Genomic DNA, 57,671 nt, shown 5'->3' with positions numbered 1-57,671 from the left:
TGGTGAGATGGTCAAAAAATTGGATGTTCGGCGCAAGGAAGCAGAGCAACATGTACTCCGTGCTCAGCAATCAAAGGAACATTTACTAGGACAAATAGCAGGCGCTTTACCACAGCGTTCATCAGCATTATTTATGTATATTGAAAATAAGCAGGATAATATTCATCAATTGCTGCAAGCTTTGCAACAGGAAAAGGCCTATTATATTGAAACAGCTGAACAAGAGCAACAGCATTATAATGAGGCTTATGCACACCATCAAAAAGAGCAAGAATACTACAGTATAGCAAAGACATTAAATGAGCAATTCGAAGAACAAGCAAAGCGACAGCAACAATTAACAACATTACAAGAGCAGCAAAACCTCTATGAAGAAAAACAACAGACTATTGTATTAGCTGAACAAGCGGAGCGACTTATTTTATTGGAGCAGCACTATGAAGAAGCTAGACATGAGTTTGTGTTGAAGGAGGCAGCCCATCAACAAGCGGTAGCTGAACAGCAGGGAGCACAAGAGGCACTGCAATTGGCACAGCAAGCATATCATGAGGAAGAAGCAAAGGAAGCGAAGCGACAGCAATTATTACAGCAAGAATTACAGCTCCAAGCATTACTACCGACAGTGGAAGCTTATGAAAAAAATAAACAACAAGTGCAACAAGTTGAGCAAGAGATAGAAAATGCGAAACGTGCTGTAACAGATAATTTATTGATAGTGGAGCAAGAACAGTCTCAATTACAACAATTAGTCGTCTCAATTGAACAATATGAGCGACAATTAGTGCCATATGAGCATTATTTAGAACAACTTCCAAAGCTACGAGAGCAAGCTCAATACGTCACACAGGTAGCAAAACATCGAGAAATGATAACTGAAGTAGAACAGGAGCTAGAGATAGCCGAACAGCATTATCAAGAACAAAAAGAAGCGTTACATATACTAGAGCAACAATGGCTAACAAATCAAGCAAGTATATTGGCACAACAGCTAGCTGACGGTGAACCTTGCCCAGTATGTGGTAGCACGACACATCCACTTACTCACAATGCACCTACCAAAACAGTGGATGATGTGCAAATGGAGGCATTGCAAGCACAGGTAAAGGCAAGTGAGCGTCGCTATTTAGAGCAGGAGGCGTTATTGACTTCAAAGCAACGTATATTGCAAGAAGGGCTCGAACAGCTAAATATACATGGTATACAAGAGAGTGAGCAGGCACAAATTATAGCAGCGTTACAAGAGACGGAACAGCAAATACAGATTTTAAAATTAGTGAATGCTCAGTTAGCAGAGGCGAGGAAACAGCAAAAGACACAACAGTTACGAACAGAGCAATTTACAGTAAAACAGCATGAATTGGAACAATATGTTACACAACAAACACAGCGTTTACTAACACAGCAAGCCATCGTAGCTGAACAGCAAAAGGCGATTCCACAAACCATTCATACATTGCAAGATTTGCAGCAAACGTTAGCCGTCATTGGGAAGCAAAGAAACGTACTGCAAATAGCATGGCAAGCAAGCCAGCAGCAATGGCAAAAGGCACAAGAGGCTGTCACGAAAAGTGAGCTAACCATTATGATGACACAGCAAGCATATGAAGAATGGCGATTGAAAATGGAGGAGAAAAAAGAGCTATTTACTGTACAAATGATGGATGTTGGCTTTGCAAGCTATGAGGATTTTATGTCTGCAAAAGGTTATATACCTCAAAAAGATACCTTGCGTACATGGTGTCATGAATATGCTTTACAGTTACACACATTGCAAGTGCAAGTGGCAGAAGGTGCCAAGTATTTAAAGGATAAAGAACAGCAGGATTTAGCATCAATGGAAGGTATCGTGACAATGTTACGAGAAGCATATGAAGAGGCATTTAAACGATTACAGCAAATGACAGGATATAGTGAGGCTTGCACTACATTTATTGAAAAAGTAGAGGCATTAGCTCAGGAAATGCGTCAGCTTGAAGAAGAAGCAGGTCAGGTGAAGGAGTTATATAGCTTACTAAATGGACAAAATGCAAAAAAATTATCATTTGAGCGTTATATTCAAATTAGTTATTTAGATCGTATTACAGAAGCAGCGAATAGTCGTCTTGCTCATTTATCGAATGGCCAATTTGAGCTTCGTCGCTCTGACCGTTTAGAGAAGCACGCTAAACAGAGTGGACTTGGGTTAGATGTGTACGATGCTTATACAGATCAGCTACGAGATGTGAAATCATTGTCGGGTGGTGAAAAGTTTAATGCTTCTTTAAGTCTTGCTTTAGGGATGGCTGATGTGATGCAAAGCTTCCAAGGCAATGTGCGCATTGATACGATGTTTATTGACGAAGGCTTTGGTTCATTAGATGAGGAAGCATTAAACAAGGCAATTGATGCGCTAATTGATTTACAAAGCACAGGACGTATGATTGGTGTGATTTCACATGTGCAGGAATTAAAGGATGCCATGCCAGCTGTATTATACGTGGAAAAAACACCACAAGGTTATAGCCAAACACATTTTGAGGTGAAATAGCAAGGTGTTCGTAGATAATTGACGTATGTTTATTGTGCAAAAGTGAAACGTCAGCGACAAAAATGTGTAGATAAAGTGAGCACAGTGTTTCACTTACAAAATAAACGTGCCTCCTTTTACAAGGAGAGCACGTTTATTTTTTCGGTGGAGTGACGTTTGGCGTCGTTCCCTTTTTTGAATCGAGTACTTTTTTGACAATTGGAATAACGATAGGTGCTAATTTAATGGCTGTTTTGACAACATTAGATACTTTCATATAAATCACTCCTAGTTATAAAATAGATTAGCGGACAACACGAACGGCTTGGATAATGTTCCAAATTAACACGCCGAGTGCGACAAGTCCATAAAGCGCCATTGAGCCAAACAAAATCAAGATAGATGAATTGCTAAATGACTCTGTATTCATACTAATGGAAAAGAACATAAAGACAGCAAAGAAAATAAGACCGAAAACAATAGGAATTAAATGTGAAAGAAGTGCACGCATCGAATGTTTCTTCACTTCATGGTCTTTGGATACAAAATAAACGACTAACGGTACAAGAAATGGCGCAAAAAACACACTTAGATAGCTTAATGCAGCTAATAATTTTTGATTCTCCATTACTTTTCCCCCTTTTGTTAATATTTACGCATGAAAAAAGGGAAAGTTTCAAAAAATTATAGTTGTGCTTCTGTTTGCATTTGCGTACAATGAAAATATTCAATTAAATCAAGCTGTAATGACCACAAGGGGAGCTGATGATGTCAGCTGAGACTTGGCACGTAATGCCTCGACTCTTTGAACCTGTAAGTTAACACTTGCGTAGGGATGTGGATAGAAACTGACACTTTAACGATGTGAGGCTCTGTCCTTGCATCGTTTTTTTCTATGCTTATTCTTGTCGTCTACATCAGCATAAAGGAGAAGAACGATGGATAAAAAAAGATTATTAATGTTCGTGGAAATAGCGATATTTGCAGCAATCGGGCTTGTACTCGATCAAATTTCCTTTAAAGTATGGGCACAGGGGGGCTCTGTTAGCCTAGTCATGGTGCCAATCGTGTTAATTGCATTTCGTTGGGGCATATTAGCAGGCATGACAACAGGTTTATTAGTTGGTGTGATGCAAACGATGTTTAATCCATATATTGTTCATTGGTTACAAGGAATATTGGATTATGGTGTGGCATTCACAGTTGTTGGCTTGGCAGCTATTGTTCGTGGTCCTGTATTAGGAGCAGCGCAACAGCAACAAAAGAAAACGATGGCACTTTATATTATTATAGGCACAGTTATCGCAGGTCTTTTACGTTATGTAACACATACAGTTGGAGGAGCGATCTTCTTTAAGGAGTTTGCAGGTGACCAAAATGCTTGGGTTTACTCCATTATTTACAACGGTACATATATGCTACCAGCCACAATTTTAACAGCAATCATTTGTGTATTAGTATTTACAGCAAGACCACAATTAATACAACGCTAATCAACAGCGCCTTTTACGTCTATCCGCAAAAAGGTTTTGTTAATGAGCAGTGTTCATAATAAGAAAAGTAAGGAGCATGTACATCTACTATAGATTGTGCATGCTTTTTTGAATAAAAAATTTTACATAATGACTAATAAAAAATACATTTTGTAAAATATACTTGTCAAAAATAGAAATATGTATTATCTTATAGCTAAGAGGTGAAAGGATGAAAACACGATTAAAGGAACTTCGAGCACGTGATGGACTTAATCAAACAGAGCTGGCAAAGTTGGCTAAAGTTTCACGACAAACTATTAGCTTAATTGAGCGAGAAGAGCTGATTCCATCATTATTAATCGCTGTGCGCATTGCAAAAATATTTAATGAATCAATTGGGGATATTTTCTTTTTTGAGGAGGATGAATGATGAAAAAGCATGTTGGAAAAATGTTGTTAGGAGCTATAGCAGGTTTTATTGTGGCATATGGAGTAATGCATTTGAAATTTGATGTAAATATGCCGGCAATGGGGTTTGAATTCACTATCATTTTTATGATTATTACGATGATATTGATATCTTTTAGTTTGATTGGCTATATGAAGGTGAAAGGAGATGCGAAAAAGCAATTAGTAGGCGATGCACAGGATGAATTAGAAACACTGCAATATAAACGTTCTAGTGATACCATGATTGCTTCCAATACAGCGATTTATTTTTCAACTTTAATGCTAGCAATTGTTAGTTTAACAGATGTACCAAATATTTTTATTTTTATTAGCTTAGGATTAGTGTTAGTAAGTATCGTATTGAATACAATATATGCAAATTTAGGGAAATCCCTTCAACCTGAACGTAACTGGCCATCTGTAAACGATAAAGATTATGCTAAAAAAATATTAGCAATAAGTGATGAGGGTGAACGACATGTGATATTGCAAGGCTTGTATGGAGCTTTTGCTAGTTTGAATGGCTTATTGCTTCTAGCGATATTTATATTGATTGGTTATTCTGCGGTGTCAGGTGTGTCACAATTACTAGCTATTTTTATCATTGTCTTTATTCTAATCATTACCAATACACAATATATGTTAACGATTCGCAATAAATAGTGATTTTAAATGTCAAAATGTTGAGGCATCAACGTTTTGGCATTTTTGCTTATGCAGCAAATAGCCGTAGTCGTCCATTTTGAGCAGCATATAATATTCCAAGCGTTTTGAGTTCTATGCTTGAAAAGTTATGTTATAGTTAAGGGTAGACATTTAAGAAGAAAGGGACGTTAGAAATGATTGTAAAAACACAAGAAGAAATCGAAGCGTTTAAAAAAATTGGACGTATTTGTGCAGAAATTCGTGAGGCAATGAAAGCAGCGACAAAGCCTGGTGTAACAACACTTGAATTAGATGAAATAGCAGGTCGTATGTTTGCGGAGGCAGGTGCTATTTCTGGACCTAAAGGAGAATATGATTTCCCTGGCTATACGTGTATTAGTGTCAATGAAGAAGTCGCACATGGTATTCCAGGACAGCGCGTCATTAAAGAGGGGGATATTGTTAATATCGATGTATCGGGCTCTTTAAATGGCTATTTTGCGGACACTGGTATTTCTTTTGTAGTAGGTGAAGGCTATGAGTTACAAGAAAAGCTATGTAATGTAGCAAAAAGCGCCTTTGACCGTGCGATGACGAAGGTACGTGCAGGCTCAAAGCTCAATCAAATTGGCAAAGCTGTAGAGCGTGAAGCCAATGCCAATGGTTTAACTGTTATTATGAATTTAACAGGTCATGGCTTAGGACGTTCCTTACATGATGAGCCAAACCATATTTTAAATTATTATGATGCTTGGGATGGAACAATTATGAAAGAAGGCATGGTGCTTGCGGTAGAACCATTTATTTCAGCACAGGCCGAACATATTGTAGAAGCTGGGGATGGTTGGACATTCATCACACCAGACAAATCGCTTGTTGCACAAATCGAGCATTCTGTGATTGTGACAAAGGATAAGCCGATTATTTTAACAGCATTGGATGAAGAATAAGATAGTAACGCAGAGGCATGATAAGCAAATCATGCCTTTTATTTATTTTAGCTAATAGGCATTTCCATATTTGTTTAGTAAAATTAAAATATAGAAATGGGAGGAGAGATTGTGATGGGGCAAAATGTAAATGATTTAGATTTATCGATTGAACTAGACAAAAAAATGTATAAAAAAAAGCTAAAGGTACTTCAATATGAAATGCTAAATGCACAGCAGTTTTTATTGAAAAATAAAATCGGCTTAATTTTAGTATTTGAAGGAATGGATGCGGCTGGTAAAGGCGGTGCTATTAAACGTCTAATCGAGCGTGTAGATCCACGAGGCTATATTGTACATCCTATCTCTGCACCACAGCCACATGAGTTACGTTATAATTATTTACAACGTTTTTGGCGAAAGATTCCGCAACATGGGCAAATAGCTATTTTCGACCGTTCTTGGTATGGACGTGTGTTAGTAGAGCGAATCGAAGGCTTTGCGACAAAAGAAGAATGGTCACGAGCTTATGAAGAAATAAACAACTTTGAACAACTTTTAACAGATGGCCATTATATTGTGATTAAGTTTTGGCTGCATGTGTCAGATGAAGAACAGCTAAAGCGCTTTAAAGAGCGTGAAGAAAATCCATACAAGGCATGGAAGCTTACAGATGAGGATTGGCGCAATCGTGAGAAAACGCCACAATATATCGATGCAGCAAATGATATGTTTAGTAAAACCGATAAAAAACATGCACCATGGATATTAGTGCCTGGTGATGATAAAAAATATGCACGTGTCCATGTGTTGCAAGAGACGATTGCTCACATTGAACGTGAAGCACAGAGACGTGGTTTACATTTAACAAATGTGTTGGAAGAAGCACATTTAGAATCTTCTTCAAATGATGAAGTACAAGCAAAGACACAAAAAGTGAAATAATCCATTATGTTTTTGTAAGGAAACCATTGCAGTCTGTTGAACCAAAATGAATGAGATGCTGTGTAACCAAAACCTCGATTGTTTTAGTTGTAACAGCATTTTTTTTCACATATGATGATTAAGGAAACTATGAGGAAGGCTAGTGTGGGAAAATGGTGCTTAAAATTTGGAATTTATTAATGAAAAAAGGTGGCAATGTGGTGTCAATTCAGGGGGAAAAATGCTACATTCGTACATTCCAAGAGCATGATGCACAGCGTTTAGCAGACCTTGTCAGTCGCAATAAACATTTTTGGTCTACTTATGAGCCATTACAACGTCCAGAATATTATACGGTGACAGCACAATATAAAAAAATTCAAGAAAGCTTATATTTAATGGACTCCAAGCGAGAATTTACTTTTGGCATTTTTGAAAAAACAACGAATAATTTAATCGGACATATTGCATTATATGCCATTAAGCGGTTGCCATATTCTAGTGGCTTTGTGGGATATGCGATGGATGAAATGTATGTCGGGCAAGGCATTGTCACGGAAGCGGTCAACATGGTTGCACGTTTTGCCTATGAGCAAATTGGTTTACATCGTGTAGAGGCCTATGTATCCACACAAAATAAAGCATCTATGCGTGTTTTAGAGAAATCAGGCTTTCAACGTGAAGGTTTATTAAAAGAATTATTATACATTAATGGTCAATGGGTAGATCATTATATGTACGCACGATTAGAGCATACTTAAAGAAAAGTGTCTATTCTACAATGAATGTAGAGCAGACACTTTTCATTTATCTAAAAAGATTTTTAACTTTGTAGGCTACCATCTTTAATGAGGTCAAGACGACCAGTGCCTGGATCAATAACAAGACCATGGATAAGCGTGTCTTTTGGCATGAGTGGGTGATTACGAATTGTATCAACACTCATCTCTACACTTGTTGTAACATTGTCAAACCCTCGTAAATAATCATATAAATCAATCCCTGAATATTCAATGGTTTTAATTGTCTCTTGGCTAATCCCTCTGTCAATCATTTTACGAATCATCGCTTCTGAATCGACTGCACTCATACCACAATCATAATGTCCAACAACGAATACTTCATCGGCCTGAAGCTCATAGACTGCGACGAGGATGCTACGCATAATCGCACCAAATGGGTGGCTAACCAGCGCACCTGCACTTTTGATAATTTTTACATCTCCGTTGCGTAGATTCATTGCTTTTGGCAATAACTCAACGAGACGAGTATCCATACAAGATAGTATAACCGTGCGTTTGTCAGGATACTTTGTTGTAATGAAAGGTTCATATTGCTTCTCTTCAACAAAATTGTGATTGAACTGTAAAATATCTTGTAACATTGTCATGGTATATTACCCCTTTCCTTTAAGAAAGTATTTTAAAGTAAAATTTGAAGTTTGCAAAGAATAAATATGCAATTTACATAATTTTAATGAAAAAACAGCCACTTAACAGTAGCTGTTTTCATTAAAATTAATATTTTTCTTTTGGTTGTGGATCTACTGTTACAGCAGATTTAGAATCTAATCCAACACGTAAGTAATGGATAAAGAATGCAATAGAAATTAATAGTACACTTGAAAAACCAAGAACTGTAGCAACGAACATGTGCAAACGCCTCCCTACTAAAATACTCTACTACAAATTATACAATAGATTGTTGGTGAAATGTAAGGATAATTTATGACATACATAACATATCTAGCTTAACATGGTTTAAAATGCCCAATTGCCATCGCGGAAAATCGGTTCAACTTGACCATCTGCCGTGATACCATCGATATTCATTTGACCAGAGCCAATCATAAAGTCCACATGTGTAAGGCTTTGATTTAAACCATTTTCTAACAGCTCCTCTGAGGACATCGTTTTTCCACCCTCGATACAAAAGGCATAGGCACGTCCAATCGCAAAATGATTAGAGGCATTTTCATCAAATAATGTATTGTAAAATAACAAATTCGATTGGGAAATAGGAGAATTATGTGGTACTAATGCCACCTCACCAAGGTAGTGAGATCCTTCATCTGTCCCAATAAGAGCAGCTAAAATATCCTGCCCTTGCTCTGCTTCAAAGTCAATAATACGACCATTTTCGAATGTTAGCTTGAAACGATCGATAATATTGCCACCGTAGCTTAAAGGTTTTGTGCTAGATACATAGCCGTTTACGCCTGTCTTTAACGGTGCAGTAAAAATTTCCTCTGTCGGCATATTGGGCATAAAAGCATGTCCCTGTGTATTAGCACTGCCACCACCAGCCCAAAGATGTCCTTCAGGTAATGTCACCGTTAAATCAGTTCCTGGTGCTGTATAATGTAATGTTTGGTAACGTTTAGCTGTTAAATACTGTGCTTTACTACCTAGCTGTTGATTGTGCTCTGCCCAAGCAGCTACAGGATTTTCTAACTTGGCACGTGTTGCGTCAAATATAGCTTCCCACAAGGCTATGACCTGTTCTTCTTTTGGAAGGTGAGGGAATACGATGGCAGCCCATTTTGGAGAAGGTGCTGCAATGACTGTCCAACTAAATTTATCTGCCTGTAGCAAGTTATAGTAGTTTCGTAAAGCTTCACCACTGGCTTTTTGTGATGCGGCAATACGCGTATGCTCGATTCCTTTTAGTAAATCAGGACTCTGAGACATAATGCTTAAAAATGCAGCCCCTTGTTCAGCTAACCATTCTCGCTCTTGAATTTTCCAAGGTGGGAAAAAGTCGAAAGAATTCTGTGGTGCTTTTTCATAACGTGTACGAGTAAGTACATCATCAGCGAAATCGACAAAAACTTGTTTTGCCCCCTGTTCGTAAGCAATAGTTGTAATAATGCGTGCGAGTTCTAAATTATCGGTCGAACAGCTTATATAAAGGTATTGGTCTTTTTGGATATTTACTCCTACTTTTACGGCTAGTTCAGCATAATTTAGCAATTTTGTATTAAATGATGATAACAAATCCTTAACCCCTTTCACAATAAAGGCAATTTTGTGTGTAACTCTTAATTCAATATAATCAAATATATGAGAAAAGTGAATAAAAAGCATTTATTTCGTCGAAAAAAAAGTGAAATACATTTATACTATATATTATGATAGATGATAATATGGAAAATAGATGAAGGAAGAGTTGGAGGTTTAAAAATGGATATATCTACAATTGTTGGTTTAATAATTGCATTCGTTGCATTGTTAACCGGGATGGTGTTAAAAGGGGTAGGCTTAGGAGCACTAGCCAATCCAGCCGCTATTTTAATCATTATCTTTGGTACCATTGCAGCCGTTGTAATTGCCTTCCCGATGAAGGAATTGAAGCGTGTACCAAAGCTATTTAAAGTATTAATGACAGAAACAAAGCTAGCAAGTGATATTGACATTATTAAAATGTTTTCTCAATGGGCAGATTTAGCACGACGGGAAGGTTTATTAGCCCTTGAAAGTAAAGCATCAGAAATTGAAGATCCATTCTTAAAAAATGGTTTGACACTAGCAATTGATGGTCAAAATGCTGACTATATTCGTGATGTACTATCAGAAGAAGTAGAAGCGATGGAAGATCGTCATACAAGTGGAGCTTTAATTTTTACGCAAGCAGGTACATATGCGCCAACACTTGGGGTACTTGGAGCAGTTATCGGTTTAATCGCAGCCTTAACCGATTTAAGTGATATTGAAAAGCTAGGACATGCCATCTCAGCGGCATTCGTAGCCACATTACTAGGGATTTTTACTGGTTATGTATTATGGCATCCATTTGCTAATAAATTAAAACGTAAATCCGCAGTAGAGGTAAAGCAAAAACGTATGATGATTGAAGGAATTTTATCCGTTTTAGAAGGGGAAGCACCACGTGTAATTGAGCAAAAATTAGCTTCTTATCTATCTTTAGAAGAACGTAAAGAAATTACAGGAGGAGCGGATGGCCTTGGCAAAGAGGCATAAAAAGCATAAAAAACATGAAGAGCATGTAGATGAATCTTGGTTAGTACCGTATGCAGATATTTTAACATTATTGTTAGCCTTATTTATTGTACTATTTGCTACAAGTTCATCTGACGAAGCAAAATTAGCACAAATGTCCGCTGTTTTTTCAGAAATATTTGAAGGTGGGTATGGCTTTTTAGATCAGCCAGCACCAGTGGAAACACCGAATTCAGATAGTCAGGAAGTACCGAAAAAGCCTACACAAAATTCAGCTTATATGCAGGATCAACAAAAGCTAGAGGAAATTCAGCAAAGTGTGGAAAATGTTATTGCTGTCAATGAGTTAGAGGAGCAGCTTGCAACAGAAATGACAGATGAAGGTTTGTTGGTGACTATTAAGGATGGTATTTTATTTGATTCAGGACAAGCCACTATCAAATCAGAATATATGCCTATAGTGAAAGAGCTTGCAGATGTACTAGTATCCAATCCACCACGTAGTATTGTTGTGACGGGGCATACGGATAATGTACCTGCTGGACCTAGATTTTCTTCAAATATGGAGCTATCATTAATGCGTGCTTCTAATTTTTACATGGCATTATTAGAGAGCAATGGTCAATTGAAAGAGAATTTGAGTGCAAAGGGTTATGGTGAGGACCGAGCGATTGCGCCAAATGATACAGCTGAGGGACGTGCAAAAAACCGTCGTGTGGAAGTACTAATTCAGCCACTTGTAACGGAAGACGGTTCAACAGTTAAATAAAGATAAAAGCTATTAGTAGAGGGAAAGTTCACCTAAACTAATAGCTTTTTTTGCATGTTATTTACGCAAAGAGCCTAATTCTGCGACAATGGCTTGCATTTCGCTAGGGCTAAATGTATCGCGTTTCATTACCATTTCGTATAAATAAACAAGGTCCTCGTAATTGGCCTCATCAAAGCTTTCGGATTTCATGGCATCTACATTCACCATGCGGAGCTTGTCCTTCATTTGTTCCACCATGTATACAACATTCTCTTTGGACGGGATGGCTAAATTCATTATAAAACCCTACCTTTCATTCATCTTCGCACATATCATTTCATTGATTGTGAAAATTGTCAACTAATTCTTAATGATTGTTTGGAAGCGATTGGACATTGCTTTAAAAATAGGCGGTTATTGGGTAAAATAAAGGAAGTACTATATGAAGGAGGAACAAGTATGGCACGAAGTAAATTGCTAGTATCGATTGTAGTAGGTGCAACAGTGGGTGCGGCACTTAGTATGCTGGATCGTACAACAAGAGAAAAAACAGTAGCAACGACGAAAAAAATGAAAGAAACGATTTCGTATTACGCAGAACATCGTGAAGAGTTACAAGAGGTAATCGAGCAAAAGGTATCAACGGTGAAAGAATTAGTAGATAACGTCACAGATAATGTCAATATGATTACTGAAAAAGTTGACGAATTCAAAGAACTACCTTCAACAATTCAAGGGATGATTCATGATACGAAATCAGCCTTTGCTGTACCAAATGAAGAATAATGATGGTATAGGAGGAGATGCGAATGGAGAAGGAAAAAGCAACAATCCTAGCAGCCTTTCACTCAGTAAAATCCTTTTTTACAGCAGATGAAAGTACTGTAGATATCATGACATTCAAGGGCTTTGTCCAAGATTTGATATTACGCTTACAACGAGTGGATGTATCAGCACTTGCTGCACAATTGGCTTATTTCTTTTTGTTATCGTTCTTCCCTTTACTTATTTTCTTAGTGACATTATTACCCTATTTGAATCTACAAACGACACAGGTCTATTCATTTTTAGTGAATATTATGCCCGATGAAGTATATCAGCTCATTGAAAGCACATTAAATGAAATTTTAACGAATCGAAATAGCAGCTTATTATCTATTGGGGTACTGGGAACAATATGGTCTGCTTCAAAGGGGATTAATGCCCTCATTCGAGCATTGAACAAAGCCTATGATACAGAGATGCGAGCAAGTTTACTGGATAGGGGACTGTCGCTTGTTTTCACGATTGTTTTTGTAGTGGTTATTGCGGTTGTCTTACTATTACCTGTGTTTGGACAGCAAATCGGCTATTTTTTATTTTCAATTATCGGCATAGAAGAGGAATTTAGTACGGTTTGGCAAAAAATAAGATGGTTTATGCCACCATTACTCATTTTGATTGTCTTAATGGGTATTTATTGGGTTGTGCCGAATACAACGCCACGCCTCAAGCTAATAGGTGTATGGCCAGGAGCATTATTTGCGACATGTGCTTGGCTGATGGTCACATATGCCTTTTCTTTTTATATCAATAGTTTTGCGAACTATTCAGCTACATATGGTAGTATTGGTGGCGTTATTATTTTGATGCTATGGCTGTACTTCACTGGCATTATTTTAATTTTTGGTGGGGTATTAAATGCCACCACTCAAAAAAAAGCATTGCAAAAAGAAGATAATAATAGATAAAACAGCCTCGCACTTATGATGCAAGGCTGTTTTTACGAACGGTTAACATACGCAAGCCGTTTAATATGACTAAAATGGTACTGCCTTCATGTCCAATCACACCTAAAGGTAAATCTACTACTTGTAAAAAGTTTGATGCGATCAATAGTACAATGACACTTAATGAGAAGAAGATATTTTGTTTGACAATTCGTTGCATTTTACGAGATAAACGCACAGCATAAGCAATTTTGGATAAATCATTTTTCATTAATATGACATCTGCTGTTTCTACTGCAACGTCTGTCCCTTCGCCCATTGCAATACCTGTTGTAGCAGTGGCAAGAGCTGGTGCGTCGTTAATGCCATCTCCAACCATGCCAACAAACTGATATTCATCTAGTAAACGTTTCATCTCTGTGACCTTTGTTTGTGGTAGGCACTGAGCAATATACTCCGTTACACCAGCTTCTTGTGCAATTACACGAGCTGTCTTGTCATTATCACCTGTTAACATGACTGTATGAATACCTAGCTCTTTTAGTAAGGCAATCGCTTGTTTTGCTTCAGGACGAACGGTATCTTTTAATGCGGCCAATGCAATGATTTCTTCGGCATTACGCATAAAAATAACGGTTTTCCCTTCTTCAGCAAGCTGTGAAGCAATTCCTCCTGCAAATTGCTGTGCGGCCTCTGTACCAACAAAATCAGCTTTTCCAACATGGTATTCGATAGTATCGACAGTGCCTTTAATTCCCCAACCTGGAACATCTTCAATCGCTACATGCGGTAAATTGGTGATGCCCTCTGCTTTTGCATAAGCTGTAATCGCTTGGGCAAGGGGATGATTGGATTGTGTTTCTATACTTGCTAGTGTAGCTAAAATCGTATCACGTGCTGAATCAGAATGTACAATAAAATCTGTTACAACAGGCTTTCCTTGTGTAAGCGTCCCTGTTTTATCAACCGCTAATGCACGCAAAACACTTAAATGTTCAAGATGTAAGCCACCTTTTACTAAAATCCCATTTTTAGCTCCATTAGAAATAGAGGCTAACGTTGCAGGCGTAATCGAAGCAACAAGGGCACATGGTGATGCAACAACTAATAACACCATGGCACGATAAAAGGTTGTTGTCCAATCCCAACCAAGTAAAAAGTGGGGGAGCACCATCATCAACGCAACAACTGCTAAGACAAATTTCACATAAGTTCCCTCAAATTTTTCAATAAACTGTTGGGCAGGAGATTTTTCACTTTGTGCCTCTTGTACAAGCTGAATAATTTTTTGGAACAATGTTTCACTGTTCGGCTTTGTCATTTCCATTGTAATGGTGCCATTTAAGTTCACCGTACCAGCAAAAATTTCGTCGCCCTTGCTTTTGGCAACAGGTAATGGTTCACCACTAATAGCGGATTCATCAATAGAAGATTGACCTTTATAAATCACACCGTCTGCTGGTACACGTTCACCTGGTTTAATGAGTAGATGATCACCAATTTTTAAAGTAGAGACGGCAACTTTCATTGGTTCAAAATTCCCCCGTACAAGCCATGCCTCTTCTGGCTGTAAATTCATCAGTGCAGAAATTTCTCGCTGACTTTTATTCATAGCATACGTTTCTAATGCGCCACTCATTGCGAAGATAAAGATTAAAATCGCGCCTTCTGTCCAATATCCAATAGCAGCAGAACCAATGGCAGCTATCACCATTAATAATTCGACATTCAATGTTTTTTCTTTAATCGTTTCTTCAATGCCCTCTTTCGCTTTTGCAAATCCACCGACAGCAAAGGCAATTAAGTAAAGCATAATGGCTGCTGTTGTTTGCTGATTCACATCCAATCGCCATGCTAAGACGATAAATAGTCCTGCCATCAGTGCAGCAATTAATTCAGCATGTTCTTTTGTTTTCTCAATTAAATTTATATTTTCTCGATTAGAGTATTCCATGGTAGCTCCTCCTGATAATGAATTTCAATATCATACCTAGTATTATATGTTCATAAAAAGCAACTTGTTAATGAAATTAATTTTCAATTAGTATTTATATTAATTTATAATTATTATAAATAAGGAGATGGAAGAAATCAAGAAAAAAACACAGATGCTCCATAATGGACTCATCTGTGCTCTTTATGATTAATTAAAATACTCGTTCAGCATGAAGTGCTAATTTTTCTAATGATGATTTATCTACATCTGCATGTAATGATTTACCATGTGAATCCATTGTTACAACAGCTGTGAATTTTTCAACATTTAAGTGCCACATTGCTTCTGGAATACCAAATTCCATTAAATCTACACCATCTACACCTTTAATGCAGTCAGCGTAATATTGTGCTGCACCACCGATTGCGTTTAGGTATACGCCACCGTGTTCTTGTAATGCTGCTAGTGTTTTTGGTCCCATACCGCCTTTACCAATTACAGCACGGATACCGAATTTTTTCATAATATCGCCTTGATATGGCTCCTCACGAATAGATGTTGTTGGACCAGCTGCTTTCACTGTCCAGTTACCTTCCTTATCTTTGGCCATAACAGGGCCACAGTGATAAATAATTTGTCCATTTAAGTCAACAGGTGCATCATGGCTCATTAAATGATGGTGGATTGCGTCACGACCTGTATACATACGACCTGTAATAGAAACTACATCGCCTACTTTTAATGCACGAATTTGTTCTTCTGTAATTGGTGCTGTTAATTCAATCACATCTGTCGTTGTGTCTTCTGTTGTTGCAGCAGCCTCGTCAGCGAAGGCGATTTTTTCACCTTCTTGGTAATGCCACTTGATGATTTCACCTGTTTGCGCATCAAGGTCGATGGCCATACGACGGTAAGCCCAGCAATTATAAGCAACAGATACATAGAAAGATGCAGGAATACGATGCATAACACCAATTTTACAGCCTAATAATGTTGCTTCACCACCGAAGCCCATTGTACCGATACCAAATGTGTTCGCTGTTTTGACTACATATTCTTCTAATTGCGCTAAATCTGGATTTGAGTTTGTATCCTCTACATGACGGAATAATTGTTCTTTTGCTAAATCATAGCCAGAAGAACGGTCACCACCGATACCTACACCGATAAACCCTGCTGAACAGCCTTGTCCTTGTGCTTGATAAACAGAGTGTAAAATACATTTACGAATACCATCTAAATCACGCCCAGCACGACCTAAGCCATCCAATTCACATGGTAAGCTGTATTGAATATTTTTATTTTCACAGCCACCACCTTTTAAAATAAGTTTGATGGTAATATAATCGTTTTCCCATTGCTCAAACTTCATAACAGGTACGCCATCACCTAAGTTATCCCCACTATTTTTCCCAGTTAAAGAGTCAACAGAGTTTGGACGGAGCTTAGCATCGGCTGTTGTTGCAGCAATCGCTTTTTTAATAGCTGCTTTAATTTCTAATTGGTTGACACCCACTGGCGTGTATACTTTAAATGTCGGTAGGCCTGTATCCTGACAAATTGGTGATACATTGTCCTCTGCCATTTTAATGTTATTAGCAATTGTATCTAAACTCATAGCAGCACGAGTACCAGCGTTTTCTGCCTCTTTAGCCTTTTTAATCGCACGACGTACATCCTTTGGTAGGTTTGTCGATGTTTCTGTAATTAAATCATAAAGACTTTTCTCCAAGTTTTGATTATTCATTTGTTAATGCCCCCCATAGAAAATATGATAATTTCCATGTTACATTATACTCTTTTCAATTAATGAAAAAAAGGGTGCAGCTTTTGTCGAAAGAATTTCATTGATTGTAAGGAACGTTTGTTCTATAATGGGGATATACTAAGTTTGGGAGGTTTTATGATGTCAATGCCATTACCAGAGGCTTTTGAGAAATATCGCTCTATAATAGAAGAAACGCTACAGCCAGTTGTGTATGTGACAACAGAAGTACGACCAACATCGTTAGTTGAAAGTAAATTTGCGGGGGATCCTTATTTTCCATTAACAATGGATTATCCGACAACATCAGAGGGGCAGCCTCTAAAACTACTAGCACAAATCAATTTTGCTGATGTGCCAAGGCATGTATCCAACTTTCCAACAGAGGGGATACTGCAATTTTATATTGATGCAGATGATATTTTAGGCATGGATTTTGATAATGGACAAAATCAGGACGGCTTCCGCATTATTTTCCATGAGCATATTATTGAGGATGAAACACAATTGCAAAAGGATTTTACATTTGTCACAGCGGGTAGAGAAGATATTTATTTCCCAGTAGAAAAGGAAATGGCACTGTCTTTTGAAACGACCTATGAACCTCTTACAATTGATGATTTCAGAAGTCGAGAGCTGTATGCTGATATATTAGAAGAACTTGAAGGAAATGATGCATTAGAAGATGCTTTTTATGATACATTCAGTGGTACAGGTCATAAAATCGGTGGCTACCCATTTTTTACACAGGAAGACCCACGAGCATATGGAAATTATACAGATTCTACTGTTTTATTATTGCAAATTGATAGTATTGGAAACGATATTATGTGGGGAGACGTCGGTGTTGGCAACTTCTTTATCACAGAGGATGAGTTAAAGCGCAAAGACTTTAGTAAAGTAGTTTATAATTGGGATTGCCATTAAAAAAGTAAGCGAGCATTCTAGCTCGCTTACTTTTTATGCGTCCTCACGTGCATTGAATTGATCCATTTTGTCCTCTAAATCATCCATCATTTGAATTAAACGGTCAATGTCCTCTAATTCTGTTGTTTCGGGATCAATGGCATCGAGCACCTCTAAAAACATTTCTAAGCGTTCACGTAAATAAACGACTTGCTGTTGCTTGTCTGTAATTGGATTGGACATATATACACCTCATTTCATCATCTTAATCGTAGCGGATTAGGCACTAAATTTCAATCGTACAATGAAAAGCTAGGACTAAGCGATTATTTTGTAAAATAAATAATCTGAATATTTACAATAATGAAGCTACGTGTTAATCTTATGTTAAGAATAAGTAAAGGAGCTGGTTAGCAAAAGACATAGAAACAATAATAGGTAGGGGAGGGATTGGATCAAATATTCGCTGATACACAGGCCAATATTTATTGTATATGGAACAAGACATAATTGATATGACGTAAAGCCTTAGCGTAAAATCACATGTGGTGAGCGCTGAGGCTTTTTGCTATGCTGTAAGATGGAAGAATAGTAGATTGGAGTATATTATGGATTACAGCAAAAAGCGCTTTATTATTTTGGTCATTATCGTGTCAATATCAGGCTTTTCACAGGGGATGCTATTACCATTGATTTCAATTATTTTTGAACGAGATGGTGTGTCCTCTGCATTAAATGGTTTAAATGCAACAGGCTTATACATAGGGACACTACTTGTATCCCCATTTATTGAACAGCCACTACGCAAATGGGGATATAAGCCGATCATTTTAGTAGGGGGAGGGCTTGTTTTCTTAGCATTAATGGCCTTTCCATTATGGAAAAGTGTGATGTTTTGGTATGTGCTACGTTTATTAATCGGAGTAGGCGACCATGCGTTACACTTTGCCACACAAACATGGCTAACAAGTACAACAGCACATAAAAGTTTAGGGAAAACAATGGCGATTTATGGCTTATCCTTTAGCATAGGATTTGCTGTTGGTCCATTAATGGTCAAGCTCATTAATATTACAGAAGCCTTACCATTTATCGTTTCGTCAGTGCTATGCTTACTAGCATGGGCATTTGTCTTTTTCTTAAAAAATGACAAGCCAGAACGTTTAACAGGTGATTTACAGGCAAAGGGCTGGCAGCGTTATAAAACAGCAATAGCAGTGGGCTGGGTAGCACTTTTAGGACCATTCGTCTATGGATTTTTAGAATCAGCATTAAATGCGCTATTTCCTGTTTATGCGCTGAGAAAAGGTTTTTCGATTAGCATGATTCCAATTATTTTATCTGCTTTTACATTTGGTGGTATTTTCACACAGGTACCTTTAGGGGCATTGGGAGATACTATTGGGAGACGGACAGTGCTAATGTTAGGTTCACTTGGTGGATCGCTTATTTTTGCTATTGCTAGCTTTTTAGAGCATTCCCAACTAGCGGTAGCGGTGGCATTCTTTTTGGCAGGTACATTGGTAGGTTCTATGTTCTCTTTAGGCATTACTTATATGGCTGATTTAACACCGAAGGAATTGTTGCCAACAGGAAATTTATTATGTGGTATTGGCATGAGCATTGGTAGTTTAACAGGCCCATTTTTAGGTGGTATGTATTTGGAGTATGTGAAAAATTATAGCTTCTTATTATTAGTAGCAGCATTATTACTAATGGTGACACTGGTTTTATTGTTGTTTGGCAATCAGCAAAAAGGAAATTCAGGAATACTTACAAAATAAAAAAGAGCGGGGCTCATCTCCCGCTCATAAAACAAAAAACGCCCAGCAAATCCGTGCTGTTATGGCGTTTTTTGCGTGACAAGGATGTTCCGTCCCTGTCACATAGGTTTGGCACCTAGACGCTATTATAGCACGTTGTTTATAAAATGGGTATAATTTTCAATGAAAGAGGTGTAGGAAATGAATAGAAACTGGACCGACTTATTTACTATCACAAGGCTCAACCTGTAATAATCTGTAATGAACCTTGGGGGATTATTGCAGGTTGAGCACGTTACCCAAGGAGTGATAGTACATGAAACCATATCATCAAAATCGAAGTCGTGCCTATTATCGACATCATCGCAGAAGAATGATTCAACGGAAATTAAAAATTGCGAAATGCTATGATTGGCATTTTCGCTATACTGGACAATTCGCAAAGGGTAAGGTTCATTGCTCCTGTTGGATGTGTGCAGTAAAAACAAAGAAGGATGGTTTTCCTCATTCACAAGTAAAGCAACTAAACTATTTGCAAAGTCAATTAGAAGAATATTTAGATAATTAAGAAATGCACAGCTCTTTAAATGACTAGAGAGCTGTTTTTTGTTGAACTTATATATAATAAGATGTTCATATTTCGCCGCCTTTTTAAAATTGTAAGAAAATTTAGATTAAATTAGTGAATTTTCTTGCTGGATTTTGATATAATAATAAGGAATACATTTGAAAAGGAGTGTTGCCCATGGTGACCGGTCAGTTAGAGCAGGCTTTCAAATTAGCTGAAAAGCACATGCTCGAAGTTCAAACAATTTTAGATTTAAAGAGAATCATTGCCAAAGAGGTTAATTCATCACAAAGATTGGAGGACAAGATTCTTCAATCGATGATTCAGCTTCTTGAGAACAATAAGACATTCTTACAGGAGGCACAGTAATTGGAAAAAATTGAACCATACGAAGATCAAGACACATTTGACTAAAGGCGCTGCTCAACCATCATTATTTGGAGCAGCGCCTTGTTGTTTTCATATATACATAAAGTGAACCTTCAATCAGGTTTTTACAGTTGTTAATACAGGATAAAAAGAGCCGATATAACAAAAAAGGAGGGGTTATAATGGAAATTAATGCAATGATGGCTAGTCAATTAACAGAACTACAGCAAACACTACAAATGTCCATATTGGATAAAACGTTAAATGCTGGCGCAGGTGTGGTTGAACTACTAGAAACAATGCCTGCCCCTGCTGCTGAGCATCCATATAAAGGTCAATTATTTGATGCACAGGTGTAAGAAAGAAGCCTACGATTTTTTCAGTCGTGGGCTTTTTTTATGCAGTATGACATAATTGTATGGATATTTTTTTGAAAATAACGATTGTAATAGAAAATTCCATATATATAATAAAAATATTATTTTGTTTTTTTATTATGTTGAGATTAACGAAAATGGTAGTCTTCATAGAGAAATGGAAGAGAGGCTATGTTTAATGAATTTGAAAAGGAATATTGGAATAGGTGAAATTAGGTAATATAGTTATGCCGATATTTTAAATTCTTAATGGAGTGTTCACCATCTTTAAATATTAGAAAAGGTTATACAACGAAACATTCTAATTAGTTGTGTTAAACAGAGCGATAAAAAATTTTTTTCAAAGGGTGTTTCCTTTTCAAAATTAAATAATTAGAAGAAAAGGCGAATGGTATGCGCATTTGTCTTTTTTCTATGTTGTAAAAATTTTTTAAAAAAGTTGTATACATTTACACCATTAGATTGTTATATGGATAAGTTAACTAAAATGGACGTCCACAAATGAAAGTTGGTGAAGTATGAGTGATGAATGGGAGCGCCTTTTGCTTGCACAGGCAGAGGTCGTTTTCAAATATTTATTGAAAATAGGGGCAAGGAAAGAGGATGCAGAGGATATTGTACAGGAAACGATTGTCACTACAATGGAATGTTTAACAACTATCCAACCTGAGTATTTACGGGCATGGTTATTTAAGGTGGCATTGAATCGCTATTATACGCTTTATAATAAACAGCAGCGTATGACGTATTGGGGAGAGGAAGAGCTTGAAAGAGTAAGCTCTGCACTAGCAGACGGGGAGCAATCATATTTACAAAAGGAGCATAATGAACGGCTTTATGAAACCTTGCAGGGGCTACAGCCGATGTTTCAGCAGTTACTTTTAATGAAGTATGATATGGAATTTTCATATAAAGAAATAGCTACCGTTTTGGCGGTGAGTGAAGCACATGTCAAAACGTATTTACAGAGGGCACGTGCAACTTTTAAAAAACGTTGGGAGGAGACAGAGCATGGATCATCTTTTTGATACAGAAAAAATGACGAAAACAATTCGTAAAGCAAAACGGAGAGCGACTTGGAAAATTATATTGATTACGTTAATTGTGCTAATTATAGCCTTTGCTGTTGGGAAAAAAGGTAATGATAAGTTATCCGATTTTTTCGCTAGCTGGGAAAGGAATGTTTTTGATAATCGCCAAAAAATTTCAGGGACAACGAATTTTATTGGTGTCAGAAGTAATTTTAATGGTTTTTTAGGTGGAGAAACACAGTATAAAACATATAAATGGATTGAAGGAAAAATTGTACCAACAGGTGAAGGGCGTTATGGCTATGGGGTGGGAGCAGAACATGTAATGCCAAGAGGAAGCGGTTATGCAGCTGCATTTTTTCAGAGCTATGATGAGAAAAGTGCTGAGCATGTAAGTTATACAGAATTAGGCTATCGTGAAATGGTATTTTTCTATCCATTTGGGCAGTATCAAAAAATGCGCAATGATTTAGCATTATTGCCTGAGATTCGTGATGATAAAGTGATGGAAATGGCTTTATCTTTCAATCGAGGCTTTTCTGTTCAAGAGGCATTGGATAAATTGCCAAAGGATGTGAGAACTACTTGGTTGTGGGTGAAGGATGTAGATGAAGCTTTGACAGAAGATTATACGGGCAAAACTTTTTCTACAAATGCAGGAGGTAAGCAAACAAAGGGGAACCCCTACCTTTTATTACGACCTGCACAGACAGCGTATGGCTTTTCTTTATTTGATTATAACAATCAACCTATAGACAATGCGGCAGAGCAATTCGTAGGAGCAATTAATCAAGGCACACAGCTGCATTTTGATATGAAGAGAAAGTTAGCATGGCAATTTGTACAGGCAGTTAGTGGGAATATGGATGCTAACAAAGCTAGACAGGAGGAATACCGACGTTTAGCGCAAAAAATTGGTGGCACGGATGGATTAGCTGTTAATGACCTTGTGATTTATGGTGCGATTGTGACAGGAGATAAACAGCAGTTAGCAAGTTTGAAGGGGCTTGATTTTATTAAGGCGTCATCATTGGGTGTGATTGTAGATAAATATTAGAGCAGTGTACCCTATTGCGTATATAGGGTACGTTTTTTTATTTTTGACCATCCATAATAAACATGGAAGCATCCTGTGCCATAAATATTTTTTCACCATGATAAAAGGTTTTCGATTGGATGTTTTGATAACCAATTTTCGCTAATAATGAGGATAATTCAGCTTGCTCAAAGCCGTTATGCACCATATCTGTTGCGACATTTTCATTTTTATCGAAATCGACAATTAACAAATGTCCACCTTCATTCAGCACATCGTATAATCGTGTTAAGACAAATTCGATATTCTCGATATGAAGTAATACCTGAGCCATAAAGATGTAGTCAGCGCGTACATTGGCTAAGCTTTCATTTTCGATATTGAGGCATAGTGTATGTGCATGTTGAATATTAAATTCAGTGATTTTGTGCTGAATTTGATCGACCATATTTTGTGCTGCATCTAGAAAAAGCACCGATTTAAAATCATTTAACATGTGCATACCAATCAGCCCTGTACCACAGCCGAAATCAATGGCATCTTTCGTGGAGGCATCTATTAATTGTGCACGAATAGCATTTGCTGCTATTTTAGCGATTTCCGCTCTTTCATTTGTATCATAGCTGCTCGCAATTCTTTCAAAAATATCAATATTACCCATTAGTTTAGCTCCCATCCTGTCATTGTCTATAAAAAGTAACATGAATGGCTAAGAAGGTGTTAATAATAAACAACAAAACCGCATGAAAGATGTCTTCATGCGGTTCAAGAGTAGCTATTTCTTTTTTAACTCTAACTTACAAACGCACTCTACCTGTGCCGTCTGAGCAAACATATCCACAGGCTGAATATATTTAACATCATACAGCGTCGATAATTGCTGTAAGTCCTTTGCTAATGTAGATGGATTGCAGGATGTGTAAACAAAGCGTTTTGGCTTTAATTTCAGCACAGTGCGGATAAATTCAGGCGCTAGCCCTGTGCGTGGTGGGTCTACCGTGATGACATCTGGTGTAAAACTTTCTTTTCGCCACTTCGCTAATACACTTTCAGCCGTACCAACTGCATATTTTGTATGCTTGAAGCCATGGTTGCGTGCATTTTTACGTGCGTCTTGAATACTTTCAGGAATGACGTCCATGCCACGTACTTCCTTTGCTTGACCTGCTAGCCATAAGCCGATTGTACCAACACCGCAATAAGCATCAACAACTGTTTCTTTGCCTGTTAATGCTGCTGCTTTTTTAATTTCGTCATATAAATGAACTGTTTGCATTGGATTCAATTGGAAGAAGGCACGTGCCGATAAATCAAAGGCTAATTCACCGAGCTCCTCATGAATCGTTTCTTTACCATCTAATACAATCGTTTCATCACCGAAAATAAGAGATGTTTTGTCACGATTAATATTTTGAGCAATGGATACGATACTTGGGTCAATTTTTTTTATGCGTGTAATTAATTCAGTTAAATGTGGGATATCCTTACGTGTCGTCACAAGTACCACCTGTGTTTCACCAGTACGGATACCTGTACGTACAACAATCGTGCGTATTAAACCATCTAATGTACGACCATCATAAATCGTGATATTTAATTTTTGTAGAATTTTACGTGTTGCCACGGTAATTTTTGATGTGATTGGATGCTGAACAAGACAGTCATTAATATTGAGCAACTTGTTACTGCCTTCTGCAAATAGACCAGCATAGACACGTTTACCTTCTTTTCGTACTTGGAATTGACTTTTATTACGGTAATGCCATGGATTGTCCATACCGATTGTTGGACGTACTTCCACTGTTGAAGCTAATGGCTTGGCATAGCGCTCTAATGCTTGAATGACGATATCACGTTTTTCGATTAGTTGCTTTTCATAAGTCATATGCTGAAGCTGGCAGCCGCCACATTCATCATAGACAGGACAAGGTGCTTCCTGACGATACTTTGAAGATTTGCGTATAGCGACAATATGAGCTTCCGCAAAGTTACGTTCTATTTTTGTTACCTGTGCTGTTACTTCCTCACCAGGAATAGCGCCTTTAACGAAGACGACATTGCGCTTATAAAAGCCAACCCCTTCACCATTAATACCTAATCTTTTAATTGTTAGTGGAAATTTTTGTCCAACTTCCATTGTTGTTTGATTTGTCAAACCTGCCACGTCCTTCTTAAGTTCCTTTTTTCATTATAACGAAGGAATAGGAACTTGCAAAGCGACAGGGAAATCTTCATATTCTAATACTAATTCGTCAAGTGATAAAAAAGTATAGCCTTGCTTTTTCGCCTCGGCGATAAATAATGGCAGTGCCTCCGCATTATCCTGTGCGACAGTATGCATTAAAATCACAGCGCCAGGGTGAAGCTGTGCCATTAGGGCATTATAAGCATAATCTGCACCACGGCGTTCATCTTTTAACCAATCTTTAAAGGCAATCGACCAAAAAATATGGCGGTAGCCCTCTGCATTACCGACTTCTAATACCTTCGCATTAAATATCCCCTCTGGTGGACGTGCGTATGTTGTACCATCAATACCTGTTAATGCACGAAGCTTATCATCAAATTTTTTCCATTCAGCGCGCATCCCGTCCGGTGTCAACTTAGCCATATTTGGATGACCATAGGAATGATTACCGATTGTATGACCATCTGCAACCATCCGCTTCACTAAATCACCAGCACTTTCAAGATAATGCCCTGTTAAAAAGAAGGTCGCAGGGGCATTTTCCTTTTTTAATGTATCTAAAATGCTTGCTGTAAAGCCATTTTCGTAGCCATTATCGAATGTTAAATAAACGACTTTTTTATCGGGCTTTCCTTTATAGATGGCTCCATATTCATCAAGAAGCTGGTCGAGCTGTGCGCCAGCCTCAGCTTGTTCGCCATTTTTAGCCCGTTTAAAGCCCCAATGATATTCATCAGCACTAGCGGCTTTATAGGGATTGAGGCTCATTCCAGCGGCAATAATAAAGGTAGCAATCGCAATGCCTACAATATGTTGTTTCCACATAAAAAACGCATCCTTTCTTTTTTTGTTAGGATGCGTTGATACCTATAAAATTATCCTGCTCTATTGCAATAAAGTGAAACTTCAATTATTGGGAATTCCCCAATACTTGTTAGTTTCAGCAATCAGGTTTTTACAGGCTGTTAATATGGGATAAATCCTCGAGTGCTTGTTGTAAATGTGGGAAATGAAAAGTAAAATGCTGCTTTTCGAGCATAGTGGGTAACACTTGCTGTCCTTCTAAAACAAGCACACTTTGCTCACCTAATGCTAAGCGCATAGCGAAACTTGGTACGGGTAGCCAATGCTTTTTCTGCATAACGCTGGCGATGGTTTGCCCAAACTCTTTCATGCGCACTGGATTTGGAGCAGTTATGTTGAATGCACCACGGATAGTATCATTCATAATAGCAAAATAAATCGCACGAGCTACATCCTCAATATGTACCCATGATAGCCATTGTTGACCTGAACCGACTGTACCGCCGATACCCATTTTATATGGTAGTAGCATTGGTGGAAGCGCGCCACTATCACGACCTAAAATAACACCAAATCGTGCAAGAGCAACACGAACGCCCAATTGTTCAGCACGCTTTGCATGTTTTTCCCAATCATGAACAGTCGTACCTAAAAAATCGGTGGCAATATCTGTTGAATTTTCGGTATAAATAGCTGTAGTGGAGGCTGGATAAATGCCAACTGCACTCGCATTGATGAGTACTTTCGGTTTGTTGGTGAGCTGTTCTATAATTTCAACAATAGCAAGTGTTGTGTCCATACGACTTGTATAAATAGCTTTCTTTTGCTTCGTTGTCCAACGACCTGCATTCAGTGAAACACCTGCTAAATTGACAAACGCATCAACACCTTCTAAAGCTTGCTGTGGTGTTGAAGTAGGTGAGAGCCATTGAACATATTGAATGGATTGCCTCTGCTTTGATGATTGTCGTGTTAAAATAATGATTTCGTGTCCTTCTTGTTGCAATAATTTTGTTAAAGCTTGACCAACAAAGCCTGTACCACCAGCAATGGCTATTTTCATCGAAACCACCTCTTTTTAGCTATTGTATCATAGGTAAAGTAGTACATAAAAAATGATATAATGAACTAGAGTGAGGTGGGTCTAATGCGTGTTATTACAAAAATTGCACGACAAAAAAATAATCCAGAGCGCTACAATATTTACTTGAATGAGGAGTATGCTTTTCCTGTAGACGAAGCTATTTTACTGCAATTTGGCTTGACGAAGGGCAAGGTGCTAGACGAATTCGAGATTCAAGAAATGGCCTATGAGGATGAGATTCGTAAGGCATTTAATAAAGCATTGAATTTTTTATCCTATCAAATGCGTAGTGAGCATGAGGTGAAAAAAAAGCTGCTGACTTTAGAGTTTGGAGAAGCAGTGATTTTAGAGGCTATTCAAAAATTGAAATCTTACGGTTTTTTAAATGATGAAACCTATTCGAAAGCATTACTTGATACAAAGAAGGCGACAATGAAAAAAGGTCCAAAAGCGATTCGACAGGATTTGATGAAAAAGGGTATTGATAAAACATTGCAGGATGAGGTCTTGGCAACCTATAGCTTTGAAGAACAAGTCAAACTGGCTAGTCAATTAGCTGATAAAGTTGTCCGTTCAGAGAAGAAGAAAACCCCAACACAAATCAAAGCGAAAATCCAAGACTTTTTATTGCGCAAAGGATATAATTTTAGCGTTGTAGAGGAAGTGCTTAGCCAAATTGTGCTGGAGCAGGATGAAGATAATTGGCAACAGCTACTTGAAGGACAAGGCGAAAAGGTTTGGAAGAAATATGTTGCCAAATACGATGGCTATGAGCTGAAAATGAAGGTGAAACAGGCACTTTATCAAAAAGGCTTTCCAATAGAAATCATAGATAGCTTTATCGAGCAGAAGGAGCAGGAACAATGAATGAGAAAAATTATGCAGCGATGACAGAACATGAGCTACGTCAAGAAGTAGCGATGCTGAAAGAAAAGGCACGAAAGGCAGAGCAACTAGGCATTATTAATGAGTTTGCTGTTTATGAGCGAAAAGCATTGATGGCGGCAGCCTATTTAGTCGATTTAGAAACGATTATTCCAGGGGAAATGTATCGTATTGACGGCTCAGCTAATGAATTTTTCCAAGTGGATTATTTAAAAGGACGTTTTGCTTGGGGGCATCGTTTAGGGGGCAATCAATATCAAGAGGCACTACCTGTATCTATGCTATCGCCATTGAAGGTGGGGAAATAAATGACAGATAATATTGAGCGTTTAACAAATGAACTATTAGCTAAAAATCCGCAAATGTCTGTAGGACGTGCTCGTGTATGGGTGGAATTGCTCTGGAGCGATTTTGAAGCAAGTTCTGCCAAAGCTGGTTATGCGTTTCGAGGAGCCGATTATACAGAAAATTTAGTACGTCAGCTTATTGCTAGTTATGGTGATAAGTTACATGAATTTGCAGGTAGAAATCCGAAATATGCACGTTTATTGGATAATAGCGATGATTTACTGCAATAACAAAACCCTGACACATAAATAGTCAGGGTTTTGCCTTTAATTACTTGCGCCAATTTGAAGCTTTCTTTGCAGTTTATCCTCTGTAAAAATCCAGCCTGTATAAGAGGTAATAATATCATTATCCTCATTTAGATGAGCAACAGCTACAAAGGGATAACGATTGTCGCTACGGTAGCGTAAATCAATGAGCCGTACTTCTGTTAAGCCATTTTCAAGCTCCGAAATCTCCCAACGATATAGTGGAGAAAAGGACACGAATGCAGCTAAATTTGGATCTTGTAATGCTTTATCCACAAGCGATGTTTTTGGCATGGACTTAATTTCAAATTTATCATAAATATTGACAGTACGACCATATGCACGACCAACATAATAATGTGTTTTTGATTTTGCCGCAATTCGCCATTGGAAGAAGCGCATTGTTGGTGCTACAATAACATATTCATCGTCTTGGATTGTATGGCGAACCGCTTTTTTCACAGCACTTTGTACCGCAAAGCGCAATATATAGTAAAAAATAATGATGATATATAGGATGCTAAATGTCCAAACAGGGTTTGTGCCAAATGCCCACAAGACAATCGCTACGCAATGCAGTGAAAAAATAATAGGATCAAACGTATTAATGACACCAAGAGCCACCCATTTTTTTGATATTGGTCGTATAGCCTGTGTGCCATACGCATTGAAAATATCAACAAACACATGTAGAGCGACAGCTAAAAATGTCCATAGCCATAAATGAAGAACATTGGCATCTTGGAAAATCAAAGATAAAACAAATGTAATTAGCACAGGCCAAAGAGCGACGGCTGGTAATGAATGGGTGATACCCCGATGATGACGGATATACACAGCATTATTACGTAATTTTAAAACAGTATCTACATCAGGAGCTTGTGAGCCGATAATCGTACCAGCCATAACTGCTGTAAAGGTTATTGAGTGATGTGCGACGATAGGATCAGCTAGCGCAAGACCACCGAGAGCTATTCCCATGACGAAATGTGTACCTGAATCCAAAGTTATCCACTCCTTAGGCATAAAATCATATAGTGTAAGATCCAAATGCCTTTTCTTTATTGTATACCCTTTTGACTATAAAGGGAATTAAGAGCCGTGAATCAATTGTGTCGAAGTATAATGAAATTTTCCATCTATCTATAGAAGATGGATGATACAAATTAGGAGGTAGTATGAATTATCCATATGTAATAGAATTTCGCCAAGCACTCGTAGCATGGTTTGAGTCCGAGAAGCGTGATTTACCTTGGCGACATACAACAGACCCTTATAAAATTTGGGTATCAGAAGTAATGCTACAGCAAACACGTGTTGATACAGTGATTCCATATTACAATCGTTTTATGGAGAGCTTTCCGACATTAGAGGTGCTAGCAGATGCACCTCAAGAGTATTTATTAAAGCATTGGGAAGGTCTTGGCTATTATTCACGTGCACGTAATTTACAGGCTGGTGTGCGTGAAGTTATCGAAACTTACGGAGGAGTTGTCCCGAATAATCGCCACGACATTTCAAAATTAAAAGGTGTAGGTCCATATACAGCTGGTGCTATTTTAAGTATTGCTTATAATCAGCCAGAGCATGCGGTAGATGGTAATGTCATGCGCGTATTAAGTCGTGTACTTCATATTCACGAAGATATCGCATTGCCGAAAACGAAAAAGATTTTTGAAGAAGCAGTTGAACAATTAATTGATCCACAACATGCGTCGTCTTTCAATCAAGGTTTAATGGAACTTGGTGCACTTATTTGTACACCGACTTCACCTAAATGTTTATTATGCCCAGTTCGAGATTATTGTATAGCGTTTCATGAGGGTGAACCAGAGAAATTGCCAGTCAAATCAAAAAAAGTGAAAATGAAGCATATTACATATGATGTGCTTGTATGTGAAGATGCGGACGGTCGTCTATTAGTAGAGCAGCGTCCTGAAACAGGATTACTAGCGAATTTATGGCAATTTCCAATGATTGAGCAGGGTACAGAAACAATCGAGCAATGGCTACAGGCTTATGTGACAGATGTACAAACACAGCAAGAGTTGTTAACGTTTAAACATGTTTTTTCACATTTAACATGGCAAATTACAGCTCATTATATGCGTTGTCAAACGCCGATGGAGGGCGAATGGTTAACACGTGAGCAAATTGCTAATTTACCAATGCCCGTTCCCATGTTAAAAATTTTTCAAGCAATTCAAAAATAATAAGCATAAAAATAAATCCCTCTGTGCACAATAATGAGCGTGGAGGTGAGTGAATCATGAAAAAGCAAAACAATCAACAAGCGAATCTTCAACCAAATAAGAACATGCAACGTCAAAGTGAAGAATTTGGTTATGAGACAGATGCAAATGAAGTGAAAAAGCAAAATGCAAAAGCTGAGCAAAAGAAAGCTCAAGCTTCAGGCAACTTCTCAAAAACAAACCAAGACCTTGGCGAATAATCAAATGAATGGCTGTCTAACATCGTAAAGATTGCAGACAGCTTTTTCTATATTCATTACAACAAGGCACAATGGATTTTAGCATTTCAATCAGTGGAAGAGTTTTTATTGATGGTGAAGTAGTACATACTTACACTTTATCGTTTTGTGTAAAATGTTGAAATGGATATCTTATGGCTGACATAGTGAAATTTGTGGTTTTCTAACTACACCTTTTGCGCACACATTGCTATAATGTACTAGAGACTGCTAGTTGTAGATAGCATAGATGAAAAGGTGGGCTTTAATATGGCAATACCCATAGAAGGAGAAACGATCCAAATACATAGTTATAAGCATAATGGCCGTATTCACCGTGTTTGGCAAGAAACAATGATTTTAAAAGGGACCAAAAATGTAGTGATTGGCGCAAATGAACGAACACTTGTCATAGAATCAGATGGTCGTACATGGTTGACAAGAGAGCCGTCTATTTGTTATTTTCACGCAGAACATTGGTTTAATATCATTTGTATGCTTCGTGAAGATGGCGTGTACTATTATTGTAATCTAAGCTCACCATTTGTTTTCGATAATAACGCCATTAAATACATTGACTATGACTTAGACATTAAAGTATTTCCAGATATGTCCTATACATTATTAGATGAAGATGAATATGAGCAGCATCGTAAGGAAATGTCTTATCCAGATGTCATTGATAAAATTTTAAAGCGTAATGTCGATAAACTAATTAGTTGGATTCAACAAAAAAGAGGGCCGTTTGCACCTGATTTTATTGATGTTTGGACAAATCGTTATAAACTCCAGCTTGATATACAAGCAGATGATTTTTAATAAACACCTGTTAGTTTAACTAATGGGTGTTTTCACTTTGAGAAAAAGGATGTGAAATGATTATGAGTAGTATTAGACGATATATGCGCTTTATTAAACCCTATACATGGGAGATTGCTTTGACCATTATCATTGGGATTGTGAAGTTTGCTATTCCATTATTTATACCGCTACTTTTAAAAATTGTATTAGATAATATTATTGCTGCACCTGATTTAACGGATGCAGAAAAAACAAAGGAACTATTTTACTGGCTTGGTGGTACAATTATCGTTTTCTTCGTAATCAGACCACCTATTGAGTATTATCGTCAATACTTTGCACAGCATGTGAGTAACAAGGTATTATTTGATATTCGTCAGGAAATATATGCTCATTTACAGCGTCTAAGTTTACGGTATTATGCGAATACAAGAGCTGGCGATGTGATTTCCAGAATGATTAATGATGTTGAGCAAACGAAAAACTTTGTGATGACAGGGCTTATGAATATTTGGCTTGATTTTGCCACGATTGTCATTGCCATTATTATTATGTTTGTGATGGATGTGAAACTAACATTTGTCGCATTAATTGCATTTCCGCTTTATGCATTGAGTGTAAAATACTTTTTTGGTAAGCTACGTGCACTAACACGCCAACGCTCACAGGCATTAGCAGGTGTGCAAAGCTATTTACATGAACGTGTAGCAGGGATGAGCATTATTAAAAGCTTCACGTTAGAAAAGCATGAGCAGCAGTTATTTGACCAAGCAAATGGGGAGTTTTTAGAGAAGGCACTAGATCATACAAAATGGAATGCTAAATCATTCGCTGTCGTTAATACGATTACAGATGTAGCACCATTACTGGTCATTCTATATGCAGGCTATCAAGTAATCAATGGCGAGTTATCGGTAGGAACAATGGTGGCGTTTATTGGCTATATTGAGCGACTTTATGGACCATTGCGTCGTTTAGTAAGCTCTTCAACAACATTAACACAATCCATTGCATCTATGGACCGAATGTTTGAGCTAATGGATGAGCCGTACGAGGTGCAAAATAAAGAGAATGCTATCAAATTGCCTCAAGCAAATGGTGAAGTTCGCTTTGAGCAAGTGGCATTTCACTATGAGAAGGATGGCACGCAAATACTCCAAAATATGGACTTTACTATCCAACCAGGTGAAACAGTGGCATTTGTCGGGATGAGTGGTGGTGGTAAATCAACCATCATTAGCTTAATTCCACGTTTTTATGATACAACAGGTGGTACGGTATGGATTGATGGGCATGATGTACGTGATGTAACATTACATTCATTGCGTGCACAAATTGGTATCGTGTTACAGGATAATATTTTATTTAGTGATTCAGTAAAGGAAAATATTTTAATGGGTAAGCCAGATGCTACTGACGAGGAAGTTATGATGGCTGCCAAAGCGGCGAATGCACATGATTTTATTATGAGCTTACCAAATGGCTATGATACAAAAGTCGGTGAACGAGGCGTGAAGCTATCGGGTGGACAAAAGCAGCGTGTAGCCATTGCCCGTGTGTTTTTAAAAAATCCTCCTATTTTAATATTAGATGAAGCGACATCTGCACTGGATTTGGAGAGTGAGGCATTGATTCAAGAATCATTGGATGCCTTAGCACATGAACGCACAACCATTATTATTGCACATCGTCTGTCTACGATTACACATGCTGACAAAATTTTTGTGATTGAGCATGGACAACTAATTGAAAGTGGTACACATGCACAGTTAATGACGAAGCAAGGCACATACTACAACTTATTCCAAGTTCAACATTTAGAATAATATTAGTTACAAATAGCTGTCTACTTAAATTTAAAGTAGATGGCTATTTTTAAATTATAATTACTTGAAAATAAAGAATTGAGGAGAAAATTAAATTTTAAAGAGAACTATAAGGTGATAGAGCAATTAAGCTTGAAGAAAAAGTTACAAAAATAAAATGTTTACAAACAGCTTTTTTCACTGATGATGAACAAATATATTCTGTTATGGGGCTTATTTCATCAACAACTAAGAAAATTCCTGCGACATTTACAGATGAACAAATGCAATCAAGGTGTATTAATTATTTTCTAGGATCTGATGACTTCTTTAGATGAATTGTGTACAACTGAGGTTTTAAATACATTTAGTAATCGTATAATTTTTATTAATTGAGCTAATTTTAATCCCTTCAGTATGATAGTTTCTGAAACATTAAAACGGGTACTACCTCAAATTCATTACAATGATAGATACGATAGATTGAATGAACCTTGACTGGATAAGGAAATATATGTAATCGAATAGTTAAACTAATATCTAATGGGATGGTGTAGTTATTTTGCATTAGCAACTACACATACGATTTTTAAAATACTAGATAGTTGAATGCACGGTAGATTACACATATGTCTAGGGAAGAACAGAAAGAACCTACGAATGAGAGGCAAAAATTTTACTAACTTCAAAATTACTTATGGAATGGCGTATAAATAGGAAATACTTGAAACGAGTATTGGTGAATATCAAAAAAAGATATTAAACAAAATCCTTGGCGTTTCCTATTGAAAAGCCAAGGATTGAAAATCTGCAAGTTTGTGTTGAAGTTTTGCATTATTTATCTTAATTTGAACCACCGTATATGGAACTATACATATAGTGGTGTAGAAATTAGAAGTTAATCACTCGTTCATTTTTAATAAAGTGTTAATGTACCAGTGTATATAACATTATATCCGTCAGGGTATACATATATATTTGATATATATAATGTTCCAATCCAAACGCCATTAGCATCATTAATAGTTTTTTGCATACTCTGAGGGATTGAATTTCTATCTGGATATCTAGATTTAGTGAAATATTGATTTTCACTGTAAGGTCTTTGCAAATTGTAAGGAGTTATACTAGATTTTACTTCAATTGCTGTGTTTCCTTGAATCGGTAAAGAGGGTTGAATACTTTCTTCTGCGTTAGCAGTACTAATAATACCAACGGATAACCCTAATGTTGCTACACTTGAAATGAGTTTTTTAATCATGTTTTTAATCTCCTTTTATAGTTAATTTTCTTACAAATACCATTATATAATAAAATTTGTTAAAATGTATTTTATTTCGAAAAACAGTTATTTATTCCTATGTTTTAAGATTACTTTCATAATTAAATTAGAAGTGTTTTTATTGTATCGTAAAAATATTTTTGGTGAATTATAACTATAAATGCTTGATATTCTAAAATGATAATTATAAACCGAAGTTAAGCTAGTGAGAGATTCAAAGGTTTATATATACATTATAGAAAGGTAGTAATTGTTTTAAATTTAATCATAGTGAGTTAATTTTTTTCAAATAGCTTTCTACTTAAAATTAAAAATAGATAGCTAATTTTTTGATTTATTTAACGAAATATGAAAGTTAAATAAGGTGAAATTATTATGCAAAGTAGGAAATATAGAAAAAAGGTGTTAATTGTAGAATATTAATGATTGTAAGAAAGATATTTTTCAGTTAGAATTATTTAAAAATAAAGAATTTATAGAAAAATATAAAAAGTTTGAATGGTAAAGAGAATTAGAGGGTAGGATGGAGCGATTGAACATGAGGAAAAAGCTACTAGAAATAAAAGGTTTACAAACAACCTTTTTCACCGATGATGGACAAATTCCTGCCGTAGATAATATCGATTTTTCTGTATATGAAGGTGAAATAGTTGGAATTGTAGGGGAGTCGGGAAGTGGTAAAAGTGTAACATCACTGTCGATTATGGGGTTGATTCCGTCACCACCAGGGAAAATTACTGGTGGAGAAATACTATTAGATGGTAAAAATATTGCAGCATATACAGATAAGCAAATGCAAAAGGTTCGTGGTAAGGATGTAGCAATGATTTTTCAGGAGCCAATGACTTCATTAAATCCATTGTTTACAATTGGCGATCAATTGAAGGAAGCAATTTTAATTCACAGTCCGAAATGGTCAAAAAAGGAAGCGCTTGCAAGGGCCGTTGAAATTATGAAACTTGTTGGTTTGCCACGTGCGGAGGCATTGTTAAAGGATTACCCACATCAGCTATCAGGTGGGATGAGACAAAGGGTTATGATTGCAATGGCGCTCTTATGTAATCCGAAGGTGTTGATTGCTGATGAGCCTACCACTGCATTAGATGTAACGATTCAGGCACAAATTTTACAATTGATGAAGGACTTGAACCATCGTTTAAATACAGCAGTGCTATTAATTACACATGATTTAGGTGTTGTTGCGGAAACATGTGAGCGTGTTATTGTTATGTATGCTGGACAAATTGTGGAGGAAGCACCGATTGCTGAAATTTTTGCTGAACCTAAGCATCCATATACACAGGGACTTATTAAATCAGTACCTGATATGCGCTATAAGAAGGATAACTTATATTCTATACCTGGTACTGTACCAAAGCCAGGAAGCATCAAAGTAGGCTGTCGTTTTGCCGCACGCTGTGAATATGCAATGGAGCGTTGTACACAGGAAACACCTCCTTTATACGAGGCTGGAGAGCAACATAAATCCAGATGTTTTTTACAAGATGAGCAGGAGGTGAAGCAACGTGTCGAACGTTTTATTGAAAGTTAATGGGTTGAAAAAATATTTTCCTATTCGTCAAGGCATGTTGAATACACAGGTTGGGGATGTGAAGGCAGTTGATGATGTTTCTTTTGAAGTGTTTGAAGGTGAAACACTGGGCATTGTTGGCGAGTCAGGCTGCGGTAAATCGACAACAGGACGTTTATTAATGCGCCTATTAGAGCCAACAGATGGAGCAATTGAATTCGACGGTAAAATGATTTCTGAATTATCAAATAGTGAGATGCGTAAAGCTCGTCGTGATATACAAATGATTTTTCAAGACCCATATGCCTCACTAAATCCAAGACATAGCATTGGCAAAATATTAGAAGAGCCATTGATTGTTCATGGAATGGGCAATGCAAAGGAACGAAAGAAAAAAGTATTAGAGTTACTTGAAATTGTTGGCTTGAATGAATACCATGCTAAACGCTACCCACATCAATTTAGTGGTGGACAAAGACAGCGTATTGGTATTGCGAGAGCGCTTATGACGAATCCACGCTTAATTATTGCAGATGAACCTGTGTCAGCATTGGACGTATCGATTCAAGCACAAGTATTAAATTTATTGCAAAGCTTACAAAAGGAATTAAAGCTTACATATATTTTTATCTCGCATGATTTAGGGGTTGTCCGTCATATTAGTAATCGTGTGGGTGTGATGTATTTAGGGCGCATGGTGGAATTAACGGCTAGTGAGGATTTATATGCAGAGCCATTGCATCCATATACACAGGCATTGTTATCATCTGTCCCTGTGCCTGATCCGACATTTGAGCGTGAACAGATTATTATTACGGGTGATATTCCGAGTGCTTCTAATCCGCCAAGTGGCTGTGCTTTTCATACAAGATGTCCATTCAAAAAGGATGTCTGTTCACAAGTTATACCTAAATTACAAGAAGTAAAACCAGGTCATTCTGTTGCGTGCCACTTATATGAGGCAATTCAACATTAAATGATATAGATAAAACATCAGGGGGAAAACGAATGAAGAAAACAAAATTATGGCTTTTCAGTGCGATGCTTGTTTTAGTATTGGCTGTACTCGCTGCTTGCGGTTCGGGTGATAAGGATACAGGCTCTAAAGACAGTTCGGCTGGTGATGATTCAGCGGCTAACAGTGGAGATAAAACATTAGTATATGGTCGTGGTGGCGACTCGGTGAAACTTGACCCTTCACTTGTAACAGATGGTGAATCATTTACTGTTACAGCGAATATATACGAAACATTGGTTAAGTTTGGTAAAGGTGATGTCACAATTCATCCTAGTTTAGCAAAATCATGGGAAGTAGCAGAGGATGGCTTAACGTATACATTCCAACTTGAAGAAGGCGTGAAATTCCATGATGGTACTGATTTCAATGCCGAGGCAGTTGTGAAAAATATTGAACGCTGGAAAGCTGGTGGCGATAAGCATCCATACTTCAGCACTCAATTTGTAGTAGGTGATAAACAAGTAATTGAATCTGTAACAGCAGAGAGTGATTACACTGTTGTCTTTAAATTAAGTCAACCACAGGCACCATTCTTGAAAAACTTAGCAATGTCTCCATTTGCCATTGCTTCTCCAACAGCATTTGAAGCAGATGAAGAAAGCTTAGAAACAAAGCCAGTTGGTACTGGACCGTTTAAATTTGTGGATTGGGTACGTAATGAAACAATTACTCTTGAAAAAAATCCAGATTACCATATTGCTGGGTTACCAAAATTAGATAAAGTAATTTACCGTTCTATTCCAGATAATGCTACACGTTTAAATGATTTAATCACAGGTGCTATTGATGTTGCAGACGGTTTAAGCCCATCTGATAAAGGCACAATCGAAGGAGATGCGAACTTACAATTAATCGAGCGTCCATCTATGAACGTTGGTTACCTTGGTTTAACAGCAACACGTGCACCGTTTGATAATGTTAAAGTTCGCCAAGCTGTGAATTATGCAATCAATAAACAAGCATTAGTAGATGCATTCTATGAAGGATTAGGCACACCAGCGAAAAATCCAATGCCATCAGTTATTGCTGGCTATAATGATGATATTGCTGGCTATGAATATGATCCAGAAAAAGCAAAAGCCTTATTGAAAGAAGCAGGCTATGATGGCAAGGAAATCGAGCTATGGGCAATGCCTGTACCACGTCCATATATGCCAGATGGGCAAAAAATTGCAGAAGCAATTCAAAAGAACCTAGATGATGTTGGCATTCCATCAAAGATTGTTACTTACGAATGGGCAACATATTTAGATAAAGCGAAAGATGGAGAAGCAGACGCATTTTTACTTGGTTGGACAGGTGATAATGGGGATGCAGATAACTTCCTTTACGCATTATTAGATGGCGATAATATCGGCTCTAACAACTATACGTATTACAATAATCCTGAATTACATGAGTTGCTTGTACAGGCACAAACTGAAATTGATGAAGCAAAACGTAATGAGCTGTACAAAAAAGCACAAGAAATTATTTTTGCAGATGCACCGTGGGTTCCACTTGCACACTCTACACCAATTTTAGCTGCTAAGGCTAATGTAACAGATTATAGTGCACAACCAACAGGCTCTGACCATTTAGAAGAAGTAGATATTAAGTAGTTATAAAATGACAAAAAAATCTGCTTGCTTTTCTGCGGGTAAGCCGTGGAAAGTCTGGCAGATTTTTTTAGTCAAAATATGTTCTTGGATGGTGTAGTCAAGCACATATTTTGATAAAAAGCCTTTCTACACTATAGGTAAAGACTTCAATACTTTTGATGATAAAAGTATATTCAGAAAATAACAGAGAGGTGAAACACATGATTAACTATATGGGCAAACGTTTATTGCAATTAGTCCCTGTTTTACTAGGTATGACATTTATTGTTTTTATGTTAATTCGTGCGATTCCAGGTAACCCTGCACAAGTTATTTTAGGACAGCTTGCAACGAAAGAGGCAGTTGCCGCATTGACGGAAAGCCTTGGTTTAAATAAACCATGGTACACGCAATACTTTAACTATTTAGCTGGTATTTTCCAAGGAGATTTAGGTGTATCGTTGCGTACGAAAGTTCCTGTATCACAAGAAATTTTCCCATATTTAGCTGCGACAGCAGAGCTAGCTTTGTTTGCTATGATTATTGCTATTATTATCGGTGTGAATGCAGGAATTATTTCAGCATGGTTTCAAAATTCATGGTTTGACTATTTAGCGATGGTTATTGCGCTAATCGGTGTATCTGTACCAATTTTCTGGTTAGGCTTAATGGAGCAGTGGGTGTTTGGTAATCAGCTTGGCTGGCTTCCAACATCAGGACGTGCTGATGTGCGAGACCCTGTAACAGCCATTACCCATTTTTATTTAGTAGATACTTTATTGCAAGGACGTTTCGATCAATTTATCGAGGTATTAAAGCGACTGATTTTACCTGGTATCGCATTAGCCACGATTCCGATGGCCATTATTGCGAGAATTACACGTTCCTCAATGCTTGAAGTGATGCGTTCTGATTATGTGCGTACAGCTCGTGCTAAAGGGCAAAAAATGTTTATTGTTATTTATAAACACGCACTGAAAAATGCCATTATTCCTGTATTGACAGTAATCGGCTTACAAACAGGTTTACTGCTTGGTGGGGCGATTTTAACAGAGACGATTTTCAGTTGGCCTGGTATTGGTCGTTACATTTATGATGCGATTGGTTTCCGTGACTATCCTGTTATTCAGTCAGGTATTTTAGTTGTTGCCTTTATTTTCATTATGATTAATTTAATCGTGGACTTGCTGTATTCAGTAGTTGACCCACGTATTAAGTATAAATAGGAGGAGATGCGGTCATGACTGGAACGGTAGACATCAAAAAAGAAGCAGCACCACATCGTGAACGTGCAGCAGGTCCATGGATAGAAGGTTGGCGTAGTTTTAGAAAAAATAAAGTCTCCTTAGTGGGGGCAGGGATTGTATTGTTTTTCATTTTCTTAGCACTTGTTGGTCCATGGATTGCGCCACAGGGCATTAATGAGCAAGATTTAGCGAAGCGTTTATTAGCACCATCAAGTGAGCATTGGTTTGGCACAGATGATTTTGGACGTGATATTTTATCTCGTATTATTCATGGTGCGCGTGTTTCATTGTGGGTAGGATTCTTTTCCGTTATTTTATCCATTGTTGTTGGTAGTTTTTTGGGTATTATTGCGGGTTATTATGGAAAATGGGTTGATATGATTATTTCACGTATTTTTGATATTATGCTAGCATTCCCTAGTATTTTATTAGCAATTGCGGTAGTAGCTGTACTTGGCCCATCTTTGCAAAATGCGCTTATAGCAATTGCCATTATTAATATTCCAAACTTTGGCCGCCTGATTCGCTCTAAAGTATTGAGCGTAAAAGAAGAGGAGTACATAGTAGCGGCGAAAGCGATTGGTATGCACGATGCTCGTATTTTATTTGCGCATATTTTGCCAAACTCGATGACACCCATTATTGTTCAAGGTACATTAGCAATTGCGACAGCCATTATTGAGGCGGCAGCATTAGGATTTTTAGGCTTAGGCGCTCAAGCACCTACACCTGAATGGGGAAAAATGCTAGCAGATGCTCGTAAGTTTTTATTGAATGCACCATGGACAATGATTTTCCCAGGTTTAGCGATTATGTTAACCGTGTTAGGCTTTAACTTAATGGGTGACGGCTTGCGTGATGCACTTGATCCAAAAATGAAGAGCTAATCTAATAGGAAAGAGTTTCAATAGTCTATTCTTTGAAACTCTTTTTTTAATGTAAATTAATTACTTTTAAAACTTGCTAGAGCCATTATTTGAATTTTATATCATATTACTTTAGACTAAAAATAGAAGGAAAAGTAGTAATTTTGCAAAGATTCTACTATTCTAAAACGAGTGGAAGGGTGTTGTCATTGGCGATTAATTTACAAAAGGGGCAGCGTGTAGATTTAACGAAAGGAAACGCAGGCTTAACAAAAATTAAAGTTGGTTTAGGCTGGGACCCAGTAGCTGAAAAGAAAAGTGGTGGCTTCTTAGGAGGTTTGTTCTCAGGCGGTAATAGTGGCAGTGGACGCAATATTGACTGTGATGCTTCTGTATTGATGCTACGGGATGATAAAATTGTAGCTGGAGAAGATGTTATTTACTTTGGTAAGCTAACAAGTAATTGTGGCTCTGTGCAACATTCAGGCGATAATTTAACAGGTGATGGTGATGGCGACGATGAAGTAATTACAATTGACTTATCGGCTGTACCATCAGCATATAATAAATTAGTATTTGTGGTGAATATTTATGATGCGGCTGGACGTAACCAACACTTTGGCATGATTCAAAATGCGTATATTCGTGTCTATGATGATCGTACAAATAATGAGTTGATTCGCTACAGTTTAACAGATGATTATTCTAATTTAACATCACTTATTTGTGGTGAAATTTACCGTCATGAAACAGAGTGGAAATTTGCAGCGGTAGGCTCAGGTACAAATGATTTAAAACTTGGCGATGTTGTCAGACGCTATCAATAATTAAAACTAGAGGAGGAATAATAGTATGGCTATTTCATTGCAAAAAGGACAAAAGGTTGATTTAACAAAAACAAACCCAGGGTTGAAAAATGTAGTTGTTGGTTTAGGCTGGGATACAAATAAATATGATGGTGGTAATGATTTTGATTTAGATTCGTCTATCTTTTTACTTGCCGATACAGGAAAAGTAGCCGATCAAAATGACTTTATTTTCTATAATAATACGACAGGCGGTAATGGTTCTGTTGTCCATTCAGGTGACAATTTAACAGGTGTTGGTGATGGGGATGATGAGGTTGTGAAAGTATCACTAGCAGAAGTACCAGCACATATCCAACGACTAGCGTTCACTGTAACAATCCATGATGCGGATACACGTAATCAAAACTTTGGTATGGTATCTAACGCATACATTCGTATTGTCAATGAAGCAACAAATGAAGAGCTAATTCGTTATGATTTAGGTGAAGATTTTAGTATTGAAACAGCAATTGTGGTTGGTGAATTATATCGCCATAATGGAGAATGGAAATTCAATGCAATTGGCGCTGGCTACCAAGGTGGATTAGCTGCACTTTGTAGTGACTATGGCTTAGCTGTCAACTAATATATCATTGAAGGGAGATTTTTAATCGTGGCTATTCAGTTAAGTAAAGGACAACGTATTGATTTAACGAAACAAGATCCTAGTTTAAACAATGTAGGTATTGGCTTGGGCTGGGATGTAAAACAATTCGATGGTGGGCAAGATTTTGACTTAGATGCCTCTGTTTTTTTACTAGATGCCTCTGGAAAATGCCGTAATGAACAAGACTTTATCTTTTACAATAATTTGGCAAGCGTAGATCAATCTGTTGTGCATACAGGCGATAACCGTACTGGTGAGGGCGATGGAGATGATGAAAAAATTCTTGTTAATTTAAAGCAAGTATCTCCTCAAATTGACAAAATCGTAGTGACTGTAACTATTTATGATGCAGAGGGACGCAGACAAAATTTTGGGCAAGTGTTAAATGCCTATGTTCGACTGACAAATGAGGATACAGGTGCTGAAGTGCTACGTTACGATTTAGGTGAAGATTTCAGCATTGAAACGGCAGTTGTGTTCTGTGAACTATATCGTAATAATGGAGAATGGAAATTTGCAGCGGTTGGATCAGGCTATCAAGGTGGCTTAGCTGCATTAGTAAATGCTTACGGGTTACAGTAACAGTTAACTGTCACGTAATGGAGGAATATGATTGGACATTATTCGTGAAATATTAAATACATATGCGCAGTTTTTTGACTGGCAGATGTGGGGAGAAGTATTGACAGACCCTGTAGCTTGGGGGCTTATCTTTTCATTAATTATAATGGAAGGTTTGCTTTCTGCGGATAATGCATTAGTATTAGCGGTGCTTGTGAAGCATCTTCCAGCTCGTCAGCGGAAAAAAGCACTGATGTATGGTATGTTCGGTGCATACTTCTTTCGATTCATCTTTATTGGTATTGGGGTCTACTTAGTTAAATTCGCCATTGTGAAAGTAATTGGTGCGACCTATTTACTGTGGCTAGCCATTATGCATTTTAAAAATCGTGGCGGTGACGAGGATGAAGGAAAAGAATTTAAGAAAGCTGGCTTGTTAGTTCGTGTGTTTGGTACGTTTTGGGCAACCGTTATTTCAGTTGAATTGATGGATATTGCCTTTTCAGTGGATTCCATATTAGCAGCATTTGCGATTTCAGATCAAGTATGGGTTCTATTATTAGGTGGTATATTAGGAATTATTATGATGCGAACAATCGCTGGTGTATTTTTAACATTGATTGAACGTGTACCCGAGCTAGAAACAACTGCGTATATTTTAATTGCGATTATTGCATTAAAAATGTTTGCGAGTGTTTTTGGATTCCATTTATCACATGAAGCATTCTTCGCCATTTTAATCGTGGCATTTGTAGCGACATTTATTGTCCATAAACTAAAGAAGAAAACAGCTGCATAACAAGGCACTGTGTCAGTTTGCTTCAAGCAGGCTGGCACAGTGTTTTTTCATAAGGATGAAGAAAGGAAGAACGTTTTATGCAATATTTTTCAACAGCAGCTAACACTGTTTTTTATCAGCAGCCACAATCGTTTACGAAATGGGATGCGCCAGCGATTTTAGCTTATGCACTTGGGGCGACTTTGTATATGCCTGCATCAATGCCGTCAATTGTAGAGATGGTTCAATCTCGAAAATATCCGAATTTGACTTCTTTTGTTATTGATTTAGAAGATGCTGTAGGGGACAAAGAGGTGGTGGCATGCGAAGAAAAGGTAGTGCGAGATATTAGGCAACTTTATACGCTCTATTGTGGACAAGAAATTACTGCTGAACAGTTACCACTGATTTTTATTCGTGTGCGCAGTGTGGAACAACTACAACTTTTAGCGACGGCATTGGGAGAGCAACAGAAAGTATTGACAGGCTATGTTTTCCCAAAGTTTACTGCTACGAATGGGCAAGCCTATTTTACTGTATTGGAGCAAATTATTGAGCAATATGAGCTTACTTTATACGGGATGCCTATTTTAGAAAGCAGAGAAATTATTTATAAAGAATCACGTATGGACGCATTATGTGCAGTCAAACAGATTTTGCAACAACATCGAGAGCGTGTATTGAATGTACGCATAGGTGCTACTGATTTTTGTGGTATTTATGGTATTCGTCGTCAAATGGATGCAACCATTTACGATATTGGGATGATGCAAGATTGTATTGCCGACATTGTCAATGTTTTAGGGCGTGAGGAAGACGGCTTTGTTATTTCTGGACCTGTATGGGAATACCTGCATGCAAAAAATACTGTTACAGAGGGGTTAATGAAGGAAGTTATATTAGATAAACAAAATGGCTTATTAGGGAAAACGATTATTCACCCAAGCCATATTCGCATTGTACAAGCACTTTATGCAGTTTCATATGAAGATTATATGGATGCTTGCGATATTGTGGAAAGAAATGATGGGCAACAAGGTGTTTTCAAAAGCTATAATGCTAATAAAATGAATGAAATTAAGCCACATATGAGATGGGCACAAAAAATCATGCATTTAGCTCGTATTTATGGTGTTTTGCATGAATCTGTAGAGCAGACAGCACTGTTGAAATATGAGGAGGTAGGAGAATCTAAGTATGCAGAAAAATAAATACACAATTTTACCAAACTATGAGATAGATATTACTGTGACACATAATCCGTATTTGTTTGCACCTACTGATTTGTTTCAAATGGCAGCACGTATTAATAAAAAAAGGCAGTTTTTATTTGTGAGTACTGTACTTGGCAAGCATTTGGCGGTGCGTCCACAAATTCCTTTATTAACAGGGGCATTGCTTGCAACTATGTATTATCAGCAACGGCTTGGACAAGAGGTTGAGGAAGCTGTTTTACTGGCACAAGCATTGAAAGAGGGATTATTTGCATTTCAGCCAGCATTCCAATTACCAGAAGCAACTCTTTTTATTGGCTTTGCTGAAACAGCTACTGCTTTAGGGCATGCTGTATTTGATACATTTTGTGAAAATGCCATGTATATTCATACAACAAGAGAGTTTTTACCTGATATCGAACCATTTGTGACATTTGAGGAGGAACATTCACATGCTACGAGCCATCGTATCTATGCAGTAGAGCCTGAACGACTCATGCAGGCACAACGCATTGTGTTGATTGATGATGAAATTACAACTGGAAATACGATTATTAATATTGTGGAAACACTTAGAAAGAAATTTCCACATGTTAAGCATTATACGGTATTGTCGATTTTAGATTGGCGTTCTGAACAGCAGCAGGCTTATTTTATGCAATTGGAGCAGCAATGGGATATAGAAATTCATTTTTTAGCACTTATGCGAGGCTATTTTCATTGTCAGGGGGAGCCTGTTTTAACAGTGCCACAACCTCAACACATTAGGCATGATATACAACAACAGGAATTGATTGACATAGAAGAACCTATGGACAAATTACATTATCGTTCTATCGCAGAGAATGGTACAGAAAACCAACAACCTTATTTAGTAGCAACAGGTCGATTTTTATTAACAGCGCCACAGCAACGGCTACAAAAAGAAACATGTATAAAAGTAGCGGAGCAATTGAAAAAGTTGCGAACGACAGGGCCAGCATTAGTCATTGGCACAGGAGAATTTATGTATGTACCGATGCAAATTGCTGCTACACTCGGAGATCAAGTCTATTTCCAATCAACAACTCGTAGTCCGATTTACTGTACAAATAAAGAAGAATATACAATCAAAGAGAAGATTGCCTTTGATAGCCCAGAGAATAATGGCATCGTCAATTATTTATACAATATACAAAATCGTCCATATTCGGAACTTTTCCTAATTGTTGAACGTATAGCCAATAAAGAGATAGTAGCTCAAACTGTAAGTGCACTACAATCGGTTAGTACAGCCACGATACATGTCGTATGTATGACGGGAGGAATTCATGATGAAACAGCCTGATCAAATGGGCAGTTATGTAGCAGAGGATGTCACTTTTTTATTACGTGACCTAAGTAATGCAGCATTAGAGATTACAAATGATAAGCGTGAGCAACTGATTCAAGCAGGTACTCATTACTCTGAAATGTTACCTGTCGAATATCAACCAACTACAGCCTATATGAAGCTATTTTATAACACATTGGAATCCCATGCAGAGCGTGTGGCAGTAGCTATTGGCGTGGTAGCACGGCAAATTGCTGACAGACATGATGTCGAGCGATTAGTGTTAGTGAGTTTAGCAAGAGCAGGTACACCTGTAGGTATTTTACTCAAACGTTATTTGTACATCTATCATCATATCAATATACCGCATTATTCGATATCGATTATTCGTGGGAAGGGCATTGATGAAACAGCAATTCGTTACATATTTGCACAGCATCCACAGGCGAGTATTCAATTTATTGATGGCTGGACAGGTAAAGGGGCGATTACACAGGAATTGTTAGCCTCATGTAATAAGTGGAATGCTCGCTACGAGGACAAATTGGATGCGGCATTAGCAGTTCTTGCAGATCCCGGTCATTGTGCGACTATTTTTGGCACACGTACAGATTTTTTAATTCCCTCTGCTTGTTTAAATGCAACCGTTTCAGGCTTGGTTAGCCGCACCGTGTTGAACACGAATTTATTGGCTGCAGATGATTTTCATGGAGCTAAATATTATGTAGAACTACAGGATGTAGATGTCTCTAATTTTTATCTTAATCGTATTACAGCCTATTTTGAAAAGGTACAGCAAGCAGTGCAACAACATACGTTAGAGCAAGGAACTATTACATGGCAAGGAATGCAGGACATTCAAAAAATCCAGCAAACGTTTGAAATTCACAATAGCCATTTCATTAAGCCTGGTATTGGTGAAACGACACGTGTGTTATTGCGACGTGTACCGTGGAAAATTTTAATTAATCCGCAGTACATCAATGAACTACAGCCTATTTTATTATTAGCTAAGGAACGAGATATAGAGGTTGAGGAATATGTGGATATGGCTTATGCATGCTGTGGCTTAATTAAGGAATTGTAGGAGGAAGGGTATGCTATTATTTACATCGGATTTAGATCGAACACTTATTTATTCGAATCGTATGTTTCATCGATACCCACCAGCGACCAATACAATTGTTGTAGAATATAAAGAGCAAGCACCTTTAAGTATGATGACAGAGGCTACGATTCCTTTATTGCAACAAGTAAGGCAGTGCACACAATTTGTACCTGTCACGACACGTGCACGCCATTTATATGAACGTATTGGTTTGATGAAAGAATTACAGCCTACTTTTGCGATTACGAGTAATGGCGGTACAATATTAATAGATGGTCAACCAGATGCAACATGGGAAAAGCTATTACGTCAACGAATAGAGGATTCAGCTATATCTCATGCAGCTATGGAAAAACAATTTCAAGCTTTTCAATCAAGTCGATGGCTACAGCGTTCCGAGTATGTAGATTACTTATTTGCTGTACATTATATAGATAGAGAAGCTCTTCAACTAGATGAGCTACAAACCATTACGCAACAATTGGCAGAGCAAGGATGGTATGTGTTACTACATGGTCGGAAATTATATATAATGCCCCATGTGCTAACAAAGGAGGCAGCAGTTACGTATTTGAAGGAACAATTTGGTACATATAATTTACACGTAGCAGCAGGAGATTCCATTTTGGACTATGGCATGATGGCAATCGCTGATATAGCTTATACGCCTCATCATGGAGATGTGCAAGAGATGCAACAATGTTCATTACCACATACAACCTATTCCAGAAAAAGTGGAGAAGCATTTACGAAGGAGCTATTAGAAGCAGTTTTACAATTAGCAACAAAGTAAATTTCAGGGGAGGTGGCGTTTGTATGCAAGTACGAGCAATACAAGCAATTTTGGAGCGAGAGCCAATGGATTGGCTCCAAGCGTTTCAAGATTCACCGAAAAATCGACCATTTTATGAAGAAACAGCACAGCATATTCAATTTAGTCGTATTGCAGTGCGTGTACTTGGTGTGCCTGTAGAAGAGGATGACTATTTTAATCAGCTATATACTTTGGCACAGCAACCTACTATTCATATTTTAAGCGAAGAATTGAATAAGCATATTGAACAGCAGGATTTTCAAGCATTACAGCATATTCTATCGCAGCACCAGCAAACATCAAAAGGTTTATCCATTAATCGATTAATTGCCATGATGTATGGGCATCAGTTAATACCCAAGCATGATCATACGGAGATAAATCGCCATTTACAGCTTGCGACGATTCGAGTAGTCGAACGTTTTCAACAACAGCAAGCATTAGGGTTAATGTCGAATGAGTTCAGGCGTTTCTTAATTGATATGGTGAAGTGGCTTAAAAATCATTGGATTATTTGGACAAAGGAAATGAGCCCAACAGATGATTTTCCGAAGGTTGTTTGGTATGGGGAGTTGACGTTGAGCCAAAGTTACTTTTTATTATTATTGATGGAACTTGGCTGTGATGTGTTAATTTTTCATCCAAATAAGGATGATGCATTTGCTGGCATTGATACAACAAATGCTTTTTCGATTACACATGATTATGTGAACCAAACAGCATTACAGCCATTCCCTGATAAATTACGTGATCGTCAGGCAACAGTGGGCTACCGTTCTAGTCAGCATTTTGAGCAATTAATGCACAATCAGTCATCAGGTGTTTATCGCGCATGGCAGTTTCAGGAGTGTATGCCACGTGCATTAACATTGCGTATGACCTATGATGACATTTTGATTTATGCCCATGAAAAAGCGATGGTTCGCCCTAGCTTTGAGGTTGTAAATCAAGAAATCGTGATTCCTGTTATTTTTGCGAAAGTGAGTGGTGTGACGAATAGACGGGAAGACTATTGGGATATGCTTCATCAGCTAGTAGTTAGTCCGTTTACTTTATTTGTGCAAAAATTCCCATATACAAAAACAAGTAAAGCTAATTTTCATTTCCACTATCAGCATTGCTTAGTAAATGGAGAATTATCTGTGGACCGCATTATGCAAAGCGATTGGTGGCAATATGATACGTTGACATTTGAGCTACAGCGAGCTATTGCATATACGATGAAAATGGTTTGTGAGCAGCCAATATTGAAGCAACAACCAAATGAATCTTTATATGAACTGCAATTATTTGTATTTAAGCAACTAACCATGATTCCTGAAGAAATATTGCGACTGCTACAAGGCTTTGATTATGCGCAAGATATACCTAAAATCGTGCTCTATCAAGCGCCAGAGCAACCTATGTTAACCCGTGAAGATGTTGTGCTATTAGCATTTTTGAATCGCTTTGGTGTGGACATTGTTCATTACAATCCAACAGGGCAATTAGATATGGAAAAGCATTTACAAGAAGATACGTTTGATGTGCATCGTTTAGAGCAAATGGTATTTGACCTACAGTATGAAGCACCTAAAAAACAAAAGCCAACAGCCGAAAAGGGTATAAAGAAATTATTTAATCGCTTTTTTGATTCGTGAGGAGGAGGGCTTATCGTGAGGCTTGAACAGTTAACCCCTGAATTAGCAGTAACGGTCAAACAACAATTACGACAAAGTGCGGAAGTACAACAAATCGCCAATCATCTCAATATTAAAAATCAGATGGATGTGATGGCACTAGGGAAAGAGCCTGCGATAAAGTTAGCACAATTTTCTGATCGAATGTTGCAAATGTTAGCGACTTCCAAGGCAAATGACTCCAGTGCATTATTGAAGCAATTAGAAGACTTACTTGTGAAATTTGATCGTCAAGAGTCGACAGAGGAAAAAGGCTTTTTCAAAAAGTTTTTTAAACGACCTGCCAAAAAAGAGGAAGATATATTGGCGAGTTATCCTATTATTAGTCGAGATATTGAGAAAATCCATTATCAATTTGTTGTAATGGAAGATACATTAGCACAGGATAATCGAATGCTTGCTCAATTGTATAATGAAGACATCCAGTATTATTTGGAATTGGAGAAATACAGTGTGGCAGCGGAGATGAAACTAGAGGAAATACAAACAACTTTAATGCCGATGTATGAAAAGCAAAGTATGTCAGGTAATCAAATGGCTCAAATGGAACTGACGACTTTACAAAATAGTGCTGAGTTATTAGCACAGAAAATAGATGAGCTTGAAAAATCACGTATGGTGGCGATTTTAGCAGCACCACAAATTGAAATGCTACGTCAAGGCAATCATCAATTAATCGAGCAAATTAACAATGCCTTTGTGAAGACCATTCCTGTCTTTAAACTGGGGATGATGAATGCGATTCAAAATAAAAAACAGCAATTACAGCAAAATTCTGCCGCAGCATTTGAAAAACGAATGCATCAATTTGGCGGTGCTAATGCAGACGCTGTGCAATTAAGCATGATGATGGCTCAGCAAACAGACAGCACACTATCGCTTGAGGATATTTGGGAGACACTGATGATTGGCATTGCAGACTATCGTCAATTACGTGATGAGCAAACAACAAAGCAACAACAAATCGAGCAACAATTAATGACATTACAGCCATAAGAAAATCCCTGTTCACTGCTGTGACAGGGATTTTGATTATGAAAAATCCTCCTCTAACTCTACGTCAAGCTCTTGCCCATGGTAATTTTGATAGGACACGATGAGTGTATCTAGATGCTCTAGGTTTTCCTCATAATCTAAAATACGAGATAAAATATAAAGCAAGTGATAGCTTGAAAACTCCGTCTCATCTTCTTCACGAGCTACCGTTATTTGTTGAATGAAAATTTCCATTAATTCATTACGCTGAATGTAATCGATATTTTTACTCCATTCGGAATGCTCGGGCTTGAGCTTGCCTGTATATTTCAGCAAGAGCTGTTCGTGATAGGTGAGCAAAAAATCCAAACGTTCCTGAATCATGAGATGAAATTGCGTCGGTAATGGTGCTAATTCATTTTCATGCTTATGCAAGCGTTGCAATAACTCCAAGCTTTTTTTAGAAGTAACAATCATTTGACGATAGACAACGAGCTTGCGGGCTTTCACGTACGTTTTATGTTTTAAGTAATTACGTTCTTCTTTATACAATTCATATAATAGGTCAACACGTGTCATACGACCTTTAAATTTACTTAAAGCAGCTTTTGTGGATGTATGTTCAGATGCTTGTCGTACAGCTAATCGAGTCCAACGAATAATATCATCCTGTAACATATAAATTTTATGAAATAGCTTTGCCTCATATTTCGGTGGTAAGAAAAATAGGTTGACGATAAAAGCTGCAAGTACCCCAACTAAGATCGTTGTAAAGCGAATTAAACCGAATGTCAAGAAGTCATCTCCTTGAATTTCCATAATCGCTACAACCGTTACAAGTGCTAATGATAAAGATTTTTCTAGCTTAAATTTTATCATTAAGCCGAGTGTTATAATGACTGCAATACCAATGGCGACAACATGATGGCCGAAAAGTAAGCCAAAGCTTACGGCAATTGTAGCACCAATGATATTTGCTTGTATTTGCTCTACAATGGTTTGATAGGAGCGATAAATGGATGGTTGAATAGCAAAAATAGCTGCAATACCAGCAAAGACAGGAGATGGTAAGTGCAATAGTTCTGCTGCAAATAAGGCGAAAACAATGGCGACACCTGTTTTAAATATACGGGCACCTAATTTCATAGACGATAGCTGTCCTTTCTATATCAAAATTCAACTTCTATACATTATAAGGGGAAGTGCTCAGAAAATACATGGATATGCCATGAAAAAACGACTCCTAGTATGTAAGAGTCGTCGTTTTCTTTATAACTGTGAAAATGCGTAATCGACAGCTTGAATCGTTTCATGAATATCTGCTTCTGTATGTTCGGTAGTTAAGAACCATGCCTCATATTTAGAAGGTGCTAAATTAATACCTTGCGCTAACATTAATTTAAAGAAGCGACCAAAAATTTCACCATTTGAATTTTCCGCTTGCTCATAATTTTCAACTTTCACGTCTGTAAAGTAAATTGTTAATGCGCCTTTTAAACGATTGACAGTAATTGTGACATGATGTTTTTGTGCAGCCGCTAAGATGCCTTCTTCTAGTAGTGCACCAAGGCGGTCCATTTCATCATAAATACCTGGTGTTTGTAGCACTTCTAGGCAGGCAATACCTGCTTGCATCGAGGCAGGGTTACCAGCCATTGTACCAGCTTGGTAGGCTGGCCCTAATGGTGCGACCGTATCCATAACCTCTTTGCGACCACCATATGCCCCAATTGGTAAGCCCCCACCGATTACCTTACCAAGCGCCGTTAAATCAGGTGTTAAGCCAAGTAAATTTTGAGCACCACCATAATGGAAGCGGAATGCAGTAATGACCTCATCGTGAATCGTTAATGCCCCTTTTTCTGTAGCTGTAGCGTGTACTAGCTCAAGGAAGCCAGCGTTCGGCTCAACAATACCGAAGTTTCCAACAATCGGCTCAATTAAAATCGCAGCAATTTGCTCGCCCCATTTATCCATTGCTTCCATAAATGCTTCAGGATTATTAAATGGCACTGTGATGACTTCCTCTGCTGTTGATGTTGTCACACCTGCTGAATCAGGTGTACCTAATGTAGCGGGACCAGAACCAGCAGCTACTAAAACTAAATCGAAGTGCCCATGATAGCAACCAGCGAACTTCATAATTTTTGTGCGTCCTGTATAAGCACGAGCAATACGAATAGTGGTCATCACAGCTTCTGTACCAGAATTATTAAAACGTACCTTATCCATAGAAGGAATCGCTTCTTTTAACATTTTAGCAAATGTTACTTCATATTCTGTTGGTGTACCAAATAACGTACCATTTTCAGCAGCATGTGTAATTGCCTTTGCGATATGTGGATGGCCATGTCCAGTAACAATTGGACCATAAGCCGCTAAATAATCGATATAGCGGTTGCCGTCTACATCCCAAAAATAAGCGCCTTTACCACGAGCCATTGCGACAGGTGAGCCCCCACCTACGCCTTTATAAGAACGAGAAGGGCTGTTTACACCACCCACAATATGTTGTAGTGCTTCAGCGTGCAGTGTTTCAGATTTTGTATGTTTCATAAATAGTTGCCTCCTAACTTCATAACTCCTCTATTGTAGACCTAATATAACAAGAAATCCAAAGATTTTTAGCGTAAAATAGAGAGAGTATAGGAGGTAATGATGATGAGTTTAATAGAAGGAAATAAAGCACCTGCGTTTTCATTGCTTAATGAAAAGGAAGAAATGGTGAGCTTAGCTGATTTTCAAGGGAAGTATGTTATTTTATACTTTTATCCAAAAGATATGACACAGGGCTGCACAACGGAGGCTTGTGATTTTCGAGATAAACATGAGGATTTTAGCCGATTAAATGCAGTTGTACTTGGTGTAAGCCTTGATGATGCAAAGCGACATGTAAAATTTATCGATAAACATGGCTTGCCATTTTCATTACTAGTAGATAGTGAACATCAAACAGCGGAGGCTTATGGTGTGTGGGTGTTAAAGAAAATGTATGGGCGAGAATTTATGGGTGTGGAGCGTTCAACATTTTTGATTGATCCACAAGGTTGTTTAGTTAAATCTTGGCGTAAAGTGCGTGTGAAAAATCATATTGAAGAGGTTTATACATTTTTAGCACAGTTGGAGGGAATACAATGAGAATCTATTTTACATTTGAACCACGACCTGATTTATGTGAGTCATTACTAGCAGAATTTCCACAAGTCCATTTTGTGTTTGAACGTCGTTTATCACATGAGGAATTGACCCAAGCAGATGTGCTTGTTACATATGGAGAAGATGTAACAGAGGAGGCCCTACAGTATGCACCTAATTTGAAATGGATTTTCGTTGCTTCTGCGGGAATTGAAAAATTACCAGCACAGGCGATTATGGAACGCAGTATTATTGTCTCGAATGTGCGAGGAATTCATAAAACGCCAATGGCAGAATCCGTGCTCGCACACATTTTGGCATTGAAGCGTGCGATACCTTGGATATATGAACAGCAGCAAAAGAGTGAATGGTCGAAAAAAGCGAAGCAATCTGAATTATATGGTAGTACAGCACTTATTTTAGGTCCAGGTGCAATCGGCTCAGAGATTGGGCGTTTATTGCAAGCATTTGGTGTCAAAACAATTGGCTGTAATCGTTCAGGTCAAACAGCTCCTTACATGGACAGTATGACAAACTTTACACAGCTAACAGATGTTTTACCGCAAGCAGATATTGTCATTGCCGTTTTACCAAAGACAGCGGAAACAACACATTTACTGACTGAAGTGCATTTCCGTGCAATGAAAAATAGTGCCATTTTCATGAACTTTGGACGTGGTAATTTAGTAGAAGAACATGTACTGCTGCATGCAATGAAGGCACAGGAGATTGGCTATGCTGTACTAGATGTGTTTGAGCAGGAGCCTTTGACAGCTGATAATCCTTTATGGTCGTTACCAAATGTTATCATCTCACCTCATATTTCTAGCCATTCCTCACGTTATGTAGAAAGAAGCTTAGCTATTTTTAAACCGAATTTGGCAAAGTGGTTACGTGGTGAAGGAGATTTAGAAAATTTACTAGACTTATCACGAGGATATTGATAGCTGAATATTGACAGAAGTAAGTCTCATTATATACACTAATTATAACAATTATAAAATAATAATCTTTATGAAAGAGGTGCATGACGATGTCTACAACGCATTTACAAGATGCACTTGACACGTTAAAAACCACTGGTGTACGCATTACGCCTCAACGTCATGCGATTTTAGAATATTTAATTCAATCAATGGCACATCCAACTGCCGATGAAATTTACAAAGCTCTTGAAGGCAGATTTCCGAATATGAGTGTGGCAACTGTTTATAATAATTTGCGTGTTTTTCGCGAAGTCGGTCTTGTGAAAGAGCTAACATATGGTGATGCCTCTAGTCGCTTTGATTTTGTGACAAATGATCACTACCATATGATTTGTGAATGCTGTGGAAAAATAGTCGATTTTCATTATCCAGGTCTTGATGAAATCGAACATTTTGCATCGCAAGTAACAGGGTTTGATGTGCACTCGCATCGTTTAGAACTATACGGCACTTGTGCTACGTGTAAAGCAGTTTCTACTAATGTACAATGAAAAAACTCCTAGCTTCTTAATGGGCTAGGAGTTTTTTTTCTTGGTATTATAAGATTGGTCAAACTCTTTTCCTTCAAGTGTTGGATCCAATGTTAATGGCTCGTTGCAATACATACACATATCTACACGACCTAATACTTTGGTATGCTTATGACAATTTGGACATTCTACTTGAACAGCACGTGTTGATAATAGTCCAATCCATGCGTAAACAACTGTACTACCGATAATACATAGCACGCCAAGCGTCATGAAAATTAAAACGAGCACTGGATGGTTTTTAAAGAAGATACCTCCATACATAACCACAAAGCCTATAAAAATAAGTGCTAGAGCAAATGAACGGATTTTATTGATTTTATTTTTGTAAGGTTTCATGTTAAATAACCTACCTCCCAATCTAAAATCTACTATACCATATAAGTCGTTCGTGTTTTAGCATTGAGTGCTTAGAAAGAAGGAATCTTTTGAAGAGATGTCGAATTTTTAACACGAGTATTTAGAGAGGGGGATTAGAAATGGAGCAAGTTTTACGTCCGATATATCAAGAACGAGCGAGCCAAGCGAATACGTTAGGTGTTATTTTAGTTGAAAAAAATAATGAACGGAGTAATGTCACAGATACGTTTGATACCATCTTATTGATTATTGTCAAAGAAGCCATACAGCCTGTTTTCACAAAACATTATTCATATGATGACCATAAAGTAGCTTTACATACAATTACAGAAGAACAAATAAGAAAATGGCTACTAATTGGTTCTAATAAAAAGGTGGTTGATTGGATTTTCTTTGGGCGTGTTTTATTTGATCGTAATGAATTTTTCCATAAGCTCAAAATTGAACTGCAAGAGTTTCCGTTCAATGGTCGTAAAATCAAGATAGGTATTCAATTTTCAAAACTTATCCGTCGTTATCTAGAAGGAAAAGAATATTTTGAGAAAGGGCATTATTTAGATGCTTATAGCCATGTCGTAGATTCTTTACATTATTTGGGACGATTATCTATCATTAATAGCGGTTTATACCCAGAAGTAACGGTTTGGGCACAAGTAAAGAAGATTGAACCAGCTATTTATAAGTTGTACGAGGAGCTTGTAACAAGCAATGAATCTTTGGAGAAGCGATTAGAGCTGTTATTTTTAGCTAGTGAATTTTTAATTCATTCACGTACAGATGATGGAGCAAGACATATTTTAGAAGTGATGCAAACAAAAGAGTTTTGGACAATTCAGGAATTACACGATCATCATGAGCTTAAAAATTACTCTGTAGATTTAGAAGTCTTCATTGAATATTTAGTTGGGAAAGGCTATATTCTAGCTGAATTAGATATTTCTAAAAGTGAAGCAGTTTTCCATCGACATTATAAAGTAAATTTAGCGATGCTAGAGAAAATACGAGGAAATTAATGCGTGTTAGATAGTTTGGAGTGCCTTTGTAATAGAGGTAACTCCAAGCCATTTTTTATTTTAGGGGATATTTATTACCGGTTAGATAAAGGTGCATATGATTAAAAAACAGCTAGTATTGTAATGACATATGCTATAGGGTGGTGGGTTTTATAAGGCAAAAGTGTATGAGCTACATAGCAGAAGCTAAGGAGGAAATAGTATTTTAAAAAAATTGTTGACGAATATTATGTATATAGTATATATTATTAATTGTCGTTAAGAACATAGCAGTTCTTTTTGAAAATCAAAATTAAAGTTTTTATAAAAACTGTTGACATGTTGTTAGAATAGCGATAACATAGAGAAGTCGCTAAAAACGATAAAACATGAACCTTGAAAACTGAACAAACAAAGCGTAATCAATAAAGTAAGACAATTTTGGACATCATACCAAAATATGATGCCAGCAATGTTTTCTGTGCGAAAGCGTAGTGAAACATAGCGTCAGCAATT

Annotated in this window: 62 protein-coding genes and 1 riboswitch (1 of these 63 running past the window's edge); of the genes, 44 read left to right on the top strand and 18 right to left on the bottom strand. The window is 37.5% G+C overall.

Features of this window, described 5'->3' with window-relative positions:
- Positions 1–2,527: the 3' portion of an AAA family ATPase gene (locus tag OPF91_RS17630; protein ID WP_264990248.1), read on the top strand. It extends 554 nt beyond the left edge of the window; 2,527 of the gene's 3,081 nt are visible here — the last part of the coding sequence; its start codon lies beyond the left edge, outside the window; it ends in the stop codon at positions 2,525–2,527.
- 133 nt (positions 2,528–2,660) lie between these two features.
- Here OPF91_RS17630 and yxzF read toward each other — a convergent pair whose 3' ends face one another.
- On the bottom strand, positions 2,661–2,783 hold the full coding sequence (gene yxzF, locus OPF91_RS17625; RefSeq protein WP_264990247.1) for a small protein YxzF: 123 nt from the start codon (positions 2,781–2,783) through the stop codon (positions 2,661–2,663).
- 27 nt (positions 2,784–2,810) lie between these two features.
- Complete coding sequence (locus OPF91_RS17620; RefSeq protein WP_264990246.1) at positions 2,811–3,134, bottom strand: magnetosome magnetite crystal formation protein family; 324 nt, start codon at positions 3,132–3,134, stop codon at positions 2,811–2,813.
- A gap of 117 nt (positions 3,135–3,251) precedes the next feature.
- Positions 3,252–3,359, top strand: a riboswitch (TPP riboswitch).
- A gap of 85 nt (positions 3,360–3,444) precedes the next feature.
- Here OPF91_RS17620 and thiT point away from each other — a divergent pair.
- From thiT to OPF91_RS17590, 6 genes are all read left to right on the top strand, one after another.
- The gene (gene thiT, locus OPF91_RS17615) at positions 3,445–3,999 is read left to right on the top strand and encodes an energy-coupled thiamine transporter ThiT (RefSeq protein ID WP_264990245.1); all 555 of its coding nucleotides are present in this window, start codon (positions 3,445–3,447) and stop codon (positions 3,997–3,999) included.
- Positions 4,000–4,210: 211 nt separating this feature from the next.
- Positions 4,211–4,411, top strand: coding sequence for a helix-turn-helix transcriptional regulator (locus OPF91_RS17610; RefSeq protein ID WP_264990244.1), 201 nt, complete (start codon positions 4,211–4,213; stop codon positions 4,409–4,411).
- Positions 4,411–5,094, top strand: a complete 684-nt coding sequence (locus tag OPF91_RS17605) for a DUF3169 family protein (protein WP_264990243.1) — start codon at positions 4,411–4,413, stop codon at positions 5,092–5,094. The genes OPF91_RS17610 and OPF91_RS17605 overlap by 1 nt, the downstream gene beginning before the upstream one ends.
- Before the next feature lie 176 nt (positions 5,095–5,270).
- Positions 5,271–6,026 carry a type I methionyl aminopeptidase gene (gene map / locus OPF91_RS17600; RefSeq protein ID WP_264990242.1) on the top strand — a complete coding sequence of 252 codons (756 nt, stop codon included), beginning with the start codon at positions 5,271–5,273 and terminating at the stop codon, positions 6,024–6,026.
- 114 nt (positions 6,027–6,140) lie between these two features.
- Positions 6,141–6,950 carry a polyphosphate kinase 2 family protein gene (locus tag OPF91_RS17595; RefSeq protein WP_264990241.1) on the top strand — a complete coding sequence of 270 codons (810 nt, stop codon included), beginning with the start codon at positions 6,141–6,143 and terminating at the stop codon, positions 6,948–6,950.
- Between the two features lie 152 nt (positions 6,951–7,102).
- Positions 7,103–7,690 (top strand): GNAT family N-acetyltransferase, encoded by a 588-nt coding sequence (locus OPF91_RS17590; RefSeq protein ID WP_264990240.1) that lies wholly within the window; start codon positions 7,103–7,105, stop codon positions 7,688–7,690.
- A gap of 62 nt (positions 7,691–7,752) precedes the next feature.
- On the opposite strand, the gene OPF91_RS17585 is transcribed toward OPF91_RS17590, so the two are convergent.
- The 3 genes from OPF91_RS17585 to OPF91_RS17575 all read right to left on the bottom strand — a co-directional run bounded on the left by OPF91_RS17585 (position 7,753) and on the right by OPF91_RS17575 (position 9,925).
- Positions 7,753–8,319, bottom strand: coding sequence for a beta-class carbonic anhydrase (locus tag OPF91_RS17585; RefSeq protein ID WP_264990239.1), 567 nt, complete (start codon positions 8,317–8,319; stop codon positions 7,753–7,755).
- Positions 8,320–8,446: 127 nt separating this feature from the next.
- Positions 8,447–8,581, bottom strand: coding sequence for a hypothetical protein (locus OPF91_RS17580; protein ID WP_264990238.1), 135 nt, complete (start codon positions 8,579–8,581; stop codon positions 8,447–8,449).
- 108 nt (positions 8,582–8,689) lie between these two features.
- Positions 8,690–9,925, bottom strand: a complete 1,236-nt coding sequence (locus tag OPF91_RS17575; RefSeq protein WP_264990237.1) for an aminopeptidase — start codon at positions 9,923–9,925, stop codon at positions 8,690–8,692.
- 186 nt (positions 9,926–10,111) lie between these two features.
- Between OPF91_RS17575 and motA the strand changes: the two genes are divergently transcribed.
- Positions 10,112–10,909 (top strand): flagellar motor stator protein MotA, encoded by a 798-nt coding sequence (gene motA, locus OPF91_RS17570; protein ID WP_264990236.1) that lies wholly within the window; start codon positions 10,112–10,114, stop codon positions 10,907–10,909.
- Positions 10,893–11,657: a flagellar motor protein MotB gene (motB, locus tag OPF91_RS17565; protein WP_264990235.1), complete on the top strand. Its 765-nt coding sequence runs from the start codon at positions 10,893–10,895 to the stop codon at positions 11,655–11,657. Before motA ends, motB begins: the two co-directional genes overlap by 17 nt.
- Before the next feature lie 57 nt (positions 11,658–11,714).
- On the opposite strand, the gene OPF91_RS17560 is transcribed toward motB, so the two are convergent.
- Positions 11,715–11,936: a DUF1128 domain-containing protein gene (locus OPF91_RS17560; RefSeq protein ID WP_264990234.1), complete on the bottom strand. Its 222-nt coding sequence runs from the start codon at positions 11,934–11,936 to the stop codon at positions 11,715–11,717.
- 162 nt (positions 11,937–12,098) lie between these two features.
- On the opposite strand from OPF91_RS17560, the gene OPF91_RS17555 reads away from it, so the two are divergent.
- Positions 12,099–12,425 (top strand): YtxH domain-containing protein, encoded by a 327-nt coding sequence (locus OPF91_RS17555; protein WP_264990233.1) that lies wholly within the window; start codon positions 12,099–12,101, stop codon positions 12,423–12,425.
- Positions 12,426–12,448: 23 nt separating this feature from the next.
- Positions 12,449–13,369: a YihY/virulence factor BrkB family protein gene (locus tag OPF91_RS17550; RefSeq protein WP_264990232.1), complete on the top strand. Its 921-nt coding sequence runs from the start codon at positions 12,449–12,451 to the stop codon at positions 13,367–13,369.
- Between the two features lie 13 nt (positions 13,370–13,382).
- Here the strand turns inward: OPF91_RS17550 and OPF91_RS17545 are convergent, their stop codons facing one another.
- Together OPF91_RS17545 and OPF91_RS17540 are read right to left on the bottom strand one after the other, a co-directional pair.
- Positions 13,383–15,302, bottom strand: coding sequence for a heavy metal translocating P-type ATPase (locus tag OPF91_RS17545; protein WP_264990231.1), 1,920 nt, complete (start codon positions 15,300–15,302; stop codon positions 13,383–13,385).
- 193 nt (positions 15,303–15,495) lie between these two features.
- On the bottom strand, positions 15,496–17,031 hold the full coding sequence (locus OPF91_RS17540; protein ID WP_264990230.1) for a fumarate hydratase: 1,536 nt from the start codon (positions 17,029–17,031) through the stop codon (positions 15,496–15,498).
- 159 nt (positions 17,032–17,190) lie between these two features.
- Between OPF91_RS17540 and OPF91_RS17535 the strand changes: the two genes are divergently transcribed.
- Complete coding sequence (locus OPF91_RS17535) at positions 17,191–17,976, top strand: YwqG family protein (protein WP_264990229.1); 786 nt, start codon at positions 17,191–17,193, stop codon at positions 17,974–17,976.
- Between the two features lie 33 nt (positions 17,977–18,009).
- On the opposite strand, the gene OPF91_RS17530 is transcribed toward OPF91_RS17535, so the two are convergent.
- Complete coding sequence (locus OPF91_RS17530; RefSeq protein ID WP_264990228.1) at positions 18,010–18,198, bottom strand: SE1561 family protein; 189 nt, start codon at positions 18,196–18,198, stop codon at positions 18,010–18,012.
- A 365-nt stretch (positions 18,199–18,563) separates the two neighbouring features.
- On the opposite strand from OPF91_RS17530, the gene OPF91_RS17525 reads away from it, so the two are divergent.
- The 6 genes from OPF91_RS17525 (at position 18,564) to OPF91_RS17500 (ending at position 23,120) form a co-directional block, all read left to right on the top strand.
- Positions 18,564–19,739, top strand: coding sequence for an MFS transporter (locus OPF91_RS17525; RefSeq protein WP_264990227.1), 1,176 nt, complete (start codon positions 18,564–18,566; stop codon positions 19,737–19,739).
- Positions 19,740–20,034: 295 nt separating this feature from the next.
- A complete protein-coding gene (locus OPF91_RS17520; protein WP_264990226.1) occupies positions 20,035–20,286 on the top strand; it encodes a hypothetical protein in 252 nt (83 codons plus the stop codon).
- A 177-nt stretch (positions 20,287–20,463) separates the two neighbouring features.
- Positions 20,464–20,655 carry an ABC transporter permease gene (locus tag OPF91_RS17515; RefSeq protein ID WP_264990225.1) on the top strand — a complete coding sequence of 64 codons (192 nt, stop codon included), beginning with the start codon at positions 20,464–20,466 and terminating at the stop codon, positions 20,653–20,655.
- A 182-nt stretch (positions 20,656–20,837) separates the two neighbouring features.
- Entirely contained in the window at positions 20,838–21,014 is a 177-nt protein-coding gene (locus OPF91_RS17510) for a putative motility protein (protein ID WP_264990224.1), read from the top strand.
- 536 nt (positions 21,015–21,550) lie between these two features.
- Positions 21,551–22,060, top strand: coding sequence for an RNA polymerase sigma factor (locus tag OPF91_RS17505; protein ID WP_264990223.1), 510 nt, complete (start codon positions 21,551–21,553; stop codon positions 22,058–22,060).
- Positions 22,044–23,120, top strand: a complete 1,077-nt coding sequence (locus OPF91_RS17500) for an anti sigma factor C-terminal domain-containing protein (protein WP_264990222.1) — start codon at positions 22,044–22,046, stop codon at positions 23,118–23,120. The genes OPF91_RS17505 and OPF91_RS17500 overlap by 17 nt, the downstream gene beginning before the upstream one ends.
- Positions 23,121–23,157: 37 nt before the next feature.
- Here OPF91_RS17500 and OPF91_RS17495 read toward each other — a convergent pair whose 3' ends face one another.
- The 4 genes from OPF91_RS17495 to OPF91_RS17480 all read right to left on the bottom strand — a co-directional run bounded on the left by OPF91_RS17495 (position 23,158) and on the right by OPF91_RS17480 (position 27,154).
- On the bottom strand, positions 23,158–23,760 hold the full coding sequence (locus tag OPF91_RS17495) for a class I SAM-dependent methyltransferase (RefSeq protein ID WP_264990221.1): 603 nt from the start codon (positions 23,758–23,760) through the stop codon (positions 23,158–23,160).
- 114 nt (positions 23,761–23,874) lie between these two features.
- Positions 23,875–25,254, bottom strand: a complete 1,380-nt coding sequence (gene rlmD / locus OPF91_RS17490) for a 23S rRNA (uracil(1939)-C(5))-methyltransferase RlmD (RefSeq protein WP_264990220.1) — start codon at positions 25,252–25,254, stop codon at positions 23,875–23,877.
- 33 nt (positions 25,255–25,287) lie between these two features.
- A complete protein-coding gene (locus OPF91_RS17485; RefSeq protein WP_264990219.1) occupies positions 25,288–26,112 on the bottom strand; it encodes a polysaccharide deacetylase family protein in 825 nt (274 codons plus the stop codon).
- 130 nt (positions 26,113–26,242) lie between these two features.
- Entirely contained in the window at positions 26,243–27,154 is a 912-nt protein-coding gene (locus tag OPF91_RS17480) for a TIGR01777 family oxidoreductase (protein ID WP_264990218.1), read from the bottom strand.
- 84 nt (positions 27,155–27,238) lie between these two features.
- On the opposite strand from OPF91_RS17480, the gene recX reads away from it, so the two are divergent.
- Genes recX through OPF91_RS17465 form a run of 3 tightly spaced genes read left to right on the top strand, consistent with a single transcriptional unit; the run spans position 27,239 to position 28,638 of the window.
- Positions 27,239–28,042 (top strand): recombination regulator RecX, encoded by an 804-nt coding sequence (gene recX / locus OPF91_RS17475; protein ID WP_264990217.1) that lies wholly within the window; start codon positions 27,239–27,241, stop codon positions 28,040–28,042.
- A complete protein-coding gene (locus OPF91_RS17470; protein ID WP_264990216.1) occupies positions 28,039–28,368 on the top strand; it encodes a YfhH family protein in 330 nt (109 codons plus the stop codon). Before recX ends, OPF91_RS17470 begins: the two co-directional genes overlap by 4 nt.
- On the top strand, positions 28,369–28,638 hold the full coding sequence (locus OPF91_RS17465; protein WP_264990215.1) for a YfhJ family protein: 270 nt from the start codon (positions 28,369–28,371) through the stop codon (positions 28,636–28,638).
- 36 nt (positions 28,639–28,674) lie between these two features.
- Here OPF91_RS17465 and OPF91_RS17460 read toward each other — a convergent pair whose 3' ends face one another.
- Entirely contained in the window at positions 28,675–29,661 is a 987-nt protein-coding gene (locus OPF91_RS17460; RefSeq protein ID WP_264990214.1) for a metal-dependent hydrolase, read from the bottom strand.
- Between the two features lie 173 nt (positions 29,662–29,834).
- On the opposite strand from OPF91_RS17460, the gene mutY reads away from it, so the two are divergent.
- The 4 genes from mutY to OPF91_RS17440 all read left to right on the top strand — a co-directional run bounded on the left by mutY (position 29,835) and on the right by OPF91_RS17440 (position 33,753).
- On the top strand, positions 29,835–30,869 hold the full coding sequence (mutY, locus tag OPF91_RS17455; protein WP_264990213.1) for an A/G-specific adenine glycosylase: 1,035 nt from the start codon (positions 29,835–29,837) through the stop codon (positions 30,867–30,869).
- Between the two features lie 56 nt (positions 30,870–30,925).
- Complete coding sequence (locus tag OPF91_RS17450) at positions 30,926–31,108, top strand: gamma-type small acid-soluble spore protein (RefSeq protein ID WP_264990212.1); 183 nt, start codon at positions 30,926–30,928, stop codon at positions 31,106–31,108.
- Positions 31,109–31,396: 288 nt separating this feature from the next.
- Complete coding sequence (ntdP, locus tag OPF91_RS17445) at positions 31,397–31,945, top strand: nucleoside tri-diphosphate phosphatase (protein WP_264990211.1); 549 nt, start codon at positions 31,397–31,399, stop codon at positions 31,943–31,945.
- A 62-nt stretch (positions 31,946–32,007) separates the two neighbouring features.
- The gene (locus OPF91_RS17440) at positions 32,008–33,753 is read left to right on the top strand and encodes an ABC transporter ATP-binding protein (RefSeq protein WP_264990210.1); all 1,746 of its coding nucleotides are present in this window, start codon (positions 32,008–32,010) and stop codon (positions 33,751–33,753) included.
- Positions 33,754–34,648: 895 nt separating this feature from the next.
- Here the strand turns inward: OPF91_RS17440 and OPF91_RS17435 are convergent.
- Positions 34,649–34,993, bottom strand: coding sequence for a hypothetical protein (locus OPF91_RS17435; RefSeq protein WP_264990209.1), 345 nt, complete (start codon positions 34,991–34,993; stop codon positions 34,649–34,651).
- Positions 34,994–35,552: 559 nt separating this feature from the next.
- Here OPF91_RS17435 and OPF91_RS17430 point away from each other — a divergent pair.
- From OPF91_RS17430 to OPF91_RS17360, 15 genes are all read left to right on the top strand, one after another.
- The gene (locus OPF91_RS17430) at positions 35,553–36,566 is read left to right on the top strand and encodes an ABC transporter ATP-binding protein (protein WP_264990208.1); all 1,014 of its coding nucleotides are present in this window, start codon (positions 35,553–35,555) and stop codon (positions 36,564–36,566) included.
- The gene (locus tag OPF91_RS17425; protein ID WP_309297447.1) at positions 36,541–37,521 is read left to right on the top strand and encodes an ABC transporter ATP-binding protein; all 981 of its coding nucleotides are present in this window, start codon (positions 36,541–36,543) and stop codon (positions 37,519–37,521) included. Before OPF91_RS17430 ends, OPF91_RS17425 begins: the two co-directional genes overlap by 26 nt.
- Before the next feature lie 32 nt (positions 37,522–37,553).
- Positions 37,554–39,164 carry an ABC transporter substrate-binding protein gene (locus OPF91_RS17420; RefSeq protein ID WP_264990207.1) on the top strand — a complete coding sequence of 537 codons (1,611 nt, stop codon included), beginning with the start codon at positions 37,554–37,556 and terminating at the stop codon, positions 39,162–39,164.
- 200 nt (positions 39,165–39,364) lie between these two features.
- Entirely contained in the window at positions 39,365–40,369 is a 1,005-nt protein-coding gene (locus OPF91_RS17415) for an ABC transporter permease (protein WP_264990206.1), read from the top strand.
- 14 nt (positions 40,370–40,383) lie between these two features.
- The gene (gene nikC / locus OPF91_RS17410) at positions 40,384–41,277 is read left to right on the top strand and encodes a nickel transporter permease (protein WP_264990205.1); all 894 of its coding nucleotides are present in this window, start codon (positions 40,384–40,386) and stop codon (positions 41,275–41,277) included.
- A 188-nt stretch (positions 41,278–41,465) separates the two neighbouring features.
- Positions 41,466–42,083, top strand: a complete 618-nt coding sequence (locus OPF91_RS17405; RefSeq protein WP_264990204.1) for a TerD family protein — start codon at positions 41,466–41,468, stop codon at positions 42,081–42,083.
- 25 nt (positions 42,084–42,108) lie between these two features.
- Positions 42,109–42,690, top strand: a complete 582-nt coding sequence (locus tag OPF91_RS17400) for a TerD family protein (protein WP_264990203.1) — start codon at positions 42,109–42,111, stop codon at positions 42,688–42,690.
- Positions 42,691–42,717: 27 nt separating this feature from the next.
- Positions 42,718–43,293 carry a TerD family protein gene (locus OPF91_RS17395; protein ID WP_264990202.1) on the top strand — a complete coding sequence of 192 codons (576 nt, stop codon included), beginning with the start codon at positions 42,718–42,720 and terminating at the stop codon, positions 43,291–43,293.
- Between the two features lie 31 nt (positions 43,294–43,324).
- The gene (locus OPF91_RS17390) at positions 43,325–44,071 is read left to right on the top strand and encodes a TerC family protein (RefSeq protein WP_264990201.1); all 747 of its coding nucleotides are present in this window, start codon (positions 43,325–43,327) and stop codon (positions 44,069–44,071) included.
- 77 nt (positions 44,072–44,148) lie between these two features.
- Positions 44,149–45,261: an HpcH/HpaI aldolase/citrate lyase family protein gene (locus tag OPF91_RS17385; protein WP_264990200.1), complete on the top strand. Its 1,113-nt coding sequence runs from the start codon at positions 44,149–44,151 to the stop codon at positions 45,259–45,261.
- Positions 45,248–46,591 (top strand): phosphoribosyltransferase family protein, encoded by a 1,344-nt coding sequence (locus OPF91_RS17380; RefSeq protein ID WP_264990199.1) that lies wholly within the window; start codon positions 45,248–45,250, stop codon positions 46,589–46,591. The genes OPF91_RS17385 and OPF91_RS17380 overlap by 14 nt, the downstream gene beginning before the upstream one ends.
- Positions 46,578–47,663, top strand: a complete 1,086-nt coding sequence (locus OPF91_RS17375) for a cysteine protease StiP family protein (protein ID WP_264990198.1) — start codon at positions 46,578–46,580, stop codon at positions 47,661–47,663. Before OPF91_RS17380 ends, OPF91_RS17375 begins: the two co-directional genes overlap by 14 nt.
- Before the next feature lie 10 nt (positions 47,664–47,673).
- Positions 47,674–48,477, top strand: coding sequence for an HAD family hydrolase (locus OPF91_RS17370; RefSeq protein WP_264990197.1), 804 nt, complete (start codon positions 47,674–47,676; stop codon positions 48,475–48,477).
- Between the two features lie 23 nt (positions 48,478–48,500).
- Positions 48,501–50,138, top strand: a complete 1,638-nt coding sequence (locus tag OPF91_RS17365) for a YceG family protein (protein WP_264990196.1) — start codon at positions 48,501–48,503, stop codon at positions 50,136–50,138.
- Between the two features lie 15 nt (positions 50,139–50,153).
- Positions 50,154–51,173, top strand: coding sequence for a toxic anion resistance protein (locus OPF91_RS17360; protein WP_264990195.1), 1,020 nt, complete (start codon positions 50,154–50,156; stop codon positions 51,171–51,173).
- Between the two features lie 36 nt (positions 51,174–51,209).
- On the opposite strand, the gene OPF91_RS17355 is transcribed toward OPF91_RS17360, so the two are convergent.
- Entirely contained in the window at positions 51,210–52,298 is a 1,089-nt protein-coding gene (locus OPF91_RS17355) for an FUSC family protein (protein ID WP_264990194.1), read from the bottom strand.
- A gap of 123 nt (positions 52,299–52,421) precedes the next feature.
- Positions 52,422–53,708, bottom strand: coding sequence for a glutamate-1-semialdehyde 2,1-aminomutase (locus OPF91_RS17350; protein ID WP_264990193.1), 1,287 nt, complete (start codon positions 53,706–53,708; stop codon positions 52,422–52,424).
- Between the two features lie 105 nt (positions 53,709–53,813).
- Between OPF91_RS17350 and bcp the strand changes: the two genes are divergently transcribed.
- From bcp to perR, 3 genes are all read left to right on the top strand, one after another.
- Positions 53,814–54,290 (top strand): thioredoxin-dependent thiol peroxidase, encoded by a 477-nt coding sequence (gene bcp / locus OPF91_RS17345; protein WP_264990192.1) that lies wholly within the window; start codon positions 53,814–53,816, stop codon positions 54,288–54,290.
- Complete coding sequence (locus OPF91_RS17340; protein ID WP_264990191.1) at positions 54,287–55,231, top strand: D-2-hydroxyacid dehydrogenase; 945 nt, start codon at positions 54,287–54,289, stop codon at positions 55,229–55,231. The genes bcp and OPF91_RS17340 overlap by 4 nt, the downstream gene beginning before the upstream one ends.
- 89 nt (positions 55,232–55,320) lie before the next feature.
- Positions 55,321–55,764 (top strand): peroxide-responsive transcriptional repressor PerR, encoded by a 444-nt coding sequence (gene perR, locus OPF91_RS17335; protein WP_264990190.1) that lies wholly within the window; start codon positions 55,321–55,323, stop codon positions 55,762–55,764.
- Between the two features lie 24 nt (positions 55,765–55,788).
- Here the strand turns inward: perR and OPF91_RS17330 are convergent, their stop codons facing one another.
- Positions 55,789–56,142: a YgzB family protein gene (locus OPF91_RS17330; protein WP_264990189.1), complete on the bottom strand. Its 354-nt coding sequence runs from the start codon at positions 56,140–56,142 to the stop codon at positions 55,789–55,791.
- A 140-nt stretch (positions 56,143–56,282) separates the two neighbouring features.
- Between OPF91_RS17330 and OPF91_RS17325 the strand changes: the two genes are divergently transcribed.
- Positions 56,283–57,176, top strand: a complete 894-nt coding sequence (locus OPF91_RS17325) for a nucleotidyltransferase-like protein (RefSeq protein WP_264990188.1) — start codon at positions 56,283–56,285, stop codon at positions 57,174–57,176.
- The last annotated feature ends 495 nt before the right edge of the window (positions 57,177–57,671 follow it).

Source organism: Lysinibacillus piscis (assembly GCF_026012395.1).
Lineage (GTDB): Bacteria > Bacillota > Bacilli > Bacillales_A > Planococcaceae > Lysinibacillus > Lysinibacillus piscis.
Note: the sequence above shows the minus strand (reverse complement) of the source record. Positions and strands in the feature narration are given on the sequence as shown.

Coding starts and splice junctions, on each gene's coding strand:
- OPF91_RS17520 (WP_264990226.1), top strand. CDS start 20,035: ATGAAACCATATCATCAAAATCGAAGTCGTGCCTATTATCGACATCAT.
- OPF91_RS17375 (WP_264990198.1), top strand. CDS start 46,578: ATGAAACAGCCTGATCAAATGGGCAGTTATGTAGCAGAGGATGTCACT.
- OPF91_RS17350 (WP_264990193.1), bottom strand. CDS start 53,708: ATGAAACATACAAAATCTGAAACACTGCACGCTGAAGCACTACAACAT.
- OPF91_RS17585 (WP_264990239.1), bottom strand. CDS start 8,319: ATGACAATGTTACAAGATATTTTACAGTTCAATCACAATTTTGTTGAA.
- OPF91_RS17430 (WP_264990208.1), top strand. CDS start 35,553: ATGAGGAAAAAGCTACTAGAAATAAAAGGTTTACAAACAACCTTTTTC.
- perR (WP_264990190.1), top strand. CDS start 55,321: ATGTCTACAACGCATTTACAAGATGCACTTGACACGTTAAAAACCACT.
- OPF91_RS17495 (WP_264990221.1), bottom strand. CDS start 23,760: ATGGGTAATATTGATATTTTTGAAAGAATTGCGAGCAGCTATGATACA.
- OPF91_RS17525 (WP_264990227.1), top strand. CDS start 18,564: ATGGATTACAGCAAAAAGCGCTTTATTATTTTGGTCATTATCGTGTCA.
- OPF91_RS17595 (WP_264990241.1), top strand. CDS start 6,141: ATGGGGCAAAATGTAAATGATTTAGATTTATCGATTGAACTAGACAAA.
- OPF91_RS17415 (WP_264990206.1), top strand. CDS start 39,365: ATGATTAACTATATGGGCAAACGTTTATTGCAATTAGTCCCTGTTTTA.
- map (WP_264990242.1), top strand. CDS start 5,271: ATGATTGTAAAAACACAAGAAGAAATCGAAGCGTTTAAAAAAATTGGA.
- motA (WP_264990236.1), top strand. CDS start 10,112: ATGGATATATCTACAATTGTTGGTTTAATAATTGCATTCGTTGCATTG.
- OPF91_RS17515 (WP_264990225.1), top strand. CDS start 20,464: ATGGTGACCGGTCAGTTAGAGCAGGCTTTCAAATTAGCTGAAAAGCAC.
- OPF91_RS17325 (WP_264990188.1), top strand. CDS start 56,283: ATGGAGCAAGTTTTACGTCCGATATATCAAGAACGAGCGAGCCAAGCG.
- OPF91_RS17500 (WP_264990222.1), top strand. CDS start 22,044: ATGGATCATCTTTTTGATACAGAAAAAATGACGAAAACAATTCGTAAA.
- OPF91_RS17420 (WP_264990207.1), top strand. CDS start 37,554: ATGAAGAAAACAAAATTATGGCTTTTCAGTGCGATGCTTGTTTTAGTA.
- OPF91_RS17550 (WP_264990232.1), top strand. CDS start 12,449: ATGGAGAAGGAAAAAGCAACAATCCTAGCAGCCTTTCACTCAGTAAAA.
- OPF91_RS17330 (WP_264990189.1), bottom strand. CDS start 56,142: ATGAAACCTTACAAAAATAAAATCAATAAAATCCGTTCATTTGCTCTA.
- OPF91_RS17555 (WP_264990233.1), top strand. CDS start 12,099: ATGGCACGAAGTAAATTGCTAGTATCGATTGTAGTAGGTGCAACAGTG.
- OPF91_RS17620 (WP_264990246.1), bottom strand. CDS start 3,134: ATGGAGAATCAAAAATTATTAGCTGCATTAAGCTATCTAAGTGTGTTT.
- OPF91_RS17545 (WP_264990231.1), bottom strand. CDS start 15,302: ATGGAATACTCTAATCGAGAAAATATAAATTTAATTGAGAAAACAAAA.
- OPF91_RS17540 (WP_264990230.1), bottom strand. CDS start 17,031: ATGAATAATCAAAACTTGGAGAAAAGTCTTTATGATTTAATTACAGAA.
- OPF91_RS17610 (WP_264990244.1), top strand. CDS start 4,211: ATGAAAACACGATTAAAGGAACTTCGAGCACGTGATGGACTTAATCAA.
- OPF91_RS17505 (WP_264990223.1), top strand. CDS start 21,551: ATGAGTGATGAATGGGAGCGCCTTTTGCTTGCACAGGCAGAGGTCGTT.
- OPF91_RS17450 (WP_264990212.1), top strand. CDS start 30,926: ATGAAAAAGCAAAACAATCAACAAGCGAATCTTCAACCAAATAAGAAC.
- yxzF (WP_264990247.1), bottom strand. CDS start 2,783: ATGAAAGTATCTAATGTTGTCAAAACAGCCATTAAATTAGCACCTATC.
- OPF91_RS17485 (WP_264990219.1), bottom strand. CDS start 26,112: ATGTGGAAACAACATATTGTAGGCATTGCGATTGCTACCTTTATTATT.
- OPF91_RS17385 (WP_264990200.1), top strand. CDS start 44,149: ATGCAATATTTTTCAACAGCAGCTAACACTGTTTTTTATCAGCAGCCA.
- OPF91_RS17370 (WP_264990197.1), top strand. CDS start 47,674: ATGCTATTATTTACATCGGATTTAGATCGAACACTTATTTATTCGAAT.
- OPF91_RS17530 (WP_264990228.1), bottom strand. CDS start 18,198: ATGTCCAATCCAATTACAGACAAGCAACAGCAAGTCGTTTATTTACGT.
- recX (WP_264990217.1), top strand. CDS start 27,239: ATGCGTGTTATTACAAAAATTGCACGACAAAAAAATAATCCAGAGCGC.
- ntdP (WP_264990211.1), top strand. CDS start 31,397: ATGGCAATACCCATAGAAGGAGAAACGATCCAAATACATAGTTATAAG.
- OPF91_RS17340 (WP_264990191.1), top strand. CDS start 54,287: ATGAGAATCTATTTTACATTTGAACCACGACCTGATTTATGTGAGTCA.
- OPF91_RS17605 (WP_264990243.1), top strand. CDS start 4,411: ATGAAAAAGCATGTTGGAAAAATGTTGTTAGGAGCTATAGCAGGTTTT.
- OPF91_RS17480 (WP_264990218.1), bottom strand. CDS start 27,154: ATGAAAATAGCCATTGCTGGTGGTACAGGCTTTGTTGGTCAAGCTTTA.
- nikC (WP_264990205.1), top strand. CDS start 40,384: ATGACTGGAACGGTAGACATCAAAAAAGAAGCAGCACCACATCGTGAA.
- OPF91_RS17365 (WP_264990196.1), top strand. CDS start 48,501: ATGCAAGTACGAGCAATACAAGCAATTTTGGAGCGAGAGCCAATGGAT.
- OPF91_RS17560 (WP_264990234.1), bottom strand. CDS start 11,936: ATGAATTTAGCCATCCCGTCCAAAGAGAATGTTGTATACATGGTGGAA.
- OPF91_RS17380 (WP_264990199.1), top strand. CDS start 45,248: ATGCAGAAAAATAAATACACAATTTTACCAAACTATGAGATAGATATT.
- mutY (WP_264990213.1), top strand. CDS start 29,835: ATGAATTATCCATATGTAATAGAATTTCGCCAAGCACTCGTAGCATGG.
- OPF91_RS17465 (WP_264990215.1), top strand. CDS start 28,369: ATGACAGATAATATTGAGCGTTTAACAAATGAACTATTAGCTAAAAAT.
- OPF91_RS17435 (WP_264990209.1), bottom strand. CDS start 34,993: ATGATTAAAAAACTCATTTCAAGTGTAGCAACATTAGGGTTATCCGTT.
- OPF91_RS17355 (WP_264990194.1), bottom strand. CDS start 52,298: ATGAAATTAGGTGCCCGTATATTTAAAACAGGTGTCGCCATTGTTTTC.
- OPF91_RS17470 (WP_264990216.1), top strand. CDS start 28,039: ATGAATGAGAAAAATTATGCAGCGATGACAGAACATGAGCTACGTCAA.
- OPF91_RS17535 (WP_264990229.1), top strand. CDS start 17,191: ATGTCAATGCCATTACCAGAGGCTTTTGAGAAATATCGCTCTATAATA.
- OPF91_RS17440 (WP_264990210.1), top strand. CDS start 32,008: ATGAGTAGTATTAGACGATATATGCGCTTTATTAAACCCTATACATGG.
- OPF91_RS17580 (WP_264990238.1), bottom strand. CDS start 8,581: ATGTTCGTTGCTACAGTTCTTGGTTTTTCAAGTGTACTATTAATTTCT.
- OPF91_RS17590 (WP_264990240.1), top strand. CDS start 7,103: ATGGTGCTTAAAATTTGGAATTTATTAATGAAAAAAGGTGGCAATGTG.
- thiT (WP_264990245.1), top strand. CDS start 3,445: ATGGATAAAAAAAGATTATTAATGTTCGTGGAAATAGCGATATTTGCA.
- OPF91_RS17400 (WP_264990203.1), top strand. CDS start 42,109: ATGGCTATTTCATTGCAAAAAGGACAAAAGGTTGATTTAACAAAAACA.
- bcp (WP_264990192.1), top strand. CDS start 53,814: ATGAGTTTAATAGAAGGAAATAAAGCACCTGCGTTTTCATTGCTTAAT.
- OPF91_RS17510 (WP_264990224.1), top strand. CDS start 20,838: ATGGAAATTAATGCAATGATGGCTAGTCAATTAACAGAACTACAGCAA.